45 protein-coding genes and 1 tRNA gene (1 of these 46 cut by a window edge) are annotated in these 57671 nt (G+C 39.4%); 24 read left to right on the top strand and 22 right to left on the bottom strand.

Translation table 11 applies throughout. The features are described from left to right. Nucleotides 1–653: the beginning of an alpha-amylase family glycosyl hydrolase gene (locus EAX61_RS00880; RefSeq protein WP_121915764.1), read on the bottom strand. It extends 1018 nt beyond the left edge of the window; the window shows 653 of its 1671 coding nt (coding positions 1–653); its start codon is at nucleotides 651–653; its stop codon lies beyond the left edge, outside the window. A gap of 104 nt (nucleotides 654–757) precedes the next feature. Between EAX61_RS00880 and menA the strand changes: the two genes are divergently transcribed. From menA to EAX61_RS00830, 10 genes are all read left to right on the top strand, one after another. After that, entirely contained in the window at nucleotides 758–1681 is a 924-nt protein-coding gene (gene menA / locus EAX61_RS00875; RefSeq protein WP_121915763.1) for a 1,4-dihydroxy-2-naphthoate octaprenyltransferase, read from the top strand. A 123-nt stretch (nucleotides 1682–1804) separates the two neighbouring features. Further along, the gene (locus tag EAX61_RS00870; protein WP_121915762.1) at nucleotides 1805–3805 is read left to right on the top strand and encodes a proprotein convertase P-domain-containing protein; all 2001 of its coding nucleotides are present in this window, start codon (nucleotides 1805–1807) and stop codon (nucleotides 3803–3805) included. A gap of 127 nt (nucleotides 3806–3932) precedes the next feature. Continuing rightward, nucleotides 3933–4613, top strand: a complete 681-nt coding sequence (locus EAX61_RS00865; protein WP_121915761.1) for a metal-dependent hydrolase — start codon at nucleotides 3933–3935, stop codon at nucleotides 4611–4613. 33 nt (nucleotides 4614–4646) lie between these two features. Then, nucleotides 4647–5687: an o-succinylbenzoate synthase gene (locus tag EAX61_RS00860; RefSeq protein WP_121915760.1), complete on the top strand. Its 1041-nt coding sequence runs from the start codon at nucleotides 4647–4649 to the stop codon at nucleotides 5685–5687. 108 nt (nucleotides 5688–5795) lie between these two features. Then, the gene (locus EAX61_RS00855; RefSeq protein WP_161555146.1) at nucleotides 5796–6617 is read left to right on the top strand and encodes a CPBP family intramembrane glutamic endopeptidase; all 822 of its coding nucleotides are present in this window, start codon (nucleotides 5796–5798) and stop codon (nucleotides 6615–6617) included. Between the two features lie 57 nt (nucleotides 6618–6674). Beyond that, the gene (locus tag EAX61_RS00850) at nucleotides 6675–7766 is read left to right on the top strand and encodes an AMP-binding protein (protein WP_121915758.1); all 1092 of its coding nucleotides are present in this window, start codon (nucleotides 6675–6677) and stop codon (nucleotides 7764–7766) included. 175 nt (nucleotides 7767–7941) lie between these two features. After that, nucleotides 7942–8574, top strand: a complete 633-nt coding sequence (locus EAX61_RS00845; protein ID WP_121915757.1) for a vWA domain-containing protein — start codon at nucleotides 7942–7944, stop codon at nucleotides 8572–8574. Nucleotides 8575–8678: 104 nt separating this feature from the next. Beyond that, complete coding sequence (locus EAX61_RS00840) at nucleotides 8679–9152, top strand: hypothetical protein (RefSeq protein WP_121915756.1); 474 nt, start codon at nucleotides 8679–8681, stop codon at nucleotides 9150–9152. Nucleotides 9153–9231: 79 nt separating this feature from the next. After that, nucleotides 9232–10545, top strand: coding sequence for a M24 family metallopeptidase (locus tag EAX61_RS00835; RefSeq protein ID WP_121915755.1), 1314 nt, complete (start codon nucleotides 9232–9234; stop codon nucleotides 10543–10545). A gap of 108 nt (nucleotides 10546–10653) precedes the next feature. Continuing rightward, nucleotides 10654–13911: a hypothetical protein gene (locus tag EAX61_RS00830; RefSeq protein ID WP_121915754.1), complete on the top strand. Its 3258-nt coding sequence runs from the start codon at nucleotides 10654–10656 to the stop codon at nucleotides 13909–13911. On the opposite strand, the gene xerD is transcribed toward EAX61_RS00830, so the two are convergent. After that, nucleotides 13905–14807, bottom strand: coding sequence for a site-specific tyrosine recombinase XerD (gene xerD / locus EAX61_RS00825; protein WP_121915753.1), 903 nt, complete (start codon nucleotides 14805–14807; stop codon nucleotides 13905–13907). The two genes, EAX61_RS00830 and xerD, sit on opposite strands and share 7 nt — an antisense overlap. Nucleotides 14808–14964: 157 nt before the next feature. Here xerD and aroQ point away from each other — a divergent pair, with 157 nt between their 5' ends. From aroQ to EAX61_RS00800, 5 genes are all read left to right on the top strand, one after another. Continuing rightward, nucleotides 14965–15399 (top strand): type II 3-dehydroquinate dehydratase, encoded by a 435-nt coding sequence (gene aroQ / locus EAX61_RS00820; protein ID WP_121915752.1) that lies wholly within the window; start codon nucleotides 14965–14967, stop codon nucleotides 15397–15399. Between the two features lie 93 nt (nucleotides 15400–15492). Continuing rightward, nucleotides 15493–16446: a signal recognition particle-docking protein FtsY gene (gene ftsY, locus EAX61_RS00815; RefSeq protein WP_121915751.1), complete on the top strand. Its 954-nt coding sequence runs from the start codon at nucleotides 15493–15495 to the stop codon at nucleotides 16444–16446. A gap of 65 nt (nucleotides 16447–16511) precedes the next feature. Further along, a complete protein-coding gene (locus tag EAX61_RS00810; RefSeq protein WP_121915750.1) occupies nucleotides 16512–16853 on the top strand; it encodes a hypothetical protein in 342 nt (113 codons plus the stop codon). Between the two features lie 108 nt (nucleotides 16854–16961). Then, nucleotides 16962–18314 (top strand): 30S ribosomal protein S12 methylthiotransferase RimO, encoded by a 1353-nt coding sequence (gene rimO, locus EAX61_RS00805; RefSeq protein WP_121915749.1) that lies wholly within the window; start codon nucleotides 16962–16964, stop codon nucleotides 18312–18314. A 5-nt stretch (nucleotides 18315–18319) separates the two neighbouring features. Beyond that, nucleotides 18320–19567: a hypothetical protein gene (locus tag EAX61_RS00800; RefSeq protein WP_121915748.1), complete on the top strand. Its 1248-nt coding sequence runs from the start codon at nucleotides 18320–18322 to the stop codon at nucleotides 19565–19567. Nucleotides 19568–19759: 192 nt separating this feature from the next. Here the strand turns inward: EAX61_RS00800 and EAX61_RS00795 are convergent, their stop codons facing one another. Next, nucleotides 19760–22258: a M14 metallopeptidase family protein gene (locus EAX61_RS00795; protein WP_121915747.1), complete on the bottom strand. Its 2499-nt coding sequence runs from the start codon at nucleotides 22256–22258 to the stop codon at nucleotides 19760–19762. Between the two features lie 122 nt (nucleotides 22259–22380). Between EAX61_RS00795 and bshC the strand changes: the two genes are divergently transcribed. Continuing rightward, the gene (gene bshC / locus EAX61_RS00790; protein ID WP_121915746.1) at nucleotides 22381–23976 is read left to right on the top strand and encodes a bacillithiol biosynthesis cysteine-adding enzyme BshC; all 1596 of its coding nucleotides are present in this window, start codon (nucleotides 22381–22383) and stop codon (nucleotides 23974–23976) included. Nucleotides 23977–23981: 5 nt separating this feature from the next. On the opposite strand, the gene EAX61_RS00785 is transcribed toward bshC, so the two are convergent. From EAX61_RS00785 to EAX61_RS00775, 3 genes are all read right to left on the bottom strand, one after another. Continuing rightward, nucleotides 23982–24602: a hypothetical protein gene (locus EAX61_RS00785; RefSeq protein WP_121915745.1), complete on the bottom strand. Its 621-nt coding sequence runs from the start codon at nucleotides 24600–24602 to the stop codon at nucleotides 23982–23984. A gap of 73 nt (nucleotides 24603–24675) precedes the next feature. Next, entirely contained in the window at nucleotides 24676–25203 is a 528-nt protein-coding gene (locus tag EAX61_RS00780; RefSeq protein WP_121915744.1) for a hypothetical protein, read from the bottom strand. 8 nt (nucleotides 25204–25211) lie between these two features. Next, nucleotides 25212–25664 (bottom strand): tRNA (cytidine(34)-2'-O)-methyltransferase, encoded by a 453-nt coding sequence (locus EAX61_RS00775; RefSeq protein ID WP_121915743.1) that lies wholly within the window; start codon nucleotides 25662–25664, stop codon nucleotides 25212–25214. A 131-nt stretch (nucleotides 25665–25795) separates the two neighbouring features. Here EAX61_RS00775 and EAX61_RS00770 point away from each other — a divergent pair, with 131 nt between their 5' ends. Next, on the top strand, nucleotides 25796–26968 hold the full coding sequence (locus tag EAX61_RS00770; protein WP_121915987.1) for a BamA/TamA family outer membrane protein: 1173 nt from the start codon (nucleotides 25796–25798) through the stop codon (nucleotides 26966–26968). A gap of 28 nt (nucleotides 26969–26996) precedes the next feature. Here the strand turns inward: EAX61_RS00770 and EAX61_RS00765 are convergent, their stop codons facing one another. From EAX61_RS00765 to EAX61_RS00725, 9 genes are all read right to left on the bottom strand, one after another. Further along, nucleotides 26997–27713, bottom strand: a complete 717-nt coding sequence (locus EAX61_RS00765; protein ID WP_121915742.1) for a gluconate 2-dehydrogenase subunit 3 family protein — start codon at nucleotides 27711–27713, stop codon at nucleotides 26997–26999. A 218-nt stretch (nucleotides 27714–27931) separates the two neighbouring features. Further along, nucleotides 27932–29650 carry a GMC family oxidoreductase gene (locus EAX61_RS00760; RefSeq protein WP_121915741.1) on the bottom strand — a complete coding sequence of 573 codons (1719 nt, stop codon included), beginning with the start codon at nucleotides 29648–29650 and terminating at the stop codon, nucleotides 27932–27934. Nucleotides 29651–29877: 227 nt separating this feature from the next. Then, the gene (locus tag EAX61_RS00755; RefSeq protein ID WP_121915740.1) at nucleotides 29878–31542 is read right to left on the bottom strand and encodes a DUF885 domain-containing protein; all 1665 of its coding nucleotides are present in this window, start codon (nucleotides 31540–31542) and stop codon (nucleotides 29878–29880) included. Nucleotides 31543–31602: 60 nt separating this feature from the next. Next, on the bottom strand, nucleotides 31603–32619 hold the full coding sequence (locus EAX61_RS00750) for a glycosyltransferase family 2 protein (RefSeq protein ID WP_121915739.1): 1017 nt from the start codon (nucleotides 32617–32619) through the stop codon (nucleotides 31603–31605). Further along, on the bottom strand, nucleotides 32610–33629 hold the full coding sequence (locus tag EAX61_RS00745; RefSeq protein WP_121915738.1) for an NAD-dependent epimerase/dehydratase family protein: 1020 nt from the start codon (nucleotides 33627–33629) through the stop codon (nucleotides 32610–32612). The genes EAX61_RS00750 and EAX61_RS00745 overlap by 10 nt, the downstream gene beginning before the upstream one ends. 153 nt (nucleotides 33630–33782) lie before the next feature. Then, the gene (locus EAX61_RS00740) at nucleotides 33783–34250 is read right to left on the bottom strand and encodes a sterol desaturase family protein (RefSeq protein WP_121915737.1); all 468 of its coding nucleotides are present in this window, start codon (nucleotides 34248–34250) and stop codon (nucleotides 33783–33785) included. A 19-nt stretch (nucleotides 34251–34269) separates the two neighbouring features. Further along, entirely contained in the window at nucleotides 34270–35109 is an 840-nt protein-coding gene (locus tag EAX61_RS00735) for a phytoene/squalene synthase family protein (RefSeq protein WP_121915736.1), read from the bottom strand. Nucleotides 35110–35116: 7 nt separating this feature from the next. Next, the gene (locus EAX61_RS00730) at nucleotides 35117–36574 is read right to left on the bottom strand and encodes a phytoene desaturase family protein (protein ID WP_121915735.1); all 1458 of its coding nucleotides are present in this window, start codon (nucleotides 36572–36574) and stop codon (nucleotides 35117–35119) included. Beyond that, a complete protein-coding gene (locus EAX61_RS00725) occupies nucleotides 36567–37496 on the bottom strand; it encodes a MerR family transcriptional regulator (RefSeq protein WP_121915734.1) in 930 nt (309 codons plus the stop codon). The genes EAX61_RS00730 and EAX61_RS00725 overlap by 8 nt, the downstream gene beginning before the upstream one ends. Nucleotides 37497–37703: 207 nt before the next feature. Here EAX61_RS00725 and EAX61_RS00720 point away from each other — a divergent pair, with 207 nt between their 5' ends. Beyond that, nucleotides 37704–42749, top strand: coding sequence for a translocation/assembly module TamB domain-containing protein (locus tag EAX61_RS00720; RefSeq protein ID WP_121915733.1), 5046 nt, complete (start codon nucleotides 37704–37706; stop codon nucleotides 42747–42749). An 84-nt stretch (nucleotides 42750–42833) separates the two neighbouring features. Continuing rightward, nucleotides 42834–45104 carry a translocation and assembly module lipoprotein TamL gene (gene tamL, locus EAX61_RS00715; protein WP_121915732.1) on the top strand — a complete coding sequence of 757 codons (2271 nt, stop codon included), beginning with the start codon at nucleotides 42834–42836 and terminating at the stop codon, nucleotides 45102–45104. A 71-nt stretch (nucleotides 45105–45175) separates the two neighbouring features. Here the strand turns inward: tamL and EAX61_RS00710 are convergent, their stop codons facing one another. Further along, nucleotides 45176–46546 carry a fasciclin domain-containing protein gene (locus tag EAX61_RS00710; RefSeq protein ID WP_121915731.1) on the bottom strand — a complete coding sequence of 457 codons (1371 nt, stop codon included), beginning with the start codon at nucleotides 46544–46546 and terminating at the stop codon, nucleotides 45176–45178. A 257-nt stretch (nucleotides 46547–46803) separates the two neighbouring features. Here EAX61_RS00710 and EAX61_RS00705 point away from each other — a divergent pair, with 257 nt between their 5' ends. The 4 genes from EAX61_RS00705 (at nucleotide 46804) to EAX61_RS00690 (ending at nucleotide 51447) form a co-directional block, all read left to right on the top strand. Further along, complete coding sequence (locus EAX61_RS00705; RefSeq protein WP_121915730.1) at nucleotides 46804–47496, top strand: toxin-antitoxin system YwqK family antitoxin; 693 nt, start codon at nucleotides 46804–46806, stop codon at nucleotides 47494–47496. A gap of 90 nt (nucleotides 47497–47586) precedes the next feature. Then, the gene (mnmA, locus tag EAX61_RS00700; protein WP_121915729.1) at nucleotides 47587–48801 is read left to right on the top strand and encodes a tRNA 2-thiouridine(34) synthase MnmA; all 1215 of its coding nucleotides are present in this window, start codon (nucleotides 47587–47589) and stop codon (nucleotides 48799–48801) included. 97 nt (nucleotides 48802–48898) lie between these two features. Beyond that, nucleotides 48899–50494, top strand: coding sequence for a S8 family serine peptidase (locus EAX61_RS00695; protein ID WP_121915728.1), 1596 nt, complete (start codon nucleotides 48899–48901; stop codon nucleotides 50492–50494). Continuing rightward, a complete protein-coding gene (locus tag EAX61_RS00690; protein WP_121915727.1) occupies nucleotides 50494–51447 on the top strand; it encodes an NAD(P)H-dependent flavin oxidoreductase in 954 nt (317 codons plus the stop codon). Before EAX61_RS00695 ends, EAX61_RS00690 begins: the two co-directional genes overlap by 1 nt. Before the next feature lie 43 nt (nucleotides 51448–51490). Here EAX61_RS00690 and scpA read toward each other — a convergent pair whose 3' ends face one another. From scpA to udk, 5 genes are all read right to left on the bottom strand, one after another. Continuing rightward, nucleotides 51491–53635 (bottom strand): methylmalonyl-CoA mutase, encoded by a 2145-nt coding sequence (gene scpA, locus EAX61_RS00685; protein WP_121915726.1) that lies wholly within the window; start codon nucleotides 53633–53635, stop codon nucleotides 51491–51493. Continuing rightward, a complete protein-coding gene (locus tag EAX61_RS00680; protein ID WP_147448314.1) occupies nucleotides 53635–54234 on the bottom strand; it encodes a hypothetical protein in 600 nt (199 codons plus the stop codon). Before EAX61_RS00680 ends, scpA begins: the two co-directional genes overlap by 1 nt. Before the next feature lie 19 nt (nucleotides 54235–54253). After that, a complete protein-coding gene (locus EAX61_RS00675; RefSeq protein WP_121915724.1) occupies nucleotides 54254–55630 on the bottom strand; it encodes a methylmalonyl-CoA mutase subunit beta in 1377 nt (458 codons plus the stop codon). After that, complete coding sequence (locus tag EAX61_RS00670; RefSeq protein ID WP_236641966.1) at nucleotides 55617–55880, bottom strand: FtsB family cell division protein; 264 nt, start codon at nucleotides 55878–55880, stop codon at nucleotides 55617–55619. Before EAX61_RS00670 ends, EAX61_RS00675 begins: the two co-directional genes overlap by 14 nt. Nucleotides 55881–55997: 117 nt before the next feature. Continuing rightward, a complete protein-coding gene (udk, locus tag EAX61_RS00665) occupies nucleotides 55998–56606 on the bottom strand; it encodes a uridine kinase (protein ID WP_121915722.1) in 609 nt (202 codons plus the stop codon). Nucleotides 56607–56733: 127 nt separating this feature from the next. Between udk and EAX61_RS00660 the strand changes: the two genes are divergently transcribed. Next, nucleotides 56734–56808 (top strand) — tRNA-Pro (locus EAX61_RS00660). A 65-nt stretch (nucleotides 56809–56873) separates the two neighbouring features. Here EAX61_RS00660 and EAX61_RS00655 read toward each other — a convergent pair. Beyond that, entirely contained in the window at nucleotides 56874–57320 is a 447-nt protein-coding gene (locus EAX61_RS00655) for a hypothetical protein (RefSeq protein WP_236641959.1), read from the bottom strand. Between the last annotated feature and the right edge of the window lie 351 nt (nucleotides 57321–57671).

Here is a 57671-nt window from a genome sequence, read left to right as displayed (position 1 = left end):
TCTTCTTCGCTTTCGGTGAGGATATCTGGGAGGTTTTCTACTAGACTACATTTAATTGTGTTTTCATAAGTTGTAAAAGCACAATTAGGGTCTTCTCTTGCCCAGTCTGATCCCCAGAACGGATCTTGTTCTGTAACCGGCCCTGTATGATTGAGAACGACATCCATCACAATACGAATGTTATTCTTGTGAGCGGAAGTTACAACCTCTTGTAAATCTTCCATCGTGCCAAAATTTGGGTCTAGTGCGGTCCAGTCCTTAGTCCAGTATCCGTGGAATCCGTATGTAAGCCCCGTACCTTCATCTACACCACCGTGTATTTGCTCTACGACGGGTGTAAACCAGATGGCATTAACGCCTAAATCTGTAAAATATCCCTCATTTATTTTTTGAGTGATTCCTTTAAGATCACCACCCATAAAACCTCTTAAGACTGCTGTTTCTTTTGTACGGTCAAAGTTGGTATCGTTTGAGCTGTCTCCATTACTGAAACGATCTGTCATCAGGAAATATACATTTGCTCCTTCCCAGACAAACGGGGTTTTTACTTCTGTTTCTGCAAGTTCAGAATTGTTCTTCGGAGAGTTATCAGACTTGCAACCTACAAACGTAATTGCTAATAATAAGATGGAGAGGGGTAAGAAGGTTTTCATAAATGCTAAGTTTTGTTGTTACGAAGCTAGTAAATTGAATTGAGAACTCTTGTGTTTTCGCTTTAAGCGAAAGAAAATGTATTTTTGATGCACAATTTACTTCTATGCCATCCATTTCCTCTTGGTTACTTGCTGCTCGCTTACGCACTTTGCCGCTATCTATATCTGGTATTCTCGTAGGTTCGGGTTTAGCCCAGATGGAAGGACTTTTTAAATGGGAAATTTTTGTGCTTGCCCTGCTCTCAACCCTGGGATTCCAGGTCTTATCAAACTTTGCAAATGATTATGGCGACGGAGTAAAAGGGACAGATAATGAACATCGTGTTGGTCCGGCAAGAGCTATGCAGAGTGGCCTACTGACTACATCAGATCTTATAAGAGGAATGATAGTGATTACCGTACTCACGATGATGGCTGTTATTGCATTAATCTATACCGCATTTGGTGCAGATGATTTAATGTTGTCTTTACTTTTTCTCTTCTTGGGCATTACTGCAATTATTGCCGCGGTAAAATATACGGTGGGTAAAAGTGCTTATGGTTATCGGGGATTGGGTGATTTTTTCGTTTTTATTTTTTTTGGCTTAGTGGCTGTTATGGGTAGTTATTTTCTGTTCACGAGGCAACTAGATATTGTAAAAGTTTTACCAGCTGCCACCATTGGTTTACTTGCAACCGCAGTGTTACATCTTAATAACATGAGAGATCGGGTAGAAGATGAGAAAGTTGGAAAGAAAACACTTGCGGTTTTGATGGGAAAAAGTGGGTCTAAAAGGTACCATATAGTTGTTATTATGGTTGCTTTTGTTGCTTGGAATGTATTTCTTTTTGTTTCAAAAGTACCTGAAGTATATTTCTTAACGATCCTGCCTTTTTTAGTTTTAGGTATCCACATTCGTAAGGTGATTCTGGTTGAGCAACCTAAGGCTTACGACCCTGAATTAAAGAAAGTGGCTTTAGTGACTTTTACTATAGCTTCTGTCTTCTTTGTCTTATGTCTCATTTTGCCTCAACTCGTAATAGGTTAGGTTTGAGTCGCTAACCTTTTAGCGTTCTATAAGTGCATTTTATCGAATTGTTAAGTTTATATTAAAATGGCTTAACAATTATTCTTATTTTTCCTACTGGATAATAATTTAAACTAAAATTTTATGAAAAAAATTACTTTGATGCTAACAGCAGCATTATTCTGCCTTATGGGTGGTATGAATGCTCAAACCACGTTTACGGGTGCGGGCACACCTACGCCTATTCCAGCAACGGGGACTGGGACGGCTACTTGTTCTACAGCTACAACATCTGATGCTACCTCGACACTCACAGGAACAATAGGCACAGATTGGGGTATTGATAACGTCACAATTGATTTAACGCACACTTGGGATTCAGATTTAGATATAAGTTTAGTTTCTCCTGATGGAACTTCATTAGACTTATCGTCTGATAATGGAGGTACTGGTGACAATTACACGAATACTGTTTTTCAAGATGGTGGTGATGATATAACTGATGCAAGTGCTCCTTTTACAGGTACATTTGCTCCAGAAGGAGGAACCTTTGCAGAGACCTTTGCAGGTGAGAATGCTGGAGGTATATGGCAACTTTCTGTTTGTGACGATACAGGTGGAGATACGGGAACGCTACTCTCTTATGAGATTACTTTTATAGAGTGTGTAGTAGATTTACAATGTCAAGATGCAACCGCTAATCTAGATGAGAATGGAATGTTGGAAGGACCTTTTGAAGATCTTGTTCAGAATGCAGAGGTGAGATTTGAAAGTAATGGGACTACTACCGCGGCTGTAGCTTCTGGAGACACACCATTAGCAATTCCAGATTCAAATCCTGCTGGTGCAACTGCTACAGTAGATGTTTCTGGTATTGGAGGGTCTATAGGTACAGAATATTTACCTGTAGTGACTATTGATATTACTCACACTTGGGATAGTGATTTAACATTAACCTTAATATCTCCTGACGGTTCTGAAGTAGAATTAGCCGATGGTCTGGGTGGTTCTGGGGATAATTATTCTACTACCGTATTTCAAGACGGAAATGCGAGTATAACTACTGGAGCACCGCCATTTAATGGATCATTTAGCGCCCAAGAAGGAGATTTTGCGACCATTCTTGCTGGAGCTGATGTTGACGGAACTTGGTCATTATTTGTAACGGATGATACAGGAGGCGACACAGGAACAATTAATAATTTTTCTATTGCCTTTGAGGAACTACAGAAAAATGTCTATGCTCCTAGTACTTGTGGGGATGCTCTGGTTACATTTAGTCCTAATTCCTTTGACTGTATGACAACGGGAGACAACACAGTCACAATAACGGCAGGTGGAGAAACTTGTACAGCTGTACTTACAGTACTTGCTGGTGTCCAATTTGACGGTCCTAGTGACTTGTTTATAGGTACTGGTGATACTGTAGAATGTAGTAGAGTTATTAACTATGACTTGACTGGTGAGGTTGTAGGTTGTGATGGAGAAGCCACTTTAGTACTTACAGAAGGTTTTGAAAGTGGAGAAGAATTCCCGGTAGGAACTACAACTGTATCTTACGAAGCTCAAGCTATGGACGGAACCGTTTTAGATACTTATACCTTTGACGTGACAGTTACAGATACAGCTTTCCCAGCTATAGATTGTCCAGGTGACTTTGCAGTATCTCCAGATGACGGAGCGGCGGTTTATACAATTCCAGATTGGAGTGCACTAGCTTCTGATAACTGTTCTTCTGGTGATGAACTCGAGTTTGTTCAAGTACCAGCTGCAGGAGAAACTGTAGCAGATGGAAGTATGACAGACGTAACATTTACAGCCACAGATGCTGCTGGAAACGTTACAGAATGCTCATTTGTTCTTACTGTAGATGAAACGTTAAGCACAAACGATTTTGCACTTGATAGCGCAATCTCTGTTTATCCTAATCCGGTTGCAAGTCAGTTTACACTTCGCAATGGATCTAATGCTCAATTACAAACAATCACAATGTCTGATGTAAACGGACGTGTGATCGAAGTAATAGCACTTAGCGATATGGCTACAGAGAAGCAAATTAATATTTCTGGTTATGCAAGCGGAATTTATTTTGCACAAATAACCACTGGAAATGCAACTACTGTAAAACGTATTGTAAAGCAATAGGAATTATAAGTAAATCATTATTAAGAAAGCCCCGTGACTTTGGTCACGGGGCTTTTGTATTAAAAAAGTCTTAATGCACTCTCTTGTTCTTAGGACTAACCGTAATTTTAACTTAAAACCTATTATAATGAAACTAACTTTTTTTGGTCAAAATGCCTTTCATATTGCTATTGGGGATATAAACATTATTGTAGATCCTTTCATTTCTGGAAATGATCTTTCTAAAGATAAAGTAGATATAAATGACCTCAAAGCAGATTTTATACTACTCACGCACGCGCATCAAGACCACGTTCTAGATGCAGCTGCTATTGCAAAAAACACAGGAGCTACCATCGTAAGCAATTATGAAATAACAAAATATTATGAGACAAAGGGCTTCCAGACACACCCTATGAACCACGGTGGGAAGTGGAAATTTCCCTTTGGCGAGGTAAAATACGTAAATGCGATTCATACCAGTTCTTTTGAAGATGGTACCTACGGAGGACAACCTGGTGGGTTTATAATAAAAACTTCAGAAAAGACGATATATATTGCTGGTGATACTGCTCTAACGATGGATATGAAACTTATCCCAATGTCCTACAAGCTTGATCTAGCAATACTTCCCATAGGTGATAATTTTACAATGGGAGTAGATGATGCAGTTATAGCTTCCGATTTTATCGATTGCGATCGTATTGTTGGTTGCCACTATGATACCTTTGGCTATATAAAAATAGATAAGGATAAGGCGGTAACAACTTTTTCGGAGAAAGGAAAGGAACTTATCTTACTGGATATTAATGAAGTATTGGAGGTGTAGATATACGCTTTCGCGAAAGCGTAAAAATCAAAAATGACAGCTACTTACCAAAAGTATATCTTAGAATTTAAACGCCCCAGCGGCACATCTCGTGGAATATTAAAAACTAAGGAAACTTGGTTTATTAACATAGAAAGTGAGGGAAAGTGCGGAATAGGAGAGTGTGGGATTTTAAGAGGACTGAGCTACGATGACCGTCCTGATTATGAAGAGAAACTAAAGTGGACCTGCAAAAACATTGCCTTAGGAATGTATAAATTGTGGGAGCAGCTTGCAGAATTTCCAAGTATCCAGGCAGGAGTAGAGATGGCCTTTATGTCCCTTGAAGCTGCACATCCTTTTGAGCTTTTTCCTTCAGCATTTACTCGTGGCCAAGAGGCAATTGACATAAATGGTTTGATCTGGATGGGCGATGAAGCGTTTATGAAGGATCAAATAGACGAGAAACTAGAGAGTGGCTTTAATTGCATTAAGATGAAAATAGGAGCCATTGATCTGGATAATGAGCTAAAATTACTTTCTTTTATCAGGAAGCATTGTTCTCCAGAACAAATGACATTGCGGGTAGATGCAAATGGAGCTTTTACCCCAAAAGAAGCACCGTTTGTTTTAAAAGAACTATCTGAGCTCAATATACACTCTATAGAGCAGCCTATAAAAGCTGGGCAAAATGATGCGATGCGTTTACTATGTAAAACGACGCCTGTACCTATTGCACTAGATGAGGAACTTATAGGAATTACAACGAGACAAGAAAAGAAAGAATTACTAGAAACTGTAAACCCACAATTTATTATCTTAAAGCCTAGTTTTGTAGGTGGTTTCCGTGGTAGTCAGGAATGGATTGATATAGCAAATACACTCGGGATAGGCTGGTGGATAACCTCTGCCCTAGAGAGTAATGTAGGGCTTAGCGCTATAGCTCAATGGACGTATATCATTGGAGCAAAAGGGCATCAAGGTCTAGGTACAGGAAGCCTTTACACAAATAACATCCCTTCTCCTTTGATGGTCAAAGAGGGAAAAATTTCATACAATCCCAACTTGTCTTGGGATTTAAATAACATCAAATAAATGTTTATAGAACAGGCATATAAGGGTATAAATGAATGGTGGAGAGTTGTCATAGTCACATTATTCGGTACTGGATTATTTATATTGAACCTTATAATGTTTCTGACTATGGACTTAGATGTCCAGGCAGAAATGGATGCAATGATGGAGTTGTTCAAAAGTAAAAATCTACTTCTCGCTTTCAATCTTGCGCCGTTTGCGGCCATATTATTTTTGCTATTTTTACTCGTTTGGGCGCTACATCAAAGAAGTATTCTGAGTTTGACAACTGCACGAGAAAAAGTCGATTTTAAGAGGATCTTATTCTCTTTTATGATGGTTTTTATATACACAATAGTAACTTTTGTAGTTGCTTATTATGCCAGTCCAGATGATTATGTCTGGCAATTTGATGCTTCAAAATTCTCAATTCTTGTTCTTATTGGGTTGATTTTATTTCCATTTCAAATTGGACTCGAAGAATGGCTATTCAGAGGCTATTTGATGCAACAAATTGGAATTGCAGTACGTAATAAATGGATGCCTCTATTAATCACATCGATAATGTTTGGTGTCTTTCATTCAGCCAATCCAGAAGTAGCAGAGATTGGACCAATTATAATGGTCTTCTACATAGGAACGGGATTACTTTTAGGAATAATGACTCTTATGGATGACGGACTTGAACTTGCGTTGGGTTTCCACTTTGGGAATAATCTTCTTGCCGCGACTTTACTAACGTTTGAATATTCTGCACTCCAAACTGATGCTTTATTCAAATCTGTAGCTCCTACGGGAGCGGGGGTTGAATTGATATTACCAGTTCTTATAGTTTATCCAATATTTCTCTTAGTCCTAGCCAAAAAATACAAATGGACAAACTGGAGAGAAAAACTCACAGGAAAAGTAATGCCTCCTGTACCAGTCACGAGTAAGACAGAAGAAATTTAAAGCAACGATAATACGCTCTTAACTCAAAGTTTACGTGTTGTTTATACTTTCACAAATATGGTAGAGTTTCAAGATCGATATGCGCGGGTACACCCAAAATTTAAACTCAATGGAGAAAAATTTTCTATTGAAAAATTAAAAGCGCAAGCCTACGAATTTATTAAAGAAGGTGAGCCTTATGAAGAAGCCGTGGGTAATTTTTTATTAGACTGGCTTAACGATAAAAGATATATAACGGTACATACTTCTGGATCTACAGGTTCTCCTAAGGCAATAAAAATCCTCAAGATGCATATGGTTAATAGTGCAAAAGCAACTGCAAAGCATTTTGACCTACCAGAAAAGACAACAGCCTTACTCTGTCTTCCTGCTCATTTTATTGCCGGTAAAATGATGTTGGTACGTGCGCTCACACAGGGCTGGCATATCGATATGGCTCAACCTAAATCTAATCCTCTGGATAATGTTTATAGACGTTATGATTTTTGTGCGATGACACCTTTTCAGTTAGATAACTCATTAGGAAGAATGCACCTCCTTAAAAAACTCATCGTAGGCGGTGGCGCTATAGCACCATCCTTAGTAAGCCGCCTGCAAAGTCTTTCTACAAAGATTTATGAAACTTATGGAATGACCGAAACTGTCACTCATATTGCCGCTAGGCGCATAAACCCTAAGAAATCTACGCAAGATATTATTCCTTTTAAAACCTTGCCTAAGGTTACCATTTCTGTAGATAATCGTAATTGCCTCGTTATAAAAGCACCTGCTGTCAGTACCGACCCTGTGATTACTAACGATATCGTAAAACTGGAGACCTTTAAAAAATTTATCTGGTTGGGACGTATTGATAACGTGATTAATAGTGGTGGTGTAAAGTTGCATCCAGAACAGATAGAAGCAAAGCTTGCAACGATGATTGACAGTTCCTATTTTGTCGCTGGAGTTCCCGATGATGCATTAGGAGAGAAGCTGGTGTTATTTGTAGAACAGGAGGAGGAGTTTGCTTTCGCAAAAGCGGATTTGGACCTTACTCATTTTGAACCCTATGAGTTTCCGAAGGTCATAATCACGCTTCCTAGATTTGAACGCACAGATAATGGAAAGTTACAACGAGGCCAAACGGTGAGAAAAGCTTTGGAGCATTGATGATTAGATTTATAAAACTGTAAACAGCGGTCCTTTTTCTTAGAAGCTGGAGTCTTTGCTGGCACATCTAACTTTCAAACCCCTGTTCCCTCAATGATATCGAGCATTCCCTAATCTTGCATTGTAATACCTTATTGCCATTAGTAGTTTTAGATAAACTTTAAAAACATAGGCAATGAAAAATCTATTAAAATTATGCGCAATTGTATTATTAACCTTGCAAGCAAGCGCACAAACAGAACAGGAAATTAAATCTACAATGATTACGATTGAAGGACTCATAACTCACGCGGCAACAAATTATCCTACTCAAGAAAAACAAAAGCTTTTTCTTTTGATAGAAGCTAGTGAAAATGGAATATATACTGATGCGCGTTTTTACCTTGAGCAGGGTTTGAGTTTGTTACTCAAAAGATTAAAGCCAGACGATCTAATTGCCTTAGGCACTTATGGTAGCCGCAACGAAGTATTATTACCATACACCAAAATAAAAAATGAAAAAAAAATTATGGAGATGGTTCAAGTATTGTCACAACCTATAAGAAATACTGAGGTAAAAGATGGAATTGATCAAGCATTTAACCTGGCTCAAACCCAATATGAGCCAGGAGCATTAAATTCTGTAATAATGATGCGCAATGATAATATAGAGAGTATGGTAACGAGTAAATCAAAGAGTAGTCTCCAGGGTAATGCCGAGAGCAATGATAAAACAGGTCGAGTGTCTAATAATCCAAAGATTGGAGGAGCCATAGCTCTTACTGCATTAAGTATATTACCAGAAATCCTGACGATTATAAAAAATTAGTATTTGAAACTTTTTATTTTTTTATTAAAGGCTATTTTAGGCACCGTTGTTGATAACTGATCCATAGATTAATAAATGATATATTTGCAAAAATTTTTAAAAGTATGAGATTTTATAAAATTGTTCTTTTATCTGTAATTGCCATTTTTGGGGCGCAGTCACTTGTAGCACAAATAGGTGGTTCCCAAAGGTCGCAGCAACGTGGTTATGGTGTTGGTCAAGGAAGTAACATTTCTTATGAAGCAGAAAAGCCAGATGCAGGGGAACGGGCTCAAGAAAATGCAAATCTTTATGCAGAAGAGCTGGGCATAGATGCTTTTAAAAAAGAGGTGCTCAAAAATTACCTTAAAGATTATTACATCCAGAAATTTGACGTTACCTATAGTACCACTTTAGAATCTATAGAAAAGAGGAAGCTGCTAGATGCGGCTAAAGTTAAGTTTGAAAAACAAATGGCTCCAGTATTTTCGGAAGAAAACGTTAGTCAGATTCTGGCATTTGAAGACATAGGCGCAGAGAAAATTAAGAAAGAGAAAAAGAAGCGCAAAAAGAAAAACAAAAAGAAACGTAAGGGATAATATCCCACTTGATTAAAAAGACTGCCCCACGGCAGTCTTTTTTTTGTTACTTTAAGACCTTATATAAAACCCTATTGATATGTTTAAGATCTTTTCTTTTGTAATAATGTTTATCGCGTGCTCCCTAAGTGCGCAGGTGCTTCCAGAAAGGGAAAGAGCACAAGTTATAGATGATATTCTTGAGGAACGTTTTAATTCACTTTTACCCGAGTTAATGGATAGGGCAGGTATAGATATGTGGTTACTCATCTCTCGTGAGTATAATGAAGACCCAGTGCTCAAGACTATGCTTCCTTCAACCTGGTTAAATGCGAGGCGCAGGACTATTCTAGTTTTTTATCGTAATCAGAAGGATGATACCATCGAGAAGCTTGCAATAGCCCGATACAACGTTGGAAAGAATATCAACTCTGCCTGGGACAAGGAAAAAGAGCCAAACCAATGGAAGGCTTTGGTAGACATTATAAAGGCACGCAATCCAAAAAAAATCGGAATGAACTACTCTGACGATTATGGACTTGCAGATGGTGTTGTAAAAACAGATTATGAAGAATTTATAGCTGCTACGCCAACAGAAATTCACAATAAGATTGTGAGTGCTCAGGAACTTGCGGTAGGATGGTTAGAAACAAGAACCGCTAGAGAAATGGACTACTATGAGCAGCTTGTGTCGATCACACATAATATCATTGCAGAAGCATTTAGTAGTAAAACCATTACTCCTGGAACTACAACTACAGATGACGTGGTGTGGTTCTTACGGCAGAAAGTAACAGACCTTGGACTAGAGACTTGGTTTCACCCTACGGTAGATATACAGCGCACAGACGAGCAGCTCGAGAGTCATATCGTCTCCTTTTCTAATAGGCCAGAGGGTAAGGTGATCCAGAAAGGTGATTTATTGCATTGTGATTTTGGGATCACTTATCTTAGGCTAAATACAGATTGCCAGCAGCACGCTTATGTTTTAAATGATAATGAAACTGAAGCTCCAGATTTTCTGGTTAACGCTTTTGCAAAAGGAAACCGTGTGCAAGACATTCTTACCACAAACTTTAAGACTGGAGATTCTGGCAATACGATTCTGCTCAACGCTCTAAAACAGGGCAAAGCCGAAGGTTTACGTCCTTCTATCTATACACATCCACTCGGGTTATATGGTCACGCTGCAGGCCCGACGATTGGAATGTGGGATTCTCAAGGAGGTGTGCCTGGTAGCGGGGATTACCCTCTTTATGAAAACACAGTCTACGCCATAGAACTCAACACTACTGTAACAATTCCAGAATGGGAAAAGGATATTAGGATAATGTTAGAAGAAGCTGGATTTTGGGGTAAAGATGGATTTAGATATGTAGATGGGCGACAAGAGGAACTCATTTTAATTAATTAAAACCATAGCGCAACTATCTGATTTATAATTTTTTGTGATATTTATTTTAATTTTTTTGTACTTTGGTATCTCCCTCACCTGGTATAAATAATAATTAATCTCACAATTATGATAATCAGCAAGAGGCCTAATTTCTCATATTATCTCTATTGGATAATCTTAGTCGCTTTAATAGGATTTATACAATCTATATTTCGTATAAACGATTATATAGATATTCCGCAGCACGGTCATTTTGAAACATTTGATGCTGTAAGTGCTGTAATAAAATCTAGTTCACGCTCCACAATTCTTGCATACTATTCTTATTTTATTATTGAGCTTGTCTTCATTGCGTTATCTCTCTATATAGGAGCCAGATGGATTAAGACGATGGATAATAAGCTTGTACGCGTTTATAATGTGGGAGTTGTAGTAGTCCTGATTCTAGAATTTATTGAAAATGTCCTTCGTTATATGATTTTTGAGGGAGATGGATTAGAGATATTATATTTCGTAAAGATTGGAGTCTATTTCTTCTGTAGTTTCTTCATAATCATTTATGTATTCAAAAACTTAGTTCTCAAAAAGTATCGTACGGTAGCGCGCTTTATCATCACATCCATAGTAAGTTTAATCTTTATTGCGTTTATCTACGGACTACTTACACTAATGCCTCAAGGTGGGACTCTTGTTGTATCTATGCTAGATAGCTTCTGGAATACATTTGGCTTTTTTTTCTTACTTATTTTTCTTGCTATAATATTAGCCCATTATCCTACCTACGCAGAGCTTTGGTGGTACGGAAGCAATAATGTATGGCGTTTAAAGATGGCTTACTGGAAACCTAGAGGTGATGCAACTTGTGATTCTATTATGGAAACAGGTCGCAAAGCCTTAAAGGAAAAAGAGAACCCAGACAAAGACTTGGAGCAAGAACGTGTACTGTCTAGGCAAACGATAGATGAGCTTACTACAGAGGAGGCAGGAAGTTTTAACTTTTTTGGCTGGGGATTCATTTATTATGATACAAGTCAGGGTACCCCAGAAGGGAAGCGGTTATACAATGACGAAACAATAAAACGCTGGCGTAGGAGCTTAGGAATACTATTATATATCGCAGTATTTAATATTTTTTTCAGAGTGGCTGCGCAGTATTTTGAAAAGGATATTAATGTAATTGGACTGACCATATTTATTTTAATAGGAAGCCTGGTAATTTATCATTTTCACGGTGAGATGTATAATGGTTGGAAAATCTCCATTGCAGAAGCACTTGGAAATCATAAGACAGGTGACCAACCGCCGCGACCCGTAAAAGATGTTCTTAAGGAAATACAGGACTATTGCACGTTCTTCCCTTACTTTATACTAATTTCTATAGGGCTGAGTCTGATTACCTCATTACTCGCTCACTTCGTAGGATGGTCAGGTATTACCTTAGTTTTTGCATTCATTACTCTAGCTGCACATCTCTATCTCTATATGTATTTTAAAATATGTCGGACTTATTTAAAATATGTATTTTTTACTAACGAATTGTGCAGGCGTCAAGCGTCTATGTTTAATCCAGCCACCGCCTACCTCTTTGAAAAACACCGAGTGAAAAAGAGAAAAGATGGCTGGTTACGCACTTTAATTGGGAATTTAAGTAACAATGTGGCTTTTATAAAAATTATGAGTGCAAGTGGTTTTTTTTCACTACTTGTATTGCTGCTCGTAAATATTAGCTTTGATATTGCCGCTTATATTAACCCTATTAATGTTATCCTTTTATACATCATTCTTATTTATGCAGCTGTATTCATAGTATTTAAACACGTCCTATACTACAACCGCAATAAGGACATATTAAAAGTTCATTTTACACGTCCATTACTTATCCCAATCATTGCTTTAGTAATTCTAATTGTAGTGTCCATTACTTCAAAAGAGGATTCTGATCTGCACGAACTCACTTTAGTCCCTATAGAAAAGAAGGATACAATGTCCAGAATAACTTTTCTCAAAAGATTGCAATCTTCAGATAGGCAGAGCACAGGCAACAATTATTTTTACATAGGCTCTTATGGAGGTGGTCTTAAGGCAAATCTGTGGAACAACCTTTTATTATTTGAGTTAGATTCGCTTTCGCGAAAGCGTTTCCTGCACAAAACCGTTGCGATGTCTGGAGTCTCTGGTGGTGCCGTAGGAATAGGCAACTATTCTGCTTTAAGATACAACGCTCAAGGTGATCCCGTAAAAATGAGACAAGCCATAGAGGAGATCGGTCAGTCTAATGTGCTCTCTTACGAACTCGCCCTCTGGCTAGGAGCAGATTTTTTTAGAGAACCCATTCCATTTAACATATTTAAGGGTAGAGACAGAAGTTACTATTCTATGCGCGAGCATTCTCGTATGGTTGGTATGAAGAAAGGATTATTTAATAATGTCACCTATCGTGATTACTGGCAGGATATGTATGCGTACGAAAAAGCTAGTTTTCCTATACTCATAACAAATACTACCTCTACACTAGGGAAACAAGGCGTAGCTAGCTCATTAAAAGTCCCAGACAGCATATTTTCTGGAGCAGATAATATTCTTGATTTTGAAGGAGTAAACAGAGATAAATCCCTTACATATTTTGGAGCATTATCTACTACAAATAGATTTCCGCTCTTTAGTCCAACGGCCGAAGTTCCCTCTAAAGGACACTATCTAGATGGAGGATATTTTGATAACTCAGGCCTATTAAGTGTATTAGAACTTCACGATCATTTTACATTTCTCGCTAAAGAAAATGCTGCGGTAAAAGAAATGAACCCTGTGTTTATAAACATCATAAATTCTAAAAATTACTACACCGCAAAGAAGATTAAAGAATGGGGAGTCACTAGAGAAGCAAAAGACCCTGGTGTTGGGCAGATTTCAGCGATACTCGAAACAGTTATTTCTATAGATAAGTTTCCCAGATATGTATCTGCAAAAATTAGAAACAAAAAATATATCCTAGAGGAAGTTTTTATGCCACATAAAATTCATCTTTCAGATGTGGAAGCACAGTTTAGAGGAGAGGTCGCAGACCCACTAGACTTACTGGAAAAGATAAAAACCCACAATGACAGTATCGATATGGCCTTGAAAGCCTACTCAAAATACAACAAGAAAAAATGGGGTGTTGTGGAGCCGCCACTTGCTAGATTGTTAAGTACGCCAGCGGTGCGGTATCAGGAAGCAATGGTTAAGCATCATCCAGATGTGCAATTTGCAATACAGCGTATCCTGGACTACTTAGTGGATGATAATGAAGTAAATATTAAAGATCAAAATATTATGAAAACTTCTGGATATCGTAGAACACCCAATAAAAAAATAATGAGACAGGATACATTATCAAATCAATGACTTGATCTCGGGTGGTATTGTAAGAGCGCATCTGCAAGATGGTTTCGGTCTAAGTGCATATAAATCTCTGTTGTTGTAATGCTCTCGTGTCCTAACATTTGCTGGATAGCTCTTAAGTCTGCTCCATTTTGTAATAAATGAGTAGCAAAACTATGACGAAACGTATGCGGGCTGATGTTTTTCTTTATTCCGGCTTTAATAGCAAGATCCTTTATAATGGTAAAAATCATTGCCCTGGTTAATTGCTTTCCTCTCCTATTTAAAAATAGTGTATCTGTAGACGCTGCTTGAACCGGAATATGGGTTCGTATCTCGTCTATATAGATGTTGATATATTTCTGAGTATGCTCGCTTATAGGTACAAATCGTTGTTTATCTCCCTTTCCAGTAACACTTATAAAACCTTCTTTAAAGTATAAGTCAGATAGTTTGAGCGTCGTTAACTCCGTGACACGTAATCCGCAGGCATATAACGTTTCCAGTATTGTTCGATTGCGCTCTCCTTGAGGTTTGCTTAGATCTATAGCAGCAATGAGTTTATCTATCTCTTCTAGTGATAGCGTGTCTGGTAACTTGCGTCCTATTTTTGGGGACTCTATAAGTTCCATAGGATTGTCCTCACGATATTCTTCAAAAACCAAGTAATTAAAAAAACCTCTTAAACCAGAAATGACTCGAGCCTGTGAGCGGGGTTTTACTTCTTTTGCTACGGTATAAATAAATTCTTGAAGTAACGTTTTATCTGCCTTAATAGGAGATATTCTTATTTCGTTTGTGTCGAGATATCGCTGTAGTTTAGTAAGATCACGTTTGTAATTTTCGAGTGTATTTTGAGACAAGCCTCGCTCTATTCTCAAATACGATATGTAGTCTTTTATTGCAGATTCCCATTTCACAAAAGTGAAGATACAGTTTATAACAATTTTTTATTCTGGATTAATCTTTAAAAAACACTTTTTCTAGACGTTTTTTTTATGACCCAGCTTATCGCTATTTTTACTCTAGTTTTAGTGAAGGTTACGCTTTCGCGAAAGCGTAAATAATCAGAATGCTATGAAAATACTCATCATAAACGGTCCTAATCTTAACTTACTTGGAAAACGAGAACCAGAAATATATGGTTCTGAAACATTTGAAGACCATTTTACTAAGCTTCAATTTCACTTCAAGGAGACGGAGCTGTCTTATTTTCAATCCAATATAGAAGGAGAGTTGATTTCAAAACTACACGAGGCAAATGAGGATTTTGACGGGGTAATTCTAAATGCTGCGGCATATACTCATACTTCTGTGGGAATAGGAGACGCTGTTGCAGGAATCTCTGTTCCTGTAGTTGAAGTGCATATTTCAAACACCTTTAAGAGAGAAGAGTTTAGACACCATTCCTATATTTCTAAATATGCCGCTGGAGTTATTTTAGGTTTTGGCCTAAGGAGCTATAATCTAGCTATCCAAAGTTTTCTGGATAAAACGGGAGTAGATAACTAATGATGTATCTAGTAAACTATGACATAACGACACTTTGCTCAAAAGGCACTATTTTTGCCAGAACCTAATTATAATGCCTAAACCAACCAACTAATGAGCTTCTTCAAAAAAATTTTTACCAAAGAAAAAAAGGAAACCTTAGACAAGGGTCTTGAGAAAACCAAGACAAGTTTCTTTGATAAGATGAGTAAAGCCGTTGCTGGAAAGTCAAAGGTAGATGATGATGTACTAGATAATCTAGAAGAAGTACTCGTAACAAGTGATGTTGGAGTAAAAACTACGCTTAAAGTAATTACCAGAATAGAGGAGCGCGTAGCCAGAGATAAGTATGTAGGTACAGACGAACTCAATAAAATTTTAAGAGAAGAAATTGCAGGATTATTGAGTGAGACCAACGTCGGTAATGCAACCGATTTTGAAATCCCATCAGGTACAAAACCTCACGTGATTATGGTTGTGGGCGTAAACGGAGTAGGGAAGACCACCACTATTGGGAAACTAGCTTATCAATTTAAGAAACAAGGTCTTAAAGTGGTTTTAGGCGCTGGAGATACCTTTAGGGCGGCGGCAATAGACCAACTTCAAGTATGGGCAGATCGGGTAGATGTCCCTATTGTAAAACAAAGTATGGGAAGTGACCCAGCATCGGTTGCTTTTGACGCACTAGAGAGCGGAGTAACACGGGGGGCAGATGTAATAATTATTGATACCGCAGGAAGACTACATAACAAAGTAAATCTGATGAACGAGCTTACAAAAGTGAAGCGCGTTATGCAAAAGGTAATTGGAGATGCGCCTCACGACGTACTTCTAGTACTCGATGGTTCTACAGGTCAAAACGCCTTTGAACAAGCAAAACAATTTACAGCCGCTACAGAAGTAACTTCGCTAGCCGTTACAAAGCTGGATGGAACCGCAAAAGGCGGTGTAGTTATCGGCATCTCAGATCAGTTCCAGATTCCTGTAAAATATATAGGAGTAGGTGAGGGCATAGAAGATCTTCAAGTATTTAACAAGATTGAGTTTGTAGATAGTTTTTTTAAGTAAAATTCCTGCGAAGGAAGGAATCTCTTCGAGAGAAAAATACTCTGGAGTTAGACCCAAATCACTAAGTGAATATCAAGACCATCATTTCTTGGCTTCCTGAACTTGCCTTGCGCACGCTCAGGGTGTTATTAATTGGGTTTATAATCGTTAATGCTTGGAGTATTTACAATTCGTACGCCACAGTAGACTCAAATCCATTAATCCCAAAAAACTTAGCAGCTTACGAATCTTTTCCGCGCTACGTATTTATTACTTTTTATTTAGTAATAATCTGGCTAGTCTGGAAGTTTCTTAAAGGAGATTATAATCCGAATAAATGGTGGATGCCAGTACTTGCTGCCTTTGTATTTGAATCTATGAAGTTTTATATCTATGGGTTTTTGATGTGGATAAATCCTTTTGGATAAAAAACCTAGTCGACAGTCAATATATTTTTATGGTTTAGATAAATGTTGTTACGACCATATCATTTGTACCGAAACCCCGTATCTTTGCACTCCCAAAATAATTAGGCTATGCGTACCAAATCATTGAAAAAGAACAAGATAAACGTAGTCACCCTCGGGTGTTCTAAAAATGTTTATGACAGCGAGGTCCTTATGGGACAGCTCAAAGCAAATGAGATGGATGTGGTACACGAGCAAGAGGGTAATATTGTCGTGATAAATACCTGCGGTTTCATTGACAATGCAAAAGAGGAATCTGTAAACACCATTCTGGAATACGTAAGGCAAAAAGAGCAGGGAGATGTGGATAAAGTTTTTGTAACAGGATGCCTCTCTGAGCGTTACAAACCGGACCTTCAAAAAGAAATTCCTGATGTAGATCAGTACTTTGGAACCACAGAATTGCCAGGATTATTAAAAGCACTAGGTGCAGATTATAAGCACGAGCTCATAGGAGAACGGGTGACGACAACCCCAAAAAATTATGCGTACCTAAAAATAGCCGAAGGCTGTGATCGCCCGTGTTCATTCTGCGCCATACCCCTTATGCGTGGTGGACACAAGTCAAAACCTATTGAGCATCTTGTGACAGAAGCAAAGAAACTAGCTGCAAACGGAGTTTCAGAATTGATATTGATCGCACAAGACCTTACCTATTACGGTCTCGATTTATATAAAAAGCGCAACCTTGCAGAACTCCTTGAAAACCTTGTAAAAGTAGAGGGAATCGAGTGGATACGATTGCATTATGCCTTTCCTACAGGCTTCCCGATGGAAGTGCTGGACGTGATGAAACGCGAGCCTAAAGTTTGTAACTACATTGATATCCCTTTACAACATATTTCTGACAGTATCCTAAAATCGATGCGCCGGGGTACTACTATGGCAAAGACAAATGCTCTGTTAGACCGCTTTCGCGAAAGCGTACCAGAGATGACCATACGCACAACACTTATCGTAGGGTATCCTGGAGAAACCGAAGAAGATTTCCAAACGTTGAAGCAGTGGGTAAAAGACCAGCGTTTTGAACGTTTAGGTTGTTTTACATATTCTCACGAGGAGAACACTCACGCTTTTAATCTGGAAGATGATGTCCCAGAAGAGATGAAAATGGATCGAGCAAACCAGATTATGGAAATCCAAAGCCAAATTTCCTGGGAGCTTAACCAACAGAAGATAGGTCAAGAATTTAAAATCGTTGTAGACCGTAAGGAAGGCAATTTCTTTATAGGTCGTACCGAGTTTGACTCTCCAGACGTAGACAACGAGGTACTTGTCGATGCGACAAAATTTTACCTAAAAACGGGAGACTATGCAATGGTAAAAGTCACTGAGGCCGAAGATTTTGATTTATATGCAGAACCACTGGTAGCAATCGAAAGGCCACAACCTTTACACGCAAAACGCACTGCAAAAAAGTAGGGACTATGCGTTGTGCCATTTTTGCTTTCGTTTTTCTTCTAGTAGCTTGTAAAGAAAAACCAAAACCCATAGAGCCTTATGATGAGGTCGTACCCAGCGCTATCGTTCTAAAATCTTTAGAAAGTCCCACACAAGGAAAATCGCACTTACCGCGATTAAAGGCGGTAAACGATGTTCTGCATATGACTTGGGTTGAACAAGAAGACAGCCTCGCGATACTGAAATATGCTTTTTACGAAAACGAAAAATGGTCTACTCCTGCAACAATCACTTCAGGAACAGACTGGTTTGTAAACTGGGCAGACTTCCCGTCACTTGCGGTCAATGGAGAAACGGTACTTACAAACATCCTGGAAAAATCGGCAGAGGGTACATACGATTACGATGTGAAGTTACATTTGTTCAATCGTACGGAGAATAGTACTGAAAGTACGCTTTCGCGAAAGCGTAAAACTAATTTCCTCCTCAATACAGATGGCATTCCTGCCGAACACGGATTTGTTTCTTCGGCGGCTTATGATGGTGGGTTTTATGTGAGTTGGCTCGACGGTCGAAACACAAAAAATGAAAATCCCGAAGAAAACCAAATGACGTTGCGCAATGCGTTTGTAAGTCTAGATGGGGAAATCTCTCAAGAAACCGAAATCGATGCGCGCGTTTGTGATTGTTGTAATACGGCTACCGCAATAACCTTGAACGGACCAATAGTAGTATATCGCGACCGCTCTGATGCTAAACCAGAGATGCGCGATATGACCATCGTGCGGTGGGTAGATGGGCAGTGGAGCACGCCACAGAGTATAGGAAATGACAATTGGCAATTAACAGGATGCCCCGTAAATGGTCCTGCTATTGATACTCAAGAAGAAAAGGTCGTTGTCTCGTGGTTTACGGCTTCAAATGATAATCCTCGTGTGATGACTGCATTTTCTATAACTAACGGCGAGAAATTTGGAGCACCCATACGTATAGATAGTGGCAATGCCATAGGTCGTGTCGACACGCAATTCTTGTGGGATGGGAGCGCTTTAGTTTCTTGGCTGGAGCCAAAAGGTGAAAACGTAGTCCTGCAAGTTGCGCGAGTTTATAAAGATGGGCACCACGAAGAGCCTATCACGATTACAAACACATCTTCAGAGCGACAGAGCGGATTCCCACAACTCGAAGTTGCTGGAAAAACCGTTTTTGTGGCGTGGACAGATTTAGAAGATGACGCTTCTCAAGTGAAGATGGTTTCGTTTAAAATAAATTAGGTTTTCATTCCAAGTCGGAGGTTTCGATACAATTTTTTAAAAATCCTTGTCGCATTTTTAAAAAACCACTCAAGCACCTTAGATTATGCTGTTTAATATAGCAATCTAAGGTGGTCGAGTGGTTTACAAATCTTGAACAACGTTCAGGGTTTGGGAGTTGTATCGAAACCTCCGAGTTCAAAAGCAATACTCCTACAATCGAAACCTATTATTATTTGCAAAGAAGATAGCATTCGTAAAGAACAACTTCCCATTTTGCCAGAAGGCTCTAAAAAGTGGGTCGTCCACCATATAGATGATGCTACCACTTCCCATACGCTCTTCTCCAAAAATTAAGGATTTGCTCAGTTTTGCTTTTGCACTGTCACCGGCAAATCCAGAAACACTGGTTACTTCTTCAGGAATCCAGGCAACATTATAACCGTTATCTAAATATTTATAAGAACTGCTTCCCAACTTTAAGGTATAATAAGTATCTCCATAGCCGTAGGCCATTGGGTGTGTTTTGTCTACTTTGGTTTTAAAAATAGCTCCTGTTATAAAATTTGTGGTGCTTGAGGATTCACGTTCTGAATAGGGTGTGAGGTTATCACTACTTATTTCGTCTTCACTATCTTCATCGTTAGAGGTACTATTTCGCTTTAAGCTAAAACCAGATTTACCTGCAAAACTTCCTACCGCGCTACCTATTGCAATAATTTTCCCGCCACCACGTACGAAGTCTTTTACTTTATCTAAAGCGCTATCATTTAGAACGCTTCCATACCATCCACTAGGCATAATGAGCACATCAAATTGATTTAGAGAAACACGACCCATACTGCCTGTGTCTATGGACGTTACAGGATAATGAAGCGTTTGTTCAAAGAAGTGCCACGTTGCCCCATAACTCAAGCTAGACGTTCCGTCACCTTTAAGGAGTGCAATCCTGGGCGGATTAATAAGCTTTACATCTGGAGAGCCAAAATCTGGACCTGAGGTTGCAAACGAGCTAGGAGTTGCCACAACATTTCTATTATGCTTTACCGCAAGTTGCCCTACGATTGTTGTAAAGTTTTCATTAGTACGGTTATCACTTTTAGTAATGATGAGTGACCCTCGGTCAAAATCCTGCCCATTGCTGGAAAAGGGTTTTTCAGAAAAACGCACTTTGATGCCTTCTTTTAAAAGTGAGGCGAGGAATTGTGCGTCTTCCATACTATCCCATTTTGCGATGTATCCTGCAGCATTTGGCGTAAGAACAGTATTCTGTGTTTTAAATGGACTTGATGCGTTTGCGGTTATAAGCGAAGTACTTGCAACAGCATCAAGACCGTAGGCGTGTGGCAAACTCCAGGCGGTGATGTCATAGGTGAGCGGGTTGCTTAATTTAGCATTTGGCTCCATAAGTACTTTCACCATTTTACCTTTGGGTTGATTCGTACTTACCACCATTGCCATATCATAGTTCATACTTCCCTGACCGTTTGATGCATAGCTAAAACCAGATGCTTTTCCTTTTGTGGTAAAACCGTATTTGATTTCGTGTTTGTCAAGTAAGTTTGCTAGTGTCTTTAAGTTGTCCATATTTCCAGACAGGACGTAGCTCTTATATTTCAAGTTGTCATTTTTAAAGAAACTTGAAAATTCTGTGTTGAGTTTGTCTACGTTATTATAAGCAACTTCAACAGTGGAGAGTCCTGTGGTCTTGTGATGCGCAACGCGATCCACTAGAGTGAGTTCATAACCCTCATCTGTATTGATTCCGAGACCTGCCATCCCGTGACCAGCCTGTTCATAGGTCATCCCAATGGCTCCCATAAAAATAGGGTAAGTGTCTCCATAACTGGGATACAATAGATCAAAACGTTCTTTTGTAAAAAATAACCATCCCTGCTCGTCAAAATATCTTGCATGATTCTTCCCAATGGTCGTCTGGAAATCTCGTTGAAAATCTGTAATCACTTCGTGGTACGGCTCTGCGGCGGGAGCAAAGTAATAAGGATTGTTTATGCCCTGCTCGTGAAAATCTACATGTACGTGTGGCATCCACTTATTATAAATTTTTAAACGTGCCTGAGACTCTACTTGAGACGCCCACATCCAGTCACGGTTGAGATCAAAGAGGTAGTGGTTGGGACGTCCTCCCGGCCACGGCTCGTTGTGTTCGGCGGCCACTTGTAGAGGGTCGTAGGGTGTGGATTTTACTTGGTTGTACCAGTTTGCATAGCGGTCACGTCCGTCTGGATTTACACAAGGGTCTATAATGACCACTGTGTTTTCTAGCCACGCTTGCTTTTTAGTTACAAGATCATACAATGTAACCATAGATGCTTCGGTTGAGGAGGCTTCATTGCCGTGAACATTATAGGAGAGCCATACGATAGCTTTGTCACCTCTGGCTTGAGCATTCCCGCTTAAAATCCCCGTTTGCTCAAGGTTTGTCTTACGAATATTATCTAGATTATTGTGATTTGCCTTACTTGTAACTACAGCATACGTAAGTGGTCTGCGCTCATTCGTTTTTCCGTACTGATGGTAAGTCACTAGATCACTATTTTCAGCAACATGTTCAAAGTAGCGCACCACGTCTGCGTGCCGAGAGAACTCGGTGCCTATTTCATAGCCTAAAAATTCGGCGGGAGATTGGATTTGAGCGGTAAGTAATGTGGTTAGGAATACAGCGACAAACAGGCTTAAATAAGTACGCATACGGTTGGTTTTTATGAATGCTAAAGCTACTAAAATCAAGGCGGAAGAAATCGGCGTTTTAACGTAAATTTGGGAAACACCGCTATTTGCACCTTTTATATTTACATACTAAACCATTTTATATGCCTACCGACTGTCTGCCGTACCGAGAAACGGGGTATTTTTCGAAGCTTATTTGTGATTATTTGGATCAAAATGATGCCTTAAAATCCTTTTATCATAGATTCCCTTCGGTAGATAATTTAATAGCGCAGGCGGACGAAAAGGGAGATTTCTTTTCTACGCTTTCGCGAAAGCGGTTACATTCAGCTCTACTTGAGCAATACAAGAACACAGACACCTCTGCAGAGACACTTTTAAACCTAGAACGTCTCGCCGAAGAAAATAGCTTCACCATAACCACAGGTCATCAACTCAATCTTTTTACGGGACCACTTTATTTTTTGTATAAAATCATTTCCGTCATTAATCTCTGCAAGGAACTATCTGAAAAAGATGAAACGCGTCATTATATTCCCGTATACTGGATGGCAACGGAGGATCACGATTTTGACGAAATAAATTATTTTAACTTCCAAGGAAAGAAAGTGCAGTGGAATAGAGAAGCCAGCGGTGCCGTCGGAGAACTCTCCACCCAAGGGCTAGCTGAAGTTTTGGAGCTTTTTAAAGCGCAATTAGGCTCTTCAAAAAATGCTCAGTTTCTATCAGACTTATTTGAAAATACTTATCTCAATCACAACAATCTGGCAGATGCCACGCGATATCTGGCTAATGAACTTTTTAAAGACTACGGACTCATTATCGTAGATGGTAACGATGCTGGACTCAAATCACTTTTTACTCCTTACGTAAAACGAGAATTACTAGAAGAAATTTCTCATAAGAAAGTGACAGAACAAACGGCACAACTTACCGAGTTGGGATATCCAGAACAAGTGCATCCTCGAGAGATAAATTTATTTTACATTAAGGATGGCATTCGAGAACGCATTATTAAAATGGATGATGTGTATGTGGTGAATGATATGGATGTCCGCTTAAGCGAAAGTGAAATACTCAGCGAACTAGAAAACCATCCAGAACGATTCTCGCCAAATGCATTACTAAGACCACTTTTTCAAGAAGTAATCTTACCAAACCTTTGCTACATAGGTGGAGGAGGAGAGCTGGCGTATTGGTTTCAACTCAAAACGTATTTTGAAGAAGTAGGAGTGCCATTTCCCACATTATTACTGCGTAACTCGGTATTAATACGTACCGAAAAACATCGCAAGAAAGCCGAAAGCCTAGGAGTATCGTTACCAAACTTATTCTTAAAACAAAACGAACTCATTAACCGAAAGATAAGAGCGATATCTAATATTGAGATAGACTTTTCTGAGCAGCGCAGCTTTTTAAAAGAACAGTTTAGAGCGCTATATCTCATTGCCGGTGAGACCGATGCTTCTTTCAAAGGAGCAGTAAAAGCTCAGGAAGTAAAACAACTTAAAGGTCTAGATAATCTTGAATCTAGACTCTTGCGCGCCCAGAAACGCAAACTAAGCGATCACGTACAACGCCTTGTAGATTTACAAAATGACGTATTCCCAATGCAAAGCTTGCAGGAGCGTAATACGAACTTTGCAGAGTTCTATCTAGAGTTTGGAGAGGATTTGATACCTGAGTTGGTCAATGCGCTAGAGCCGCTGGGTGGGGAGTTTACTGTGGTTACTTTGTAGAGGTTCTACTTCTGCCAGATTCCAAATTCAGAACGAATTATTTCGATTAATTCACATACATATTTTGGTTCATCAATTTCTGGATATAGTTCTTTAAATCTTTCTGGATTTCCAAATTCAAATTCGTTAGATTCGTAAGGACTTTTAGCTTGGAAATAATACCCTGTTCCGTCCAGTGGCATAATAACCTTGCTTAATATGTCATACTCTTGTATTGTTTTACCACGCTTAAATCGTTCTACTTTTTTTATTTCGCCTCTTTGCATTAGTTTCCATTGTATATCCTTTCGACTTGGTAAATTATATATGTAGCTTCTACGTATGTTTAAGTGCACATACTCTATATCGCTCTTAGATTGAATATTTCTTTTTGCAATTTTCTTATCCATAACTCCGTCTATTTTTGTCCAATGTTCGTGAAACTCAGCGGTCCAATTGTTTGGGCCATCTTCATACATTCTGAAAACGGAATTATAGTTCGTAATCCCTCCGCCTTGATATATTCTAATTTCAGTAGGAAAGGTTAGAGAGTCTGATAAGTTTAAGTCAGCATTTATTACACTCCAGTTCTGTGCATTAGCAACTGTAAAGCTTAAGAAATAAAATAGAATAAGTATTATTCTCATATTCTTATTTTTGGTAAAAGTAAGTCTATTAAGGGCGCTTATAGCGGAGTAATGAGTGAATGATCTCTATGAATTAGGGAAGTGGTATTTTTTGTTTTTCGACCTTCTTACCATTAACAAACTCGGTAATCATTGGTTTTCCTTCATTATCAAAACAAAACTCTTGTCCATTTTTTTTACCATTGAGGTAGGGTATACTATATATTAAAGTTGTGTCTCTGTACCGTTTGACTAGAGTCTTTAATTGGTTTTTATCGTAAAAAGTGTATTCGGTAATGGAGTCTTTGTTATTTGTGTAGTATCGTATTTGTTCTTTTTTCCTAAACGGATTTTCTTCATGATAGTGTATTTTTTTTGCAAGGGTTTTGCTGTGAAAATTATAATATTCTCGATATTCCAAAATCACTCCATCACGATACAATTCTTCGAACACGACGTGTCCATTTTTTCTGACCTTTTGCGCCACTCCTGTAAATAAATTATCGTCTATGTCGCTGTAAGCTAGATTATTTTCATAGGAAAGTTTTTTAAGAGATAAAGTATCTTGACCATATGTAAGTGTGCAACAAATCAGGAATAATAGGTTAAAAATATATTTCATAATTATGATTATTTTGCCAACTGCCTAATCCCCTCATACACCACAATCCCTACAGCATTTGCTAGATTAAAACTCCTAATGTGCTCACTAAACATCGGGATGGTATATAGTTGATCTGGATATTTCTGGGTAATCTCTGAGGGTAATCCTTTAGACTCCTTCCCAAAAACGAGAAACAGTTCATCTTCAAAGGGAATTTCATAATGTGATTTTGTGCCATGACTGGAAAGGAAAGCCATTTTCGCGAAAGCGTGTTGCTCAAAAAATATATCAATATTCTCATAATACTGCACATCTAAATGCTTCCAGTAGTCGAGTCCAGCCCGCTTTAAACGTGTATCGTCTATCTCAAAACCAAAGGGTTTTACCAAGTGTAATCTGCACCCAGACCCCAACGCTAGACGACCTATATTTCCTGTGTTATTTGGTATTTCTGGATGAATGAGGACTATATTAAGCATAGGAAAGGCGTAAATTTATTCTGGATGTATGACCTTCTCAAGGATCTAAAGAGATATTAATATTTTCACAAAAGCGAATCAAGGTTCTGTCTGTCCAGCTTACCTTGTTATCTTTAGCCAAAAATAGTACTTTGAATAGAAATTATGCTTCTTCATTAATCTCTTACGGGATTGTAGTCTTGTTTACTTTAGGACTGTCTAGTGGATTAAAGGCTCAAAACTTTGAAAAATTAAAAGACTTTTTTACAATCTATCCTAACAAGAAAGCTGTTGAGAGAGATTCTACCTTATATCTGTCTAAGTTTATCGCCGCACCAGTAGTAAGTTATAGTCCAGAGACAAATTTTGCTTTTGGCACCGGGGCCAAGTTTCTATTTAAATTCAATGGTAGTGGAGAAGAAACTCGTGTTTCTAATATGCCCATCACGCTCCAGTATACACTTAATAGCCAATTTTTTCTTTACTCTGGTTTTGAGATTTTTACAAACCAAGAAAAGTGGGTTATTGAGGGAAATATTCTATTTCAAAACTACCCTCGATTGTATTATGGTCTCGGCACAAACTCACCAGAAAGTGCAGAGGAGGAGTATAATTATTATCAGCTTCTTGTAGAACCTATTTTTTTAAAACAGGCATTTGCTAGATATCTCTTCATAGGTGCTGGAGTTCGTTATAACCATATTTACAAAACAGAAATAGAACAAGGTGGACTCATAGATCAAGAAAGGCTTACAGGTTTTGATGGTTCAACATCATTGGGAGCAGAAGCTGCGGTTCTATATGATAGCAGAAACAATGTACTCAATGCACAAAACGGCTGGTACCTTGAATTTACTCGTGGCGAGTATTTTAAGGCGCTTGGAGGTACGCATAATTTTGACCTCACACGTTTTGATTTGAGACATTTTGTAAAACCCTTTGATAACAATGATGATGTACTTGCTTTTCAATTTGTAGGAAGATTTACGCGTGGCGGCCTACCTTTTTCCGAATTCTCATTTTTGGGAGGAAGTGAGATTATGAGAGGATACCGTGAGGGTCGATACGTAGACCGTGACTTGCTAGCAAGCCAGGTTGAATATAGGAAGACGTTTAAAAATTCACGTTGGGGAGCAGTTGCCTTTGCAGGTGCTGGAGATGTTTACAACCACGTGGAAAATTTTCAGTTCAAAAATATCAAACCTTCGTATGGAGCGGGTCTTCGTTTTATGATAGACAAAGAAGAAAGGCTAAATCTTCGTTTTGACGCTGGCTTCGGGAGAGGGTCGAACGAATTTTATCTAAGTATTGCCGAGGCATTCTAAAATACTAATACATTTCTGGAGCGCAGTTTCAGGTAAGCAAATTCCCATTCTCATCCCAAGTTGCAATATCACCACGCGTACTCTGATCAATACACTTTGCAATCCACTCAGGATCGTAAGCTACGCCGTGTTGATCTAGCACGTCTTGAGGCACGCCATCCCAGACATTAGGTTGATTTCCTTTATATCCCAAATCTTTAATCCCCATTTCAGAAGTGTAATACCCTGTGACCGTAAGATTGCGCATCAAGCTAAACCATTGAATTTCAAAAGGGCGTTTGTAAGAAGGTATTTCTGGGTCATAAAAAGCTATAGGATCGAGTATCTGCTTTTGTTGCTCGAGTTCAAGCGACTTGAATTCTTTATCAAATAATTCTCGCGACTGACTATCAAGCCAAAGCAATCCACCCAAAAGCGTATTCTGCATCCTAGGTCTATCTTTACCCATAAACTCAATAAATTCTGGCACGCCAGCCTCTAGCGGACCGCCTACTTTGGGTTTTGGGGGCAGAATGACTTCACTCAAAACGGCAATGGTTTCTAGTTCGTGATCGTTAAAAAGTTCCTCCGCATTCAGTTTTTCGATGCGTTCTAACTCTTCTGGTGTACGGCCAAAATACCCATCGGCACTCTCAATAATTTGCTGTTCTATTTCAGGTTCTCCTTCACCTACGCAACTATGCAAACCTAGAGCCACGGCTCCCGTTCCTAACAGCATTGCTTGTATACTTTTTCTTCTGTCCATATTATAGGATTTCTTTGTCATACCCGCACTTCGTCTACACTCAGCATAAACTTTGGCGGGTAACTTGTTATAGTTTTCTTTTCACGCTTTCGCGAAAGCGTAAACAACATAATTTAATCCAGTTCCAGTAGTTTCCATACAATTTTAGCCTACGCTATTACTACGGCTAAAATAATTCAACCACCTTTAATTAGGCCTCAAATTCATCTTCAACTTCTCTAGATATTCTGCGCCTTTAACTGCTCAATAATATAATCACTCGCTCGCCACGAGAGCGCCAGTATTGTCCACGTACAGTTTTTATCTGCTTGAGAGACAAAAGGTCCAGCATCTACGATGAACACATTATCTACATCGTGCAGTTGATTGTATTTATTAGTAACACTCGTTTTCGGGTCATTGCCCATACGTGTAGTTCCTACCTCGTGAATGATTTCGCCAGGCTTGTTGAGCCCATTATCGGGCCCGCCAGGACGATCGCCCAAAACTTCACCACCCATATTATGAATGATTTCTTCAAAGGTTTGTTGCATATGCGTCGCCTGCCTACGTTCTAAATCACTCCATTTATAATTGAATTTGAGGACTGGAATTCCAAACTGGTCTACTGTGGTTTTATCTATCTCACAGTAATTATCCTTGCGGGCAATACCTTCTCCACGTCCAGCCATCCCAACTACGGCACCATAATATTTCTTTACATCATCACGAAGTACATCACCATAACCGCCCACCTTTGTGCCGAAGAATTTATTAAACTCATTTGCATTAAAGCCAAAACCATAACTAGGCATTCCCATACCGCCCCAAACTTCGATGTGGTAGCCACGCGGGAAATCCAGCTTGGAATTATCGCCCCACCAGGGTGAGTATACGTGCAGTCCGCCCACGCCGTCTTCATTGTATGAGGGTTTGCGGTTCATCAAAGCGGGTATAAACCCAGCGCGACTAGAACCCGTAGAATCGTGCAGATATTTACCCACCACGTCAGAACTATTTCCTAATCCGTTAGGGTGTTGCTTACTTTTGCTATTTAATAAGATACGAGCTGAGCTACACGCCGAAGCGGCGAGCACTACTACGCGCGCCTTTAATTTATATTCTTTACGGTCATCCTTACTGATGTAAGAAACTCCAGTTGCTTTCCCTTCCTCATTAGTCGTTACTTCACGTACCACAGAATTTGTATATAAGCGAACTTTCCCACCGCTTTTCTGTGCTGGGAAAATAAGGCAACTTCCTGAAGAAAAATCTGCATAGGCAGAGCAGGAGCGGGAGCACTGCCCGCAATAAAAACAAACGCCACGCTCATTATTAATACGTTTGGTAAGCATAGACATCCTGCTCGGGATTACAGGAACTCCAGATTTTCTAGCTCCTTTTATATAAAAAAGCTCGTGTAAACGTGGTTTTGGCGGTGGTAGGAAGAAACCATCCGGGTCATTCTCTAGCCCTTCATTTGTGCCGAAGACCCCGATCAACTTATCAACTTTATCGTAATACGGTTTTACGTCATCATAACCTAGTGGCCAGTCTTCACCATAACCGTCACGTGTTTTTCCTTTAAAATCTTTTGGACCAAAACGTAGAGAAATCCGTCCCCAATGATTTGTCCTTCCCCCTAACATATGGGAGCGAAACCATCTGAAGTCTGTTCCTGGCTCGTGGGTATATGGTTCACCTTCTATTTCCCAGCCTCCGTAGGCCATATCAAATTCGCCAAAGGCTCTATCTGTCCCCGCACCGCGTCTGGGAGAAGCGTGGGGCCATTTCATCTGGGTCATTGTTTTGGGATCTGCGGGGTCAAAAAAAGGTCCTGCTTCAACCACGGCTATGTTAAAACCTGCATCTGCAAGTTGCTTGGTAGCCATCCCGCCACCCGCTCCAGAACCTACGATAATTACATCATACACGTCCGGAGATTCTTTGATTTGCATAGAAAGTAAATTTGATTCCTGTAATTTAAGAAATAATTAGGAGTTGTAGGCTCCCGAAATAAATTCGGAACAAGTTTTCGCGAAAGCGTAACTATCACAAATCATAAGGTGACAATCATACAGTGCTGATGGGAGTACTAATACTTAAATATGAGCGCTAAATTTTAAGAATGCCTCATTCTTTTTAATTTTCAAAATCAAGGAAAAGAAATAGATATAAAAAGCGTTTACTCTATGATCAAATTGAGTCCTTCCTTATTCCCAGTCATTTCCCAGTTTACCAAAGCAATAGGGATGTTTCCGGCACTATTAAGCGCATCAAAAAAATCCTTTAATACAAAGAGTTCATTTTTGGTCTCTTTGAGTTTGGCATAATCTGCCATCGCTTGTTCTAAAAGATATTTTCCAGTAATATAGCTAGTGCCATAACCTGGCTGACGTAAATACAAATGTTGCTCAAAAATGAGAAGCTCTTTTTCGGTTTTCATCCACCCACGTGGCGTGTATTCACTGTGAATTGAACCAGCTTCTTCCATTGTCATTTCGTTTGCGTGAGCATATAAAGACCCAAGGCCTCTAGCCGCACGTTGGGCAATCATAATATATACAATCTCTCTCGACCGTGGGCTGTCTTCATACAATCCAGCGTGCATAAACATTTCCTCTACGGCAGTAGCGGTGCCTTCATTTCTAGAATCATAGATGTTGTATAGTACAGGACCTTTACGAACTTCACTTTTGTTAGGCTCATTATCCATCCTGGCAAGTTCAAACCAGTGGTAAAAATGGGAATATAAAGGTCTAGGATCATAATGCTCACCTATTGAGAAAAAGTTTCGTTTTTCCTCAGGGATAAATTCCCCTAAATGCTCACGTAGGGCAGGATCAAAATATGGTTTTACTGTTACGATATCCTCATTATCTAAGAAGTTCATCAAGCTTTTTGCAGCTTCATCTGCCATTTTATTGTAGGATTCCGGAGAACTTGCGTCAACCAGCTCAGGTAACTTTCTATTGCGATGTTCCTCTAATTTGAGAGTGGACCAAGCGCGAGCAAGCTCGCGTTTTAAAATCATCACTTCATCTTCCCAAGTTAATGGAACGAGATGTACATTTTGTAAATACCAAGTGTAATTTTCCTTTCCTATTCCCGAGGGACCGGTTTTAGATTTGGATTCGGTTTCTAGCCAACTCACAAACTCATCTGTGGAAGTTATGGCTTCGTTGATTATTGCGACAATTTCCGTATCACTTTTTATGTAATCTTGTTCTTTTAAACCTCTTAAAACAGTACTTTGATGTTTAATATCTCTTATTCCTGTTATCCAAAGGTCACGAGCATTGCCCGTTAGATTTTTTTGCGCCTGCTTATTTAAGGGTTTTATTTTCTTAAGGTCCGATAAGAAGCGTTCTCTTTCAATTACTGATAGTGGAAACTCGTAGGTCCATAACTCTGTGGTGCCGTGGTTCGTTGGTCCTTCGTGAGCTGGAACATCACTACGATTAGACCAGACAGCCTTGTAAAAGGCTGGGTCCCGCGTCCAGGGTTTTAAGACTCGCTGGTTAAAGTCGTATCCGTTCATTTCGGCCCAAATGATCATCCAATCTACCTGCTGATTTACTGGCCAGTTTGAGGTGTCAATTGCTTTTAATTGAGATTGCAACTCTTTAAACCGTGGTAAGCGTTTTTTGAAAGTAGATACCGTATAATCTGGAGCACCCTCTAATAATGGTGGATTCTCAAAAGCGCGCCACTCGTGAAACAGCGATACTACATCGTCATACTGCGTAGAGGCGTATTCTTGTGAGGAAGTAGCTTGTTGTTTATGGTCATCTTGACAACTTAACAGGAGAACTAATAAAAGATAAAGGAATGCATTAAATGTTTTCATAAGACGATGGTTGTCTAGTAAAGTTAATGTATTATATGCAACCCATAACAGATAAGTTCTTTAAGCAAAAAACCAATAATCCTGAACAGCCACCTTTCCCCAACTATCTAGTAACGCCTGAATTTCTTTCTTTCCGTCAGGAGACGAAACCACAATCATTATCTGCGCGTTTTCAATGGACGGAATCTCCTCAAAAGATTGCATACGCACATCGTAAATATCCTTGCCTATTTGCTTCTCATTGTTAGAAACCCAGTGAAATGTATCATCGTACGATTGTATGATTTTTGCCATATCCTTCCCATTTCGGCCAGCACCCCAAAGAACTAAAGGTCTAGACTTATCCCTATCAATCTCGTAAAAGAAGCGCATTTTTAAATCAAAATAGCGATTGTCTTTATATTCGTCCCAAGTACGTGAAATACGGTTTGAGCGGTCTCGCCAATGGTGTAACACGACATCAATGCCTATAACTTTTAGACCGTGACGGTACATTCTAAAACATAAGTCGTAATCTTCCGGATACACAATGGGGTCAAAAGCGCCCACGGCGTCAAAATCATCTTTGTGAATCAACCAGCAATGTGATGGAATCACGCATTCCTTGTAAATCTGTTCGTAATGTGTGCTCGTTCTCGCCACCTCATTAAGCCATCGCTCATAGCGCAAGAAACCATCGCCTACTTCACCTTCATCTACAAAATGTTCCGTACCGCCCGCAATCACGTGACCTTTACCGTATTTGAGCCACTCATTTACCAAAACCTGAATTTTATAATCAGGCATTTTATCATCGCTATCCATACGGTTAATGAGTGTACCTTTTACTTCGCGGTACCCGCATTGGAGTGTTGGAATCAACTTGTAACCATCGCTATTAAAAACGCGTATTCTTTTGTCCGCTTTCGCGAAAGCGTCTAAAATATCTGGTGTCTCATCGGTACTATGGTCATTTACGGCAATAAGTTCCCAGTTTTGATACGTCTGATTGATAATCGAATTAATACAGTCGTGCAGATAAGGAGCCGTGTCCTTTACCGCCATTATGATGGAAACGAGGGGTTGATTTACTGCCAAGACTTAGGAAGATTTTTCTGGATTTCTATATTCTTAAAAGTACTACTTTCTCTTGCTCCGTGCTTTTTAACCCACGCAACGGTTTTAGCCAGACCTTCGGCGAGAGAGGTGGAGGGTTTTGGGTTAAACACCCTATTGAAATGGGAATGGTCGGAGTAGGCGTGTACTACTTCTTCACGTTGGTCTAGATGGGTTATTTGCGCTTCTTTTTGCATCGCTTTACCTATTTCTAGAGCCAATTTCTTCACCGTAATTTCAGAATCAGAACCTATATTAAAAATAGCCTCACGGCCACTGAGCGGAGCCGAAGTGTCCGTTTTGTTTAATAAGTCGAAACTTCCAGCAATATACGGAGCCACATCGTCTATATATGTAAACGCGCGCGTCTGTTCTCCATCGCCAAAAATAGTCAAGGGTTCACCCTTAAGTATCTGATTCATAAAAATTCCCACAACATTGCGGTACTTGTCGCCTATATTCTGTCCAGGACCATATACATTATGCGGTCGGAATATGATATAATCTAAGCCAAACATTTTGTGGGCGTTCTCGAGATCCATTTCCACGGCGTATTTGGCGATCCCATAAGGGTCTTCGGGTTGTGGTTTTTGAGATTCTTTAAGCGGTAAATCTTGTGTCCCGTAGACGGCGATTGAACTCGTAAAAATGAAACATTTGATGTTGTGATTTACTGAAGCATTGATAAGATTAACGCTCCCGATGAGGTTGTTTTGGTAATTAAACCTTCTAATAAAATGGCTCAAGCCTTCGGCGGCGTATGCCGCTAAGTGATAGACGTAATCAAAATTATATTTCTCAAAAATGGCATTGACTAGATCGACATCTGTGATCGAACCTTGTATAAAAATGCAACCTTCGGGAATGTTCTCTTTAAAACCACCAGACAAATCATCAAGTATAATAACCTGATGGTTCAGTTTAAGTAATTGGCGTGCTACGTGACTTCCTATAAATCCTGCTCCGCCGGTGACGAGTGATGTGTGTTGCATAGTGCAAACGTAGTGATTAGTCGGTAGTCCTTAGTCAGTAGATGATAGTAAAAAGGAGTAAACTTTCGCGAAAGCGGGAATAAAATAAAGCGTTTCCAAACGGAAATATCAAATAATCTCGAACCCTGAGCGTAGCCGAAGGGTGAATAGAAACTACCGCTTACTCGCCCTCGCCTGCTTAAAATACTTAATAGGAGGAAAGAGCATTCCAAAGGATTCTCCGTCATCTTTTCCCAAATGTTTATGGTGCATTTTGTGCGCGCGTCTCAAGGCTTTTCCATACCAGCCATTTGCATTGCGGAACAGCTTAAAACGCTGGTGAATAAAGATATCGTGCACGCCAAAATAGGCAAGTCCATAAGCAAAAATACCAAGCCCGATAGGCAATCCTATCCAAACACCTTCAAAGCTCCAAAGCAAGAAACAGCCTATAGAAACCAAAGCGTAAAAAATGAAAAATAGATCATTTTTTTCCCACCACGAGTTGTGTTTCTTATGATGATGGTCTTGATGCAATGACCACAAAAAGCCGTGCATCACATATTTATGCGTTGCCCAAGCGAGAAATTCCATCACGACGAATGTCATTAAAAAAACGAGTATCCAAAGTAGTGTTTGCATGAGTATAAGGGGTATTCTTTTAAATTAAGTTTAAACGATATTTTACATAGCTACGAGCGAGAAGACTAGCTTTGACGTAGTCTGGCACGCGTACGCGGGTATTTTTAATTTCGGCAGAGGGGACTTTTTTGAGTTTTGTAAGAAGCTTTTTGTAATAGCGATAGGCCGTATACACTCCAAACTTTGCCTCTATCGGAAGTTTGTTTATTCCTGCTAGTCCTTTGGCAAAATCGGCCTCTATGTCTGCAATAATATTTTGTTTTGCCGCTTCGTCTAGGTCTGCGAGGTTTGTATTTGGAAAATACGTTCTACTCAATCCTTCAAAGTCCGCTTTGAGGTCACGCAAGAAATTCACCTTTTGGAAAGCGGAGCCTAGACTCATCGCGCTTTCCTTAAGTGTATTGAATTTTAATTTGTCACCTTGCACAAAAACGGTAAGACACATAAGACCTACAACATCTGCACTTCCGTAAATGTATTCTCTATATTCTGCATCTGTCAGGTAGTCTGACTTTGTTAAGTCTAGACGCATACTTTTCATAAAAGCGTCTATATGCTCCTGCTCTATATCAAATTTATGAACCGTCTCTTGAAAGGCATTTAGTATAGGATTCAAGCTAATTTTATCCTCGAGAGCGTGGCGCAGGTCTTGCTCAAATCGCTCAAAAAGCACCTCTTTATTATAATCGTGAAAGGAATCTACGATCTCATCTGCAAAGCGCACAAATCCGTAAATGTTATAAATATCTTGCCTTATAGACGGGTCAAGCATTTTTGTCGCGCTGGCAAAAGAAGTACTGTAAGATTGGGTTACAACCTTAGCACAGCTTTTTGAAACGGTGTCAAATAATGATTTCATAGTACTTCTAATTCTTTTTTGCAATTAATTGAGCAGATAGCTTACCAGATATGAGTGCTGGAGGAACTCCAGGTCCAGGAACTGTCAATTGTCCAGTAAAATACAAATTTTTTACTTTTTTACTACGTAGTCCAGGACGTAAAAAGGCCGTCTGTTTCAACGTATTCGCCATTCCGTACGCGTTGCCCTTATATGAATTGTATTCTTTTATAAAATCTTTAACACAAAATGACTCTTTAAAAAGGATGCTTTCGCGGAAATTTTCTCCTGAAAGCTCCTCTAAACGTTCCATTATGATGTGGAAATATTCTTCTCTAAGTTCCTCTGTATCTTCGACTCCTGGGGCGATTGGGATTAAAAAGAAACCATTTTCTTTTCCTTCTGGAGCCATAGTCTCATCATTTGCCGAAGGGAAATTAGCATAAAACAAAGGTTCTTCAGGCCACGTTAAATCATCATAAATCGTACGTGCGTGCTCATCAAAATCAGTATCAAAAAACAAATTATGGTGTGCTACAGTATTAAATTTCTTGTCAAACCCAACATAAAAAAGTAGGGAAGAAGGAGCAAATGTGCGTGAGTCCCAGTATTTTTCTGAGTACTGTCTATGCTCAGATTCTAATAAGGTCTCCGTATGATGGTAATCTGCCCCAGATAATACAAAATCTGCTTCTATGAATTTCCCGTCTATATAAACACCATTTGCTTGCCCATTTTTTACAGAAATTTTTTCTACTCCAGCACCTGTTGTCATCATCACTCCAAGTGATTCTGCCAGTGTAATCATTCCTTTGATAACCTCATGCATTCCGCCTTTAGGATGCCAAGTGCCCAATCCGAAATCTGCGTAATTCATAAATCTATAAAATGCAGGCGTTTTATTAGGTTTTGCACCTAAAAACAAGACTGGAAACTCTAGAATGGAAACCAATTTTTCATTTTTAAATTCCTTGCGCACGTCATCGCTTATGGTTTTAAAAAATTGACCTACGCGTACTGCTGTCTCTGGTGTAACCAGTTCGAAAGGAGAAAGCCCAGGCTTATTTACTACATCGTTTATAGCGATATCGTAGTTCTTTCCAGCTTTCTTAATAAATTTCTTAAGCTTAGGAGAACTCCCTGGCTCAATACGCTCAAACTCAGTTGCAATTTTTTCTATTGTATCGCCTATGGTTACCACTTCATCCTTAAACCATACGTAATAAGCTGGGTCTAATTTTTCTAAACTGTAATAATCTGAGACTTTTTTGCCAAAATCTCTAAAGAACTTCTCAAAAATATCTGGCATCCAGTACCAACTCGGTCCCATATCAAAGGTGAAACCATCTCTTTTATATTGTCGCGCTCTACCTCCTAGTGTGTCATTCTTTTCATAAAGATGTACATCATAACCATCTTTGGCAAGATAGCAAGAGGCAGACAGGGAGGAGAATCCTGAACCTACTACGATAACTTTTTTAGGCATATACAGGCGTGTCCTTTTTAATAATGTTTACAAATTCTCTTATACTTAGCATTACTCTTATACTCTTGGGAAGACTCGGCTCATCTATATGATCCGATTTTGTTCCTAATACATATAAAGGTATGTTTTGCTTTCCGAACATATCATCGTATTCGTCAAAATATGCTGGTAAGTCTTCGTTATCTGGTTTTACAGTAAAGTAAGTGACAAAAGAAATATTAGGATGATTGAGTGATAAGTATTGGAGACTGTTTAATTCTATACTTTGTCCTAAGTAAATAACTTTAAATCCTTGACTTACAATTTCATAATTCAGAAAAAGTAAGCCTAATTCGTGTATCTCATTTTCTGGAAGAAAAAGTACAAACGTTTTAGATTCATCAGGTTTTACCTCTCTCTGTTTTCTTTCAATGCTTAAAAGTATTTTTTGCTTTATCAGATTAAAAATAAAATGTTCGTGGGACGGATTGATGGTATCCGTTTGCCATAACAATCCTATCTCGTGTAATAATGGCAGAAAAGACTCATAAAAGATTTCGGCAAAGGTCTTTTCCTTTATTAGCGTATCAAAGGTCTTATGAAACAGAGCTTGATCAAAATTCATCATTGCAATCTTAAATGAGTTGATTGCGTGGTTTTTGTTGCTCAAGCTTTGGTCTGCAACAATAGTTGCTACTGTACTTGCAATCTCACTAGTAGATTTCTGAGCTATTTTAGAAATTTTATGTCCATTTTCTAATAGGAAAACAACATTTAGTAATTTTTGTAAATCTGCAAGTGAGTATGTTCTTATGTTTGTGCTTGTCCTGCGTGGCTCCAAAAGTGTGTAGCGTTTCTCCCAGATGCGTATCGTATGGGCTTTAATCCCACTTAATCCCTCTAAGTCTTTAATGCTGAATTTTGTCTTAACAATATTATCCATTGAACAAATGTTGATCTTGTAAATTTAATAAAATCATTAATCGCTGTTTAAGTTTTGTAGTTAAATTTTAAACAAAACTAATAGTGTTCTTGCTTTCGCCCTGTATTTAAAGGATATCACAATGGTGAAGATTACTCTTTTTATGATAGATTTCACTATTAATAAGCTTTAACATTTTAGCTTTGAATTCTATTACAAACACGCTCGATGAACAAACCCCAAACAAAAAAGAAAAAAGCATATAAGTGGTTGCGCATATTGGGAAAAGTAGTGCTGGTATTTTTAGTGCTATTTCTTCTTTTAGTACTCGCCATACGAAGCGAGTGGGGACAAAATATAATCGTAAACAAGGCAACTTCTTATGTTTCAAACAAAACAAATACAAGGGTTGAGATAGAAAGGCTATTTCTAACATTTGATGGGAATCTACAGATAGAGGGCTTATACCTAGAAGACACCGCAGGAGATACGTTAATTTATTCTAATTCGCTTGAGGCGTCCGTTGAGTTAATGCCTCTCATAAAAGGAACAAAATATCATTTAAAGAGCGCCACTTGGGACGGTTTAGTCGCCAAAATCGAGAAAGACTCCATCTCAGAACAATTCAATTATCAATTTTTAATGGATGCCTTTGCCACAGCTGATACTACCGCTGTCGCGAAAGAGCAAACCACAAACCCCGAAATTGAAATAGGCACATTGGACTTTTCAAACTTTGACATCGAGTTCAACGACTACACTGGCGAAATCGTTAGTTCTTTTAAAATAGGCAAGCTCAATCTTGAGATGGATAAACTCGACCTTGAGAATATGCGTTTTACAGCAGGTGATCTTACTTTAAGTAACACCCAAGTAAAAGTCACCCAACTACCGCCCACCGTGGTTTCAGATACAACCGAAAGTGCGCTCCCGTATTTTGAAGTGGGAGATTTAAATATTACCAATTTTGACCTTGACTTTTCCTCAAAAGTTGACAACATAGATTTCGAAGGATTCTTTCCAGAAATTGAGGGTTCAGAAATGGCTATCACACTTTCTGACCAGCGATATGAAGCAAACAGCCTTTTTCTTAAAGATGCTGTTATGGCGTTTGAAGGAATATCCACAGAAAATACAAACACAACACCAGTAGCGGGCGAGGAGCAGTTAATACCGTGGCCACCGCTGGCGGTAAAAGGAAACTCGTTTATATTTGAAAACGTAGCCTTTTCTTCTAAAATAGGCACAACGCCTAACGTCCCTGGAGTTTTTAATCCAGAAAATCTCCAGCTCACGGCAATAAACCTGAAAGCACAGGACATCAACTACGAACCAGAAAATGTCCTTATAAACCTACAAGAAGTTTCTTTTACAGACCGAAGTGGTTTTAAAGTAAACCGTCTAGAAACAGATTTTAAATGGGATAAGAATAAACTTTCGGCTAGAGGGTTGTATGCAGGGGTAAACAGCAGTTATATTTCGGGCGATATCAACTTAGATTATCCATCATTTAACGCGCTCATTAATAAACCAGAAATTGTGCGAGTGGCAATTGACCTTCCAGAAGCTTCGGTAGATCTAACGACTGCATTTCAGTTTCAGCCAGACCTACGGAAGAATGAATATTTTAGTACGCTTTCGCGAAAGCGTATAAACACAAATCTCAAGCTCCAAGGAACCTTACAGCAATTACAAATAGACCCGTCTAACGCTTCTTGGGGACAAACAAAAATCGCCCTTAACGGAACGATTGAAAATCCGACAGATGTAGAAAATCTGGGGTTATATTTACCATCATTAACAGCCTCGACCACCAGAGAAGACCTTTTACAATTTGTAAATGAAGATTCGCTGGGAATAAAACTTCCCGCAACGATGCGTCTCGCGGGTAACGTTAGAGGTGCTATGGATGACCTTAAAGCAAAGGCCACGCTCACCATTCCTGAAGGTGTTGTGATAGTAGATGGCACATTTAAAAACCAGAATGACATCGCTTTTGACACCAAAATTGCGGTGCAAGAATTACAATTAGGGAAAATTCTCCAAAACGAAAAAATAGGAACCCTCACCTTTAACGCCATGGCGCGCGGTAGTGGAAGCAATGTAAACACGCTGGATGTCGTGCTGGATTCTCAGTTTGAGAAATTGGAATATGCTGGATATGACTTTTCGGCTTTGAAATTGAGAGGAAATATCAAAAACGGAAAAGGAGATATAGATCTAGATTTTAAGGATGAAAATTTGGATTTGGTGATGAATACAAAGGTGAAGTTGGACTCCGTAAACCCGGCATTTGACGTAGACCTCAATCTAAAAGGCGCCGATTTAGAAAAATTAGGCATCACTCAAGAAAACATAAAAGCAAAGTTCAAACTGGACGCCACATTCATAGGAAATGCAGAGCGTTTTAATGTAGAATCTCACATTACCGAAGGCCTCGCAGTATACGGTAACGAGCCGTATTATCTGGGAGATATTACACTAGATGCTAGAATACGACAGGACTCGACAGACGTACAGTTTAAAAGTCAAATCATAAATGCAGATTTAAAATCTAACGTGAGCCCGCAAGCGCTGGCGACCGCTTTACAGCGTAAATTCAAGAGTTACGTGACTGATAGTACCTATATGGACACGCTTGTAAATCCTGCGTCTATGGAGCTTAAACTGTATGCGAGGCAAACTACGTTACTCTCCGAGGTGTTGCTCCCGGGGCTGGATCGTTTAGATTCTATTTCTGGGAATATCCAGTTTGACGAAGGAGCGGGAACGCTAGTGGCAGATATTGAGGCGCCCTATATAAAATACGGTTCTAGTATTATTGATAGTGTTTATGTGCATTTAAAAGGTGATGAAAAAAATCTCGTTTTTGAATCCGGACTGGCAAATCTAACCGCAGGTCCGCTCGCAATGCAACGTACATTTCTGGATGGGAGCGTGAGTGACCAGACATTATTCTTAGATTTTAATGCGTATCAAGGAGAGGAAAGACTAGCCCATATCCAGTCAGAAACTCGATCTGAAAATGATACGATTGTCTTTCACATTAACCCAAAAGACCTCATCTTTAATAAGAAAGAGTGGGAGATAGGCGCTAGTAATAAAATGCGATTGGCAGAGAATCATATACGATTTGAGGATTTTACGCTTTCGCGAAATGCGCAACGCTTTGAGGTTTCTTCATCAGTTGCAGGCAGAGATAAATATCATATAGGATTACTTTTTGAGAATTTTAAACTGTCCACACTCACAAGTTTGCTCAATCCCGAAGAACCGCTCGTAAATGGTCTTGCACAAGGTTCATTTATCGTAGAGGATCCATTTATGGATGCAGGTATTGTGGCAGATGTTACGGTGAATGACTTTAAAGCAGCGACGGTACCACTAGGAACAATGACCGTCAAAGCGGCACAAAATTTAAGTGGTAAATATGATATGGCGGTGGCCGTAAAAGGTGATAATGTAGATGTAGACTTAAAAGGTGATTATGTAGCCTCGGCCGAAGGCGCGGCACTCAATTTACTTTTAGATATTAACAAAGTAAAAATGAAGGTTGTAGAAGGTTTTCTAGATGAATCCATAGCGCAAACCGAAGGAAGCCTCTCAGGTAAAATTAAAATAGACGGTATTCCAAATGCCCCCGATTATAAGGGAACAATCAACTTTAATAACGCGAGCTTACTGGTAAACGCGTTCAACTCCACGTTCAAGTTGCCTGAAGAGCAGATTAAAGTGGATAATTCTGGTATTTATTTGAATCAATTTACCATTAAGGATGGGGCAGATAATTCATTTATAGTAGATGGAGGTATTCTTACTGAAGATATAGCAAACCCTAAATTTAACTTGACACTTAAGGCAAACGACTTTCAAGCCTTAAATTCTACCGCAGAGGACTATGATTTTTTCTATGGAAAAGTAGCTGTAACTGCAGACTTAGCTATTACAGGAGACTTAAATATTCCTAAAGTACGCGGAAGTATGAAAGTAAACGAAGGTTCAAATTTTACAATGACTGTTCCAGAGTCACAACTCGATGTCCAGGAACGAGAAGGCGTCGTCATTTTTGTAAACAAGGAGAATCCAGATGATATTATGACCCGCAAAGACGATGAGGTAGCAAATGCCACACTCACTGGATACGATGTAGATGTCACCGCACGAGTAGATAAAAATTCAACACTTAAAATTATTATTGACGAGCGTAGTGGGGATAATTTCCAAGTATCGGGCTCGGGAGATTTTCAGGCAGGTTTGGAGCCTAATGGGCGCACCACGTTATCTGGTCGCTACACGGTAGATGATGGTCACTATGAAGCAAGTCTTTATGGCCTTGTAAAAAGAAGATTTAGAATTGCACCGGGAAGTACCATCACTTGGCAAGGAGACCCACTAGATGCATCTATGGATGTTAGGGCAATTTACGAACTTGAAACCTCGGCATCTGGACTTATGGCGGTGCGTACGGCTGGAGAGAGCACAGGAATAACAAATAAATATCAGCAAAAACTGAATTTCCTAGTGTACCTCAATGTAGATGGAGAACTTCTTAGTCCTGATATATCCTTTGCACTGGATATGCCAGAGGACGAGCAAGGACAGCTGGGAGGCGAGGTATATGGACAGGTACAGCAACTTAACAATCAAGAGGATGAATTGAACAAACAGGTCTTCTCTTTATTAGTGCTCAATCGATTCTTCCCAGGTTCTGGAAGTGATGGTAGTGCAGGAGGTCCTGCCTCAATCGCGAGAGATAACGTAAACAATGTACTTGCGGGACAGCTCAATAATTTTTCAGATAAGTTGATAGGCGGTACAGGAGTGAAGCTAGATTTTGGCCTTGATAGTTATACAGATTATCAAGGTGATGCTCCTCAAAGTAGGACACAATTGGACATAAGCGCGAGTAAGAAATTACTTAACGATAGACTTATCGTGCAGGTGGGAAGTGCTGTAGATCTCGAAGGAAGCAGTCAGGCATCTGGAGAAGGAGCACCAGTTATTGGGAACGTGAGTTTAGAGTATCTACTTACAGAGAATGGGCGGTATCGTTTGAAAGGTTTTAGAAGAAACGAATTTGAAAGCGTAATTGATGGACAACTTATCGTGACTGGGATTGCGCTCATCTTTAATCGAGAGTTCAATAAATTCAGTGAACTATTCAGGAAGCCTATCGTTGAGGAGGTTGAAAAGACCGAGGCTCAAAAGGAGAAAGAGGAGCAAAAAGAAAAGGAAAAGAAGGCAGACGATTGGGAGAAAGATGGGGATAATTAGTGGTGTAGTTGGGATTGTATTGGGTTACGCTTTCGCGAACCTGCCTGCCGGCAGGCAGGAGCGTAAAAACTTAAAAAGCATTAAATGAAATTGTATTTGAAATCCATACTAATTGCTCTAGCGGTTGCGCTTTTAGCTGGCTGTAGTGCTATGAAATATGTGCCAGAGGACGAAAAATTGTACACAGGTGCGGTCATAAACTTAACTAGTGAGACCGCCGAAAAGGGTCTGGATATCATTGAGACAGAACTAACATCTGTCACGCGTCCAGAACCTAATTCTAAAATATTAGGGATGCGTTTGGGACTGCGGGCTCACTATAAAGCACAGCGAGAAAAACCTGGTTTCTTAAATAAATTTCTGAATAAGAGAATAGGCGAGGAGCCTGTTTATATGTCTGACCTGGATGTAGAGCGTACTAAGGAATTACTGGACAATAGATTAGAAAATAGAGGTTTTTACCGCAACGAAATTATTGCCAAAGTAGATGAAAAGGAGCGCACAGGTAGTGTGACGTATGAGATAATGGTGCGCAAGCCATATAAACTAGAAAGTTATGAGGTAGATTCTGACTCATTACCTATTCATAGGGAAATAAAGAATGCTTTAGCTGAGAGTCCCATAAACAAAGGGGTGCGATATGACCTAGCTGTTTTTAAGAAGGAGAGAGAACGCATAGACAAGTATCTTAAAGAACGGGGATATTACAATTTTAATGCAGACTTCTTGATTTTTGAGGTGGATACAAATCGTTATAAGGATAAGCGTTATGATCTTTACGTACGCTTAAAAAAGCAAGTGCCACTCAAATCTATGGTTCCCTATGTGGTAGAAACTGTAAATGTATTTCCTGAATATAATCTAGAGACTGATGACAAAGTGCTCGATACGACAGTTGTAAATGGAATTAATTTTATACAGCGTCCAGAGTTTTTTAAGCCTAAACATCTAGAGCCTTACGTACTCTTTGAGCCAGGCAAAAAATATAATCCCACTGCATCTAGACTTACGAGCAACAGACTCGCTTCTATAGGAACTTATAAGTTTATTAATATAAAATATGAAACGGTAGATTCTATTACCTCCCCTTATGATACTGGAAAATTATCTTCTAGGATATTACTTTCTCCACTTAATAAAAGAGCCATTCGTACCGAATTGCAGGCAGTAACAAAGTCAAATGACTTTACGGGACCTGGACTCGCCGTCGTTTATAGCAACAGAAATCTTTTTAAAGGAGGAGAGACGCTTAATGTTACTGGTAACGTGGCTTATGAAACCCAAGTCTCTGGCGGTGACAATGCTGGATTGAGTAGCACGCAATTAGGATTGAATACGGACTTAATTTTCCCAAGACTTTTATTTCCCATAAAACTTGTAGACCGTTTTGAGTATGCAATACCTAAAACCATTGTCAGTCTGGGGGCAGAGTATTTGAATAGGAGTAAGTTATACAGCCTGACTTCTTTTAAAAGTAGTTTTGGTTATACTTGGAATGCAAATAAGTACGTGTACCACCAGCTTAATCCGATTAGTCTCAATTATGTGAGTTTAGGGAATACCACTCCCGAGTTTGAAGCCATTCTTAATGATAATCCTTTCTTAAGAAATAGTTTTGAACAGCAATTTATCGCTGGACTAACGTACTCTTTTACTTATAGCGAGCTGGGCGTTTCTGGCCGAAAGAACTCACTGTACTTTAATTCTAATTTTGATGTTGCAGGAAATACGATTGATTTATTGAGTTCAAAAGTGAATGAGGATGGCAATAAGGAGTTTTTGGGCTTAGAGTATGCGCAGTATGCAAAGCTGGATATGGATTTTCGTTATTATTTCAATCTAGGGAATGATAACAAAATAGTTTCTCGTCTTTTTGCAGGTATAGGCCTACCTTATGGCAATAGTGATGTGCTTCCTTTTTCCAAACAATTCTTTGCTGGCGGGCCATATAGTGTGCGTTCTTTTAGGATAAGATCTTTAGGACCAGGGACGTATAGGCCAGAAAATGGTGATCAGGGTTCATTCTTTGATCAATCTGGAGACATACGACTGGAGGCAAATCTAGAGTATCGTTTCCCTATAATTACATACTTTAAAGGAGCACTGTTTGCAGACGCAGGAAACGTGTGGCTCCTAAATGAAAATGACGCTTTGCCTGGTGGAAAATTTACGGGTGACTTTATCAATCAGCTGGGAATGGGCGTAGGTGCTGGATTGCGTGTGGATATACAGAACTTTGTAATTCGTTTTGACCTCGCTGCTCCATTGCGAGATCCTCGCAAGCAAGAAGGTGAACGATTTGATTTTGATATTTCTAATCCTGTGCTAAATTTTGCTATCGGGTATCCTTTTTAATGGATAATTTAAATAAAAAGAGCTTTATCTAATTTGTAGATAAAGCTCTTTCTTTTGAAATGGGATTACTATTATAAATCTCTCAAGACGCGACTTACAGCGTGTACCACTCCATTAGCTGCTTGAACATTTGTTACTACAATGGGATTTGCACCGCCATCAGGATCTATAACTGCTGTGTTATCAGCATCTATGGTAATATCTCCTCCAAGTGATGTCACGACTCCATTTTCTAAGTCTTCTGCTCGAACATTTGCCCCAGCAATAACGTGTAGAGAAAGTGTAGCCGCAAGTGTGTCACTATCAATTTCGTCTAATCCAGAAATACCAAGATCAGTTAGTAGGTTTCCGAACGCATCATTTGTAGGCGCAAATACTGTAAAAGGTGCAGGGCTTGTTCCGTTAGCTGTTTGTAACGTTGAGACAAAAGTAAAAGCTGGGTCTGCAGTAAGAGCAGCCTCTAAAGTATCAAATGTAGGATCTGCAGTAGCAAATGTGACAACGGTAGGCAAGTCTATCACGGTATCTACCACGTGCACAACACCATTAGAAGCTACAATATCTGCCTGAGCAACAGTAGATGCTCCATTAAGTACAACACCATCATCTGTATTAACATATAAACTTAGCTTAGCATCATCTTCTTCATTAAAGACAGCTTCTGTATTAACATATCCATTAACTAATCCAGAAGACAAAGCCACGGTGCCAGTAATTACGTGATTAGAAAGGATCTGCGCAAGATCATTACTTGCGGGATTTGTAAAAGCTCCAAAAGCATCGTTAGTAGGCGCAAATACTGTAAAGTCTAGTTCAGAATTTCCAAGGAGATCTGTAAACGTTGTGTTACCTCCCGCTGTAAGTGCTCCTACAAGACTGGATAATGCTGGATTTGTTGTTGCAAAAGTTACGATTGTAGGTAACTCTATGACAGTATTTACAGCGTGTATAATACCATTGTCAGTTTCAATGTTGGCAGAAACTACGGTAGACTGTCCATTTATGACGACTCCGCTTGTCGTATCTATATACATATCTAAATTTGCTCCAGTTGAAGCTTCTGTCGCAAGGTTTTTTACATATCCAGTTGTAAGTGATGTGGAAGGTGCTTCGATATCGAGGACGTGATTTAGTAAAACTTGCGTTAATACATCATTGTCTACATCTTCTAATTGAGCCCCATTTAAAAAGGCAGTAAAGGCTGCGTTGTCTGGTGCAAAAACTGTAAATGTTCCACTAGCGTCAAGAGTAGCATCTAATCCAGTTCTGACTAAAGCTTCTTCTAATAAACTGTAATTTTCATTTTCAATCACAAAATCTGCAATAGTGTTCTGTTCTGGAGTTATAATATTTCCATTATCATCATCATCACCACACGAAGTAGCCACAACGAGAGTTAGAGCCATTACAGCCATTTTTGAAATTTTAAAGAGTGTTTTCATAATTAATAGGATTTTTGTTTAAGACAAATTTAGTTTTGTTAAACAGAATAAAAACATAAAGAACCGTTAAACCTTTTTCAAGTACCTTTAATTAGGAAAGATTTAACTAATTAATTTTTAGTGCATAACAAGCTCATATTGTTATAGAGTTATTTATATACGCTTAATAACATTAAACGGACTATTACGTTAACTTATAATTATCCAAGTGAGGATATGTCACTTATATATGATTGTAAAATTTTATTACTAAGTAAATGGCTTTTAAATTAATATTCTCTATTGCTTTGCTCTTAACAGGGCAATGCATAGCTCAAGATTATAATAAAAATGATAAGGATGGCCACCGTCATGGAGCTTGGCGTAAATTTTTTGATGGAACGCAACAGTTGCGATATGAAGGTACATTTGAACATGGTAAAGAGGTAGGCACTTTTAAATTTTATTCAGAGACGAGTGGTAAGCAACCTGTGGTCACTATGAGTTACATAGACGGGAGTGATCTTGCGGAGGTAGTTTACTTTCGCGAAAGCGGAAAAAAAATCTCTCAAGGTCAGATGAAAAAACGGAATAGAATAGGCACTTGGAAATATTATCAGGAGGATGGTACCACGCTTATGACTACAGAAGAGTATGTAAATGGCAATATTAATGGAGAGAGAAAAGTCTATTTTCCAAACGGCCAGATTGCCCAGAAACATTACTTTATCGAAGGAAAGGAAGATGGGATAGACGAACACTACAATGAGAACGGTGTTTTGCTTAAGTCTTACACTTATAAGAATGGCTTGCTAGAGGGTTGGGCAACCCTCTATGATAGCGAGGGAAACTTAGAACGAGAGGGAAATTACAAAAGCAATAAAAAGCACGGCACCTGGAAATACTATAAAAATGGGAAACTGGATAAAGAGGTTAAATTTCCGCAAAATAAAATTGGTATCCGCCACTAGCAGCTTGGGCTGTAAGAAACAATACAAAAGGTAGATCTAGCGTCTACCTTTTTATATTTCCGTAATTTTGTAATTTGATAATTTGTAGTGATGAAAAGAGTAGTTGTAGGGCTTAGTGGTGGTGTAGATAGCAGTGTGACCGCACACCTGCTTAAGGAGCAGGGGTACGAGGTAATAGGCCTTTTTATGAAAAACTGGCACGATGACTCTGTGACAATCTCAGATGAATGTCCGTGGCTAGATGATAGTAATGATGCGATGCTTGTGGCTGATAAGCTAGGGATTCCATTCCAGACTATTGATTTAAGTGAGCAATACCGAGAGCGCATTGTAGATTATATGTTCCGCGAGTATGAGATGGGGAGAACACCTAACCCGGACGTTTTGTGCAATCGCGAGATAAAATTTGATGTTTTTTTAAAGATAGCATTGAGTCTAGGTGCAGACTATGTCGCTACTGGTCACTACTGTCAGAAATCTACTATCATAAAAGAGGGTAAGGAGATTCACCAATTAATTGCTGGCGCAGATAATAATAAGGATCAGTCTTATTTTTTATGTCAGCTATCTCAAGATCAACTTGCAAAAACACTTTTTCCTATAGGCCATTTACAGAAAAGTGAGGTTCGTGAGATTGCAGCTGCCCAAGACTTGATAACTGCTGGAAAAAAAGATTCTCAGGGACTCTGCTTTATAGGTAAAGTGAGACTTCCAGACTTCTTACAACAAAAACTCAAGGCTAAAGAAGGTGTCATTATCGAAGTTCCGAAGGAACGGGTTCCCGTTTTGCAAATCGTAGGAAAAGATAACGCTTACGCGAAATTAGATTTAAACACAATATCCTCATCAGATCTCTCGCTACTTGCCGAAAAGCCGGTTTTCACCAAGGCCGACGGGAAAATTGTAGGAAAACATCAAGGCGCTCATTTTTTTACAAAAGGCCAGCGTAAAGGCTTAGGAGTAGGTGGAACTCCAGAACCTCTATTCGTCATTGAGACCGATGTAAATGAAAATATTATATACACAGGACAGGGCAAAGATCATCCAGGATTATACAGAAATGGCTTATTTGTGAAAGAAGCTGAAATCCATTGGATACGTAAAGATCTAGAACTCACAGTAAGCGACACTATGGATGTTAAAGCTCGGATACGTTATAGGCAAGCCCTTACACCAGCCCGATTACATCGTGTTGAAAATGGGCTGTATATTATCTTTGAAGAACCCCAGTCTGCGATACAGGAAGGACAATTTGTAGCTTGGTACGATGGTGAAGAATGTCTGGGATCTGGAGTCATTTCTTAGGGATTTAGAAAATCTTAAAATTTAAAAATCGTAAATTTACGTTACGCCCACAGTACCTAATTTTATATTAGGTAGGTGGCATTTCAAAACTTACGATATGAAAAAAATCCTACTCTTACTCTTCTTAGTAACAACTAGTACCTACGCTCAGCAAGATGCTTGGGTATATTTTACGGACAAAGAAAACGTTCAGACTAGTATAGATAACCCTATATCTATTCTTACCCAAGAAGCCATAGACCGAAAGGCCATGCACAACACGCCTATAGATGAGCGTGATGTGCCGGTTAACGAAGATTATATATCAGAGATTAAAAATCAAGATGGTATAGCGGTATTGGCTAAGTCAAAATGGTTTAATTGTGTGCATGTACGCGGAAGTTTAGAAAATATCCAAAACCTACTTGACCTTTCATTTGTAAGCAGTATTGAGTATGCAGATAGGTCGAGAAATAGGAATCCAGATAATTTTTATTTCCAAAAGGAAGCTCCAGAGCAGCGGGTAGACTTTACATACGGAACAACAGAAAATCAAGTAACGATGCTTTCTGTAGATGAGGTGCATCTTCAGGATTATACTGGTGAGGGAATGATTGTCGCCATTATGGATTCTGGATTCTCGGGAGTAGACACTCAAGACGGATTTGCAAGAATACGTGATAATGGAAAGCTCTTGGGAGGTTATGATTTTGTTTCTAAAACAGAAGACGTATTTGCTTTTCAAGGTAGCGATCACGGTACGCGTGTAGTAAGTAATATTGCAGGTTTTGTCCAAAATCAGTTTGTAGGAACAGGACCAGACGCAGCAATTTATTGTTTTAGAACAGAAGATGTTGCAAGTGAAAACCCTGTCGAAGAATCAAATTGGGTAGAAGCAGCAGAGCGAGCAGATAGTTTAGGAGTAGATATTATTAATACCTCCCTAGGGTACAGAAACTATGATTTTGATCCGTATGATCTTACCTATGAAGATATGGATGGGGAGACCGCTTTTATCTCTAGAGGGACAACTATAGCTTTTGAAAAAGGGATGTTGGTCGTAACAAGTGCTGGAAATTCGGGTAGCGGAATGATTTCGGCACCAGCAGATGCCGTAGGAGCTCTTACTGTAGGAGCAGTAGATAGTGAGGGGAACTATGCCAGTTTTAGTAGTATAGGCCCATCTTCAGACGGTCGAGTAAAGCCAGATGTTATGGCAAAGGGAGCGAGTGCTGCAGTTATAAGATCTAATGGTACAATCACCACGAGTAGCGGCACAAGTTTTAGTTCGCCTATTATGGCGGGTGCCGTGGCAAGTATTTGGCAAGCAAACCCTAATCTCACAAACGCGGAGCTTATGCAATTTATACGTGAGGTGAGTAGCACCTTTGACAATCCTACACCTCAGTTTGGGTATGGTATCCCCGATTTCGGAGCGTTGCTAGAAACGTTGTTGAGTGTAGATGACTCCGCTTTCGCGAAAGCGTACACCCTACAACCCATCCCAACTTCAGATCGTTTTCAAGTCGGACTTCCAGAAGGAGTGAATGAAGCTTCGTTACGATTATTTAATATAATAGGTCAAGAAGTACATCGTGAGTTCATCAAAAATGATAATCAATGGGTAGATATTTCGGAATTAAAATTGGGCATTTATCTAGCAAGACTGGAGAGCACAAATCTTTCAAGCACCATTAAAATCATCAAAAAATAGTGAATCGTATCACGGAATTATTTGGCGTAAAATATCCTCTCATTCAGGGCGGAATGATATGGAACAGCGGTTGGAGACTAGCAAGCGCTGTGAGTAACGCTGGTGGGTTGGGCATTATAGGTGCCGCATCTATGTATCCAGAGGTGCTCAGAGAACACGTAAAAAAATGTCAAATAGCAACAAGCAAACCTTTTGCGGTAAATATTCCGATGCTTTATCCTAATATCGAGGAGCATATGGAAACCATAATCTCGCATAAGGTTCCCATTGTATTTACTAGTGCTGGTAATCCAAAACTATGGACACAACATCTCAAGGCCCACGGAATTAAAGTCGTACATGTTGTAAGTAGTGTGAAGTTTGCACTAAAGGCTCAAGAAGCAGGAGTAGATGCTATCGTTGCAGAAGGTTTTGAGGCTGGAGGTCATAATGGTAGGGAAGAAACTACAACGCTCACACTTATTCCTATGGTAAAAGCGCAACTCAAAGTGCCACTCATCGCTGCTGGAGGTATTGCAACAGGAAGAGGAATGCTTGCCGCAATGGTTCTGGGAGCAGATGGAGTTCAAGTAGGAAGTCGCTTTGCTGCGAGTATAGAATCAAGCGCACATCAGGCTTTTAAAGAGATAATTGTAAATGCAAAGGAAGGGGACACGACTTTAACTTTAAAAGAACTCGCACCAGTACGATTAATAAAAAATAAGTTTTACAATGATGTGGCTCAACTTTATAAAAGCTCGCCTACACCAGATCAGTTAAAAGAATTGCTAGGCCGCGCTCGAGCCAAAAAAGGAATGTTTGAAGGGGATTTAGTTGAAGGTGAATTAGAAATTGGTCAAATTTCTGCACTCATAAATGATATAAAACCAGCAGGACAAATCGTTAAGGATATGATTACAGAATTTAATGAGGCTAAGATGGCGTTATCTCAAATTGAAAATTTTGATGTCTAGAGGTTATTTCCAAAGAGTAGACCTAGTTTTCAGAGACATTAAATTATATATCTTCCGAACCTATCATTAGCTTAAGTAGCGCAATGGCCGCCTCACTAATTTTAGTGCCCGGCCCAAAAACTGCAGCAGCTCCAGCATCAAACAAAAATTGATAATCTTGCTGAGGTATTACACCTCCAACGATGACCATTATATCCTCTCTTCCTAATGCTTTGAGTTCTTCTATGACTTGTGGTACTAATGTTTTATGTCCTGCGGCAAGTGACGATACTCCAAGAATGTGTACATCATTTTCCATCGCCTGTTTTGCAGCTTCTTTAGGCGTTTGAAATAAAGGACCAATGTCTACGTCAAAACCAATATCTGCATAACCCGTTGCTACTACTTTTGCACCACGGTCGTGACCGTCTTGACCCATTTTTGCAACCATAATGCGTGGTCGTCTTCCATCAATTTTTGCAAACTGATCTGCGAGTTGTTGCGCTTTCGCGAAAGCGGGATCCTTTTTTACTTCCTTGCTATACACTCCACTAAATGATTGAATTACCGCCTTATGACGTCCATAAACTTCCTCTAGAGCATCTGAAATCTCACCCAGAGTTGCTCTTTCCCTAGCCGCCTCGACGGCTAAAGCTAGTAAATTTCCACTTTTAGCACGAGCCGCTTGGGTTATTTTTTCTAAAGTTCCCGTGACCTTAGCTGTATTCCTACTTGCTTTGATTGTTGCAAGTTGTTTGAGCTGACCTTCCCTTACTTTAGTATTATCTATATCTAGGATATCTAGGTGTTCCTCCTCCGTAAGTCGGTATTTGTTTACACCTACAATGATATCTTGTCCACTATCGATACGGGCTTGCTTACGTGCAGCGGCTTCCTCTATGCGAAGCTTAGGGATTCCAGCTTCTATAGCTTTTGTCATACCGCCCAGTTCCTCTACTTCCTCGATGAGTTTCCACGCTTTATGCGCTATTTCGTTTGTAAGTGATTCTACATAATAGCTTCCCGCCCAAGGATCGACAGTTTTAGTTATATGAGTTTCTTCTTGCAGGAAGATTTGAGTATTACGAGCAATACGTGCAGAAAAATCTGTAGGAAGCGCTATGGCTTCATCTAGCGCGTTTGTATGTAAACTCTGGGTCCCTCCAAAAGCAGCAGCGGCGGCTTCGATACACGTTCGGGCAACATTGTTAAAGGGGTCTTGCTCTGTAAGGCTCCATCCGCTGGTCTGGCAGTGGGTCCTGAGCGCCAGTGATTTTTGATTCTTTGGGTTGAACTGGGAAACAATTTTAGACCAGAGCATTCTGGCTGCTCTCATCTTTGCCACTTCCATAAAATGGTTCATCCCAATCGCCCAGAAAAAAGATAATCTAGGAGCAAAGTGATCGATATCCATTCCTGCAGCAATACCTGTCCTTAGATACTCAAGACCATCTGCTAGCGTATATGCAAGTTCGATGTCGCAGGTAGCACCCGCTTCTTGCATATGATATCCTGATATGGAAATACTGTTGAACTTAGGCATTTTCTCAGCCGTAAATTCAAAAATATCCGAGATGATACGCATAGATGGAGTAGGAGGATAGATATAGGTATTACGGACCATAAATTCCTTAAGAATGTCGTTCTGGATTGTCCCTGAAAGTTTTTCTAGAGAGACTCCTTGTTCTTCGGCAGCCACAATGTAAAAAGCCATTATGGGCAGCACGGCTCCGTTCATAGTCATCGATACCGACATTTGATCCAGCGGAATCTGATCAAAAAGGACTTTCATATCCTCAACCGAGTCTATGGCAACTCCAGCTTTCCCTACGTCCCCAACGACCCGCTCGTGATCGCTATCATAACCGCGATGTGTAGCCAGGTCGAAGGCTACCGAGAGCCCTTTTTGTCCTGCAGCAAGATTGCGACGATAAAAATCATTGCTATCCTGAGCAGTGGAGAATCCTGCGTACTGACGAATTGTCCAGGGCCGTCGCACGTACATGGTACTGTATGGTCCCCTTAGATATGGTGGTAATCCTGCAACAAAATCAAGATGCTCAACTGTTTCAAGATCATCTTTACGATATCTCTTCTTGAGCGATATTTGCTCAGCGGTTTTTGTTGTTTTTAACTTTTGTGACGAAGTTATTTTTTGCTTTCGCGAAAGCGTACTCAGATCAATATGTTGCACATTGCGTCTTGCCATTACTCTGTTGTCGTTTCAGATGGTATTGCATCCCAATCTATATTTGCAAGGTTTTGATAGTATGCGTCTAGAGCAACATATAAAGCGAGATTACGCTGTCTGTCGAGATCACGTCCTTTATTGCGCATACGGGTATCCATTAACTTAGGATCCATACTTCCTGTCTCAATAAGCGCCTTTAGGGTTTTCATTATGGCACCATCTTCCAAGTTGTCCAAAAGACAAGTGACTGCTGGATGATCATAGTTGAGATTACTTTTACCTTCCAGGTTCATTACAATGATTTTTTCTTCCTTGAGTTTTTCTAAAATAGCTTTTGAGTGATCACTGGGTAATCTGTTAAACTCTGCAGTACCTGATAGACCAGGGACTATAAATCGCGCATAGGCTACGGTAGTGCGTTGGGTTTCTGGATCATAGTTACGCGTGATGTCCTGTTCAAAACTATACAGGGCTTCGTTGAGCAAGGCATTTTTTTGACCTGTACAGTTTATACTTTGCTCTTTATCTGCATATTTATATTCTAAAGCGGGAGTTTTTTTTCCAGTCTCACAGCTTGTTGCTAAAAATGTGGCACATAAAAATAAAAGGATTCTCATTGTGGTATTGATATTAAAATTACACTTCATTTTTTAGTCTTTCTTGCTCGATAATTTCGGACAGTCTCCTTGGGATGATAGGAGTGATGATGGTTTTCCGAGGGTTTCTTTTTACAAACGGGAACAACTCTAATTCATCTTTCATCTTGTCTGTTAAATTGGGATGTTTATTTGTTCCTAGCAGTATAAGCTCTTTATTATTAAACTGCTCTTGCTCTCGAGCGTCACTTTCTTTTATTTTACGTTGTATCGTTCCTTCTTTAAGTTGCTTGAGAAAACCACCTTTTTGCTCAATTTCCTTAAAGAGGTCAAGAGATTTTTGAGCGAGTTGTGATGTGATCGATTCGATATAATATGCTCCATCTGCTGGATTGCTCACGGCATCAAAATAACTTTCTTCTTTTAAGATAATGAGTTGATTTCTGGAAATGCGCTGACCAAAGTTGTTTGTTTTATGATAAATGGCATCGTAAGGCTGATTTACCACCACATTTGCGCCTCCTAGTATGGCGCTCATACACTCCGTTGTAGTGCGTAGCATATTCGTGTTATAATCGTAAATCGTTTTATTACGTCTAGTAGGATGCGCAATTATATGTACTCTGGTCGATTCAGAAAAACCGTATTCAGATAGTAATATGGCTGTAAGTTGTCTTAAGGCACGCAGTTTTGCTATTTCAAAAAAATAATTTGTCCCCACGGCTACCTCAAAAGTGATGTGTGGGCACTCTATTTTCTGTTGCTCTATATGGTTGAGGTATTCGTTAAGGTGGGAAATACCGTAAGCCAGTTGCTGTACCATTGTAGCGCCAGCATTTTGGTAGAATGTGGTATCTATGGTAATGTTTTTTTGACCTTCGGAGTTAAGAATCGTGTTTAATATTTTATGGTCTCGTTCCATCGAGTGGAACCAGTTTCCATCTTCTATAAGGTGATGAATGAGGTCTAGTTTTAAGGTGGTGTTTTTATACGCTTTCGCGAAAGCGTAAAACCTCACACAAAAATCTTCATCTAGAAACCGAAGATTAAAGTAAAGCGGGATTTCTCTTTCGGACAAATGATTATAGAGCACCTCAATGTCAAATGGCTCATTTGCAGTGAAATAAATTGCTTCTGCGCCAGCTTCAATCGCTGTATTTGCCGTGACGGCGCTTTGGGCAGGGTCGAGAATAAATATCGCCTCGCTTATGTACCATTGCTCAGGAGTTTGAGGAGTGGTAAGCTGGGATTCATCTATATCATCTCCGTGATAAAAAGGCTTAACGTCTATTCCCTCATTAGTATGCCAGATCAAGGTGTCATTATAAGAGGCTCCTTTCAAGTCAAACTGAATTTTTTGCTTGAACGCCTTTGCCGAAACGGGATCAAAATCTTGAAAGAGATTACTTTTTGTCATTGGGAGAGATGCTGTCTTCGTATTCTATGATATAAATTTCTTCATTATCCTTTTTCATAAGATATTCTTCGCGAGCAAATCGTTCTAGCCCTGCGCTATCGGTCAGTTTTTTAATCTGCGATTTATCGGTTGCTATCTCGTTCTCAAAATATTCCTTGTTGCCTTCCAGTTTTTCTATTTCTCCATCTAGTTCTCTATGCAAAAGCCACGAACTTCCATCGAAGAATATCATCCAAACGAGAAATATCATAAATATGAGCACATACTTATTAAGCAACCCAGAAAGGAGTGTTCCTAGGATGATATTTTTAGATTTTATACGCTCTATTTTCTGGCGAATTCCCATATAGACGAAGATAGTAATTCCCTATGATAAACGCTCGTTTATGATGCTTCTTACTATGTCTACAGCAACAGTGTTGTACTTGTTATTTGGGATAATAATATCTGCAAATTCCTTTGTAGGCTCTATGAATTGCTGGTGCATCGGTTTAAGGGTAGTCTGGTATCTATTTAATACTTCTTGCAAGTCGCGACCACGCTCTGCAATATCTCTTTTGAGGCGTCTTATTAAACGCTCATCACTGTCTGCGTGGACAAAGGCTTTAATGTCAAAGAGTTCTCTTATTTGGGCATCTGTAAGGATGAGAATACCCTCTACAACCAGTACTTGTGTGGGACTGGTGAGCACAGTTTCATTTGTTCTATTATGCTCGACAAAGGAATATACTGGTTGTAAAACAGAACGTCCCGCACGTAACTCGCGCAAGTGGTCACAAAGCAACGGGAAATCTATTGCGTTAGGGTGGTCAAAGTTGACCTTCGTCCGCTCTTCTTTTGTAAGATGTGATAAATCCTTGTAATAGGAGTCTTGCGAAATAACCGCTACCTCGCCATCTGGAAAATGTGAGATTATCTGTTCTACAACCGTTGTTTTACCGCTACCGGTGCCACCACCTATTCCTATAATGAGCATAAAAAAGTATTTGTACAAAGGTAGAAAAATAGGGGATTGATTGCGCTTTCGCGAAAGCGTAAAAAAGATTTTGGAAATTACTTTTTCATCTGTTTAATTTAATTATATTTGCACCCCGGTAATTATTCGGGGTATAGCGTAGCCCGGTTATCGCGCCTCGTTTGGGACGAGGAGGTCGCAAGTTCGAATCTTGCTACCCCGACAAAAACCACAGAGCAATCTGTGGTTTTTTTATTTTATGTAGTTACAATTACTTTATGCGATATACTATTCTAGGCGTATATAGCTCTCTCCCTGAGAACGTTCACCATCTTTATCTATCCGAATTTGCTGGTAACTTTTTGCCCCAAGAAGAAGCTCAAAACGGAATACTTGCGTAGTATCTACAATCTTCATCATAGGTCCAGAGGCATATTCTAGTCGTTCTTCTAAAACACCATCTGCAACCGTATATGTTCCATAACCGAACCACTCATTTGAATCTGTAGGATCGTTGCGAGTCCACATTACCTTGCCCTTACTATACATTTTTACTTGCCTATATCCATTTTCATTTGAAATCGTTTCAGATAGCATCCCATCTTCATATAATTGCTGATTCTCGAGTTCCCAAACGCCTTCTAGAGTAAGTTCTAACGTGTCAGTTTTTAATCCATCCCCAAGAAATAGGGTAGCACTCATCAAATAAAAGCTAATCATCATTAAGGTCTTCATAGTGTTTTATTTTGAGGTTAAATTAATTGTTTGATTTTCAATACTATAATTTACAAAATTTAAATTTGATACACTTGTGAATATTCTTTGGGTGTTTGTTTTAATGTAACAGGGGCTATTCTTTATATTTGCGCCTATAAAAAACGGGTAGTAGCTTAGTCCGGTTAAAGTGTCCCGCTTGTGGCGGGAAGATCGGATTTGTTTCTGTCTTTGTTTATTGAATTACGGGTAGTAGCTTAGTCCGGTTAAAGTGTCCCGCTTGTGGCGGGAAGATCGGATTTGTTTCTGTCTTTGTTTATTGAATTACGGGTAGTAGCTTAGTCCGGTTAAAGTGTCCCGCTTGTGGCGGGA

Source organism: Dokdonia sinensis (assembly GCF_003688895.1).
Lineage (GTDB): Bacteria > Bacteroidota > Bacteroidia > Flavobacteriales > Flavobacteriaceae > Dokdonia > Dokdonia sinensis.
Note: the sequence above shows the minus strand (reverse complement) of the source record. Positions and strands in the feature narration are given on the sequence as shown.

Coding starts and splice junctions, on each gene's coding strand:
- menA (WP_121915763.1), top strand. CDS start 758: ATGCCATCCATTTCCTCTTGGTTACTTGCTGCTCGCTTACGCACTTTG.
- EAX61_RS00870 (WP_121915762.1), top strand. CDS start 1,805: ATGAAAAAAATTACTTTGATGCTAACAGCAGCATTATTCTGCCTTATG.
- EAX61_RS00865 (WP_121915761.1), top strand. CDS start 3,933: ATGAAACTAACTTTTTTTGGTCAAAATGCCTTTCATATTGCTATTGGG.
- EAX61_RS00860 (WP_121915760.1), top strand. CDS start 4,647: ATGACAGCTACTTACCAAAAGTATATCTTAGAATTTAAACGCCCCAGC.
- EAX61_RS00855 (WP_161555146.1), top strand. CDS start 5,796: ATGGACTTAGATGTCCAGGCAGAAATGGATGCAATGATGGAGTTGTTC.
- EAX61_RS00850 (WP_121915758.1), top strand. CDS start 6,675: ATGGTAGAGTTTCAAGATCGATATGCGCGGGTACACCCAAAATTTAAA.
- EAX61_RS00845 (WP_121915757.1), top strand. CDS start 7,942: ATGAAAAATCTATTAAAATTATGCGCAATTGTATTATTAACCTTGCAA.
- EAX61_RS00840 (WP_121915756.1), top strand. CDS start 8,679: ATGAGATTTTATAAAATTGTTCTTTTATCTGTAATTGCCATTTTTGGG.
- EAX61_RS00835 (WP_121915755.1), top strand. CDS start 9,232: ATGTTTAAGATCTTTTCTTTTGTAATAATGTTTATCGCGTGCTCCCTA.
- EAX61_RS00830 (WP_121915754.1), top strand. CDS start 10,654: ATGATAATCAGCAAGAGGCCTAATTTCTCATATTATCTCTATTGGATA.
- aroQ (WP_121915752.1), top strand. CDS start 14,965: ATGAAAATACTCATCATAAACGGTCCTAATCTTAACTTACTTGGAAAA.
- ftsY (WP_121915751.1), top strand. CDS start 15,493: ATGAGCTTCTTCAAAAAAATTTTTACCAAAGAAAAAAAGGAAACCTTA.
- rimO (WP_121915749.1), top strand. CDS start 16,962: ATGCGTACCAAATCATTGAAAAAGAACAAGATAAACGTAGTCACCCTC.
- EAX61_RS00800 (WP_121915748.1), top strand. CDS start 18,320: ATGCGTTGTGCCATTTTTGCTTTCGTTTTTCTTCTAGTAGCTTGTAAA.
- EAX61_RS00795 (WP_121915747.1), bottom strand. CDS start 22,258: ATGCGTACTTATTTAAGCCTGTTTGTCGCTGTATTCCTAACCACATTA.
- bshC (WP_121915746.1), top strand. CDS start 22,381: ATGCCTACCGACTGTCTGCCGTACCGAGAAACGGGGTATTTTTCGAAG.
- EAX61_RS00785 (WP_121915745.1), bottom strand. CDS start 24,602: ATGAGAATAATACTTATTCTATTTTATTTCTTAAGCTTTACAGTTGCT.
- EAX61_RS00780 (WP_121915744.1), bottom strand. CDS start 25,203: ATGAAATATATTTTTAACCTATTATTCCTGATTTGTTGCACACTTACA.
- EAX61_RS00775 (WP_121915743.1), bottom strand. CDS start 25,664: ATGCTTAATATAGTCCTCATTCATCCAGAAATACCAAATAACACAGGA.
- EAX61_RS00765 (WP_121915742.1), bottom strand. CDS start 27,713: ATGGACAGAAGAAAAAGTATACAAGCAATGCTGTTAGGAACGGGAGCC.
- EAX61_RS00760 (WP_121915741.1), bottom strand. CDS start 29,650: ATGCAAATCAAAGAATCTCCGGACGTGTATGATGTAATTATCGTAGGT.
- EAX61_RS00755 (WP_121915740.1), bottom strand. CDS start 31,542: ATGAAAACATTTAATGCATTCCTTTATCTTTTATTAGTTCTCCTGTTA.
- EAX61_RS00745 (WP_121915738.1), bottom strand. CDS start 33,629: ATGCAACACACATCACTCGTCACCGGCGGAGCAGGATTTATAGGAAGT.
- EAX61_RS00740 (WP_121915737.1), bottom strand. CDS start 34,250: ATGCAAACACTACTTTGGATACTCGTTTTTTTAATGACATTCGTCGTG.
- EAX61_RS00735 (WP_121915736.1), bottom strand. CDS start 35,109: ATGAAATCATTATTTGACACCGTTTCAAAAAGCTGTGCTAAGGTTGTA.
- EAX61_RS00730 (WP_121915735.1), bottom strand. CDS start 36,574: ATGCCTAAAAAAGTTATCGTAGTAGGTTCAGGATTCTCCTCCCTGTCT.
- EAX61_RS00725 (WP_121915734.1), bottom strand. CDS start 37,496: ATGGATAATATTGTTAAGACAAAATTCAGCATTAAAGACTTAGAGGGA.
- EAX61_RS00720 (WP_121915733.1), top strand. CDS start 37,704: ATGAACAAACCCCAAACAAAAAAGAAAAAAGCATATAAGTGGTTGCGC.
- tamL (WP_121915732.1), top strand. CDS start 42,834: ATGAAATTGTATTTGAAATCCATACTAATTGCTCTAGCGGTTGCGCTT.
- EAX61_RS00710 (WP_121915731.1), bottom strand. CDS start 46,546: ATGAAAACACTCTTTAAAATTTCAAAAATGGCTGTAATGGCTCTAACT.
- EAX61_RS00705 (WP_121915730.1), top strand. CDS start 46,804: ATGGCTTTTAAATTAATATTCTCTATTGCTTTGCTCTTAACAGGGCAA.
- mnmA (WP_121915729.1), top strand. CDS start 47,587: ATGAAAAGAGTAGTTGTAGGGCTTAGTGGTGGTGTAGATAGCAGTGTG.
- EAX61_RS00695 (WP_121915728.1), top strand. CDS start 48,899: ATGAAAAAAATCCTACTCTTACTCTTCTTAGTAACAACTAGTACCTAC.
- scpA (WP_121915726.1), bottom strand. CDS start 53,635: ATGGCAAGACGCAATGTGCAACATATTGATCTGAGTACGCTTTCGCGA.
- EAX61_RS00680 (WP_147448314.1), bottom strand. CDS start 54,234: ATGAGAATCCTTTTATTTTTATGTGCCACATTTTTAGCAACAAGCTGT.
- EAX61_RS00675 (WP_121915724.1), bottom strand. CDS start 55,630: ATGACAAAAAGTAATCTCTTTCAAGATTTTGATCCCGTTTCGGCAAAG.
- EAX61_RS00670 (WP_236641966.1), bottom strand. CDS start 55,880: ATGATATTTCTCGTTTGGATGATATTCTTCGATGGAAGTTCGTGGCTT.
- udk (WP_121915722.1), bottom strand. CDS start 56,606: ATGCTCATTATAGGAATAGGTGGTGGCACCGGTAGCGGTAAAACAACG.
- EAX61_RS00655 (WP_236641959.1), bottom strand. CDS start 57,320: ATGAAGACCTTAATGATGATTAGCTTTTATTTGATGAGTGCTACCCTA.